The organism is Candidatus Kinetoplastibacterium sorsogonicusi, from assembly GCF_003072465.1.
Taxonomy (GTDB): domain Bacteria; phylum Pseudomonadota; class Gammaproteobacteria; order Burkholderiales; family Burkholderiaceae_B; genus Kinetoplastidibacterium; species Kinetoplastidibacterium kentomonadis.
This window is the reverse complement of sequence record NZ_CP025628.1, coordinates 495,858-553,528: the sequence shown is the minus strand read 5'-3', so window position 1 is coordinate 553,528 and position 57,671 is coordinate 495,858. Positions and strand designations below refer to the sequence as shown.

Sequence of the window (57,671 nt, the reverse complement as noted above, 5' to 3'; positions counted from 1 at the left end):
TAAAAAAGCTATAATTTGTTCTAAATTATAACTAAAAACTGGTTTATTACATTGATTACAAATTTGTAAACCTAATTTTGAATATAATAGTTTAAAAAAATAATAAATATCAGTCAAAGTGCTAATTGTAGATTTACAATTACCTATATTATGATGCTGTTTTAGTGCAATAGTTGGAGGTATACCTAATACATCTTGTACTTTGCTTTTTTCCAAAGGTTTTATAACAGAAAATTTATTTAAACTTATTGTATTTAAATATTTTTTCTTACCTTCATTGAAAATGATATCAAAAGCTAAGGAAGATTTTCCTGATCCTGAAACACCTGTAATAACATTTAAGCATCCTAATGGTATTTTAACATTAATATTTTTTAAATTATTTGCATAAGCATTAATAATATTAATCTTATTAATTGATTTTTTATGTATATTATTTATATATTTTTGATTTAAAATCGATGATTTATCAATGTAGTCAATATATTTTTTTAATTCTAATCCTGTTAATGATACATTATTATTAATAATATCATCTAATTTACCAGTAGCTACAACTTCGCCTCCATTTAATCCACTACCAGGTCCCAACTCTATAATCCAATCAGAAATCTTAATAAAATCTAAGTTATGTTCTACTACTATAATAGTATTTTGAAATTTTAATAAATCATAAAATATTGATAATATATTATTAATATCTTCAAAATGTAAGCCTTTTGTAGGTTCATCAAAAATAAACAAACTATCTTTTTGATTTTCATTAATATTAGATATATATGTAATTAACTTTAATCTTTGTAATTCACCATCAGATAATGTAGTTAAAGATTGTCCTAATAATATATATCCTAGCCCTATATCCTGAATTTTTCTCAATTTTTTTAAAATATTAATATCTGTAAAAAATTCAACTGCTTCAGATATAGACATATTTAATACTTCAGATATATTAGCTTTTTTATTAATTTTCAAGTTTTCTAATTTTATATTTAGGATGTCAGATTGAAAACGAGTACCATTACATTCTGGGCATATACAATGTATATCTGATATAAACTTTATATCTATATTTTCATAACCAATACCATTACAAAATAAACATCTTTCATTTCCAGTATTAAAACTAAACGATCCTTGAGTATATCCTTTTGCTATAGACGTTGATAATTGAGCAAATAATTTTCTAATTAAATCATAAACTTTGATATAAGTTGCAATAATCGATTTTTTTGTATTAATTACTTTAGATTGATCTACTAAAATTACTTTTTTGATATTTTCAATTCCTGAAGTACATATAAAATTGTTAGATTTTTCTAAAATTTTGCTTATAACATTGTTGATCAATGTAGATTTACCAGATCCAGATATACCAGTAATACATGTGAGTTTACCAATAGGAAGTTCAATTTTAATATTTTTTAAATTGTTTACACAAATATTTTGAACAATAATTTTTGGTAATTGATCTATTTGAAAATTATAAATATTACGTACTATTAATTTTTCTTTTTTAATATATTGTGCTGTTAATGTATTAGAATTTATAAAATTTTTAATATCACCATTAAATACAATATTACCACCATCTTTGCCAGGACCAGGACCTATTTCTATAATTGTATCAGCTGATAAAATAATTTTCGGATTATTATCAATAACAATAACTGTATTATTATTACTACGTAATTTATGGAAATTTTTAATTAATTTATCTATGTCACTATTATGTAAACCAGTAGAAGGTTCATCTATTATAAATATTGTATTAGTTAGATTATTGCCTAATGATTTTATAATTATAATTTTTTGTAATTCACCACTAGATAAAGTATTGACTGTTCTATTTAAATTTAAGTACCCCAATCCAAAATCTAAAATTAACTGTAATCTAGATAAAAGATCTAAATATACATTATGTGTTTCATTTTCTTTATCATGCAAGTATAAATAATGTATATACTTATATAATGTAAATATTTCTAAAGACATAATATCATTTATATTTAATCCATTTGGATTATTTAAAATTTTATTACTATCTAATATTTGTTCATTTAAATTTTCTGATAATTTTATATTTTTACTACCAATTCTCCATAATAAAAATTCATTTTTTATCCTAGTTCCTTTACATTGAGTACATAATATTCTTTTTTTATATTTTGATAGCAAAACTTTAATTTGAATTTTATATGATTTAGTTTCTAACCAATGAAAAAATGGTATTATTCCATACCAATAATTTTCCCAAGATTCAACAAAATTATGTTGAGTATCATGGTGTTTTTCTCCATATAAGATTAAAGTTTTTTGTGAATCATAAAGATCTTTCCATGGTATATTTAATGGAATATTAAATTTTTTTAAAAATTTTAATAAATCATTTTTATATTTTTCGTGTGATTTAATTTGTAAAAGCTTAATTGCACCTTCTTTTATGGTTAAATTTTGATTAGGTATTATTAAGTCTAAACTTGGTTCTATAGTATGCCCAAAACCTTTACAATATTCACAAGCACCTACTGGAGAATGAAAGGAAAAACAATTTTGATTTACTTCATTGTAATGTATATTACAGTTAGAACAATAAAGACTATTGCTATAATTCAATTCAATATTTATAACATCATTATTCGTAAAAAAAATTAAAATTTTCCCCTTTCCTTGATCTAAAGATTTATTTATATTTTCTAACAAAAAATGATCTTTTTCTATTTGTATAGGTAATTTAGATTTATATTGTATGACATATATTATATCTTTAATATCATAATTTGTTATATTTTCTAAAATATCTGATATTTGAAATACATGAAATTCTTTAGAAGTTTTTTTATAAAAAATTCTACTATATCCTATTTTTAATAAAACAGATAAAATGTCTTCTATATAAAAATTTTCAGGAATAATGATTGGGAATGTAATAAATACAATATGATTTTTTAATTCATAATATTTTGATTGTAAATCTGATATTATTAAATTGGTATCGTATTTTTTTATCAATTTTTTGCATTTTTTACAAAATAACTTGCTTTTATGCAAAAATAATAATCTTACATACATATTAATGTCTGTAATTGACCCAATAGTATGATAAAAATTTTTAATTTGGTTTTTATTAGAAATTGCTATTGAAGGTTGTAAACCATTAATTTTAGTTACATTAGGCCTATTAATTTTATCTAAAAATTGTTTAATATATGTTGAAAAAGTTTCTATATATAATCTATTACTTTCTGCATGAATTGTTTCTAATGCAAAAGAACTTTTACCTGAACCTGATACACCAGTAATAACTATTAATTGATTTTTTTTTATACTAATATCAATATTTTTAAGATTATTTTGTTTGGCTCCATATACTTCAATGCTATTTTGCATAAATGACCTATACAAAAATTATAATAAAATTAATATAATAATATTATTATTTTTATACTGTACAATAAAATAAATTATAATATTATAAGTAAGATTATACTATACATTTAAAATTATGAGGATTAATATAATGGCAGAAATAAAACGTGTTAGAAAAAATACATTAGAAAGACGTTGTCTTGGTAAAACATTTAAAAGGTTATTTTCTACTTCTGGAAAAACTATTTTTAAAATGCTAGAAAAAATAAAGAAAAATTAATAGTTACAAATGGCTCAATATATATATACAATGAACCGCGTTAGCAAAATCATTGCAGGCGGTAAAACTATACTAAAAGATATATCTTTATCATTTTTACCTGGAGCTAAGATAGGCGTTTTGGGTTTAAATGGAGCAGGAAAATCAACTCTATTAAAAATCATTGCAGGTATAGATCAAGAAATAGATGGTAATATAAATGTTATGCAAGGAATAAAAATTGGTTATTTACCACAAGATCCTATTATTGATTCTAATATTACAGTAAAAGATTTTATAGAAAGTAGTGTAGATAATTTATTTAAAGCAAGACAAGAATTAAATAATATATATGAATTATATGCTGATCCAAATGCTGATTTTGATTTTCTTTCTTCTGAACAAGCAAGGTTAGAAGCAATTTTATCTGCGTCTGCTTCTAGTGGAATTGATGATTTAGATAATCGTATACAGATAGCAGCAGACGCGCTTAGACTTCCTGATTTTTCAAAAATAATAGGTTATCTTTCAGGAGGTGAAAAAAGGAGAGTAGCTTTATGTGGTGTATTGCTATCTAAACCAGATTTATTACTATTAGATGAGCCAACTAATCATTTAGATGCAGAAAGCGTTGATTGGTTAGAAAAATTTTTATACAAATTTAATGGTACTGTAATTGCGGTTACACATGATCGATACTTTTTAGATAATGTGGCTGAATGGATTTTGGAATTGGATAGAGGGATCGGTATTCCATGGAAAGGAAATTATAGTTCTTGGTTAGAGCAAAAAAATTTACGTATATCACAGGAAGAAAATTCAGAAAATTCTCGTAAAAAAACGATATTAAAAGAATTAGAATGGATTAAACAAAATCCTAAAGCTAGACAAGTTAAATCTAAAGCTCGCTTAAATAAATTTGAAGAACTTGTTTCATTTGAATATCAAAAAAGAAATGAAACTCAAGATATATTTATTCCAGTAGGTGAACGCTTAGGTAATGAAGTATTAGAATTAAAAAATATTAATATGTCATATAACAATAATATTTTAATAAAAAATTTAAATTTTAAATTACCTGCAGGTTCAATTGTTGGAATTATAGGAGCTAATGGTACTGGTAAAACTACTCTATTTGATATTATAACAGGTAAAATACAACCTAATTCAGGTGAAGTTATTTTAGGTAAAACAGTAAAAATATCATTTGCTAATCAGTTACGCGATTTTATAGATTCAGAAAAAACTGTATTTGAAGTTCTTTCAAAAGGATCTGATATTATAAAAATTGGAAAATTTGAATTATCTTCTAGAGCTTATTTAAGCAAATTTAATTTTAAAGGTAGTGATCAAAATAAAAAAATCAAATTTTTGTCAGGTGGAGAGAGAGGTAGATTACATTTAGCACTATCTTTAGTTACTGGTGGTAATTTTTTACTATTAGATGAACCATCTAATGATTTAGATGTTGAAACTTTAAGATCTTTGGAAGATGCACTATTAGAATTTGCTGGCAATATTATGGTAATTAGTCATGATAGATGGTTTTTAGATAGGATATCAACTCATATATTAGCATTTGAAGGAAATTCAAATATAACATTCTTTGATGGTAATTATAGTGAATATGAAAAATATAAGAATCAATTATCATTACAAAAAAAGACCTTTAAATATAAAGGTCTGAAATAATTATTTAATTTGATTCATTTCTATTTTTACTTCTAAAATATCTAGAGATCCATCTCTTTCTAAGTTAACTTTTATATCTTCGGGATTTACCTTTATATATTTAGAAATTACCTCAATTAATTCTTTTTGTAATTGAGGTAAATAATCAATAGATCCTTCAGATCTTTCTTGAGCTAAGATTATTTTTAATCTATCTTTTGCTAATAATGCAGACTTTTTTGGCGTACCTAAAAAAAATGATAAAAAAGACATTTTATTTCCTTCTAAATAATCGTTTTAATATGCCTGGTTTTTCATAATTTATAAATTTCATATCTATATCATTTCCTAGATATCTAGATACTAAATCTTTATATGCTATTGATACATCAGTATTATCCATATGAATAACAGGAATACCTTGATTTGAAGCACTTAGGATATTTTCAGACTCTGGTATAATTCCAATTAAATTTATTCTTAAAATATCTTCTATATCTGAAATAGATAACATTTCTCCGTTTATAGCTCTTTTAGCATTATAACGTGTTACTAACAAAAATTCTTTTATCGGTTCTTCATTATTAATAGCTCGCTTTGATTTAGAAGACAATATACCTAATATTCTATCAGAATCTCTTACAGAAGAAATTTCTGGATTTGTAACAATAATTGCATCATCAGCAAAATATGCAGCCATTAAAGCACCTGTTTCTATACCTGCAGGTGAATCACATACTATATATTCAAAACCCATATTTTTTAAATCATTTATAATTTTTCCTACACCATCTTTAGTTAAAGCATCTTTATCTCTAGTTTGTGAAGCAGGTAAAATATATAAATTTTGTACTAATTTATCTTTAATTAATGCTTGATTTAGTGTAGCATCATTATTAATAACATTTACAAAATCATATACTACTCTTCTTTCACATCCCATAATGAGATCTAAATTACGTAAACCAACATCAAAATCAATAACTACTGTTTTATATCCATGCATAGCTAAACCTGCAGAAAAACTTGCACTACTAGTAGTTTTTCCTACTCCACCTTTTCCTGATGTTATGACAATTACACGTGCCATTATAAATTGACCTTTAAAATTTTTTATTACAAAAAAATATTCAAACTTAATAGATTAGATTAACTTATTTAAATTGATTCAATATATAATTTTTCATTATATAAATAAGTTAATGTTGGACGATTATATATATTTTTATTTAACTTATTATCTAACATATTATAAATACCTGATATAGATAATAACTCGGCGTCTAATTGAGTTGTAAATATACATGATTTCACATTCCCGTTAGCACCAGCTATTGCTTTACCCCTTAATGGTCCATATACATGAATATGACCATCTGCAATGATTTCAGCTCCTTGGCTTACCATTCCTATTATAACTAAATCAGCATTTTTTGCATATATTTTTTGCCCTGATCTCAATGGTTTATTAATAATCAATGTAGGTTCTTGAATACTAGTTTGTTTATTATAATTTTTATTAATATAAGTATTATCTATATAAGGGATACCATAAATAATTAAATTACTATAATTATTACCTATTGCATTAAAACCAATTATATTTAATTTATGCTGTTTTAATACATTAAGTAATTCTTTTACATCTATATCATCATTTACATTTGTTAAATCTAATATTAAAGATTCATTTTGAAAAAATAATGGATTTTTAGATATATGCTGTCTTAAATTAATATTAATCAAATTAATATCATTAGAATAAATCACTAATTTTATTGCATATAATGTGATACCTTTGAAGTCTATTATTGAATATAAATATTGTGTAGTAGTATTCATTTATTTAGAATTTTTCCAAGAATCTTTTAATGTAACTATTCTATTTATGATAGGTATATGATTTGTTTGTTTTTTATCTAATTTAAAATAACCCATTCTTTCGAATTGCCAATAATCATTATGATCTAAGACTATACCTTCTTCTAACCAAATTTTAGCTTCTACTTTAGATTTATCATTGATATAATCTAAAAAATTTTTACCACTAGAATCTGGATATGGATCATTAAATAATCTATCATATAATATAACATTAGCATGTGAAGAATATTTTTGAGTTACCCAAGTAATATTACCTTTTACCTTAAATTTATTAGATCCTTCAGTATTACTTTTTGTATTTTCTATATATTCAGCATGTACTTCTAAAATGTTATTATTTTGATCTTTTATGCATTTTGTACATTTTATTATATAACTATATTTTAATCTTACTATATTTCCAGGATAAAGACGAAAATACCCTTTAGTAGGATTTTCTAAAAAATCATCAAAATTAATCCATAATTCTCTACAAAAATTAAATTTACGGATTCCATCAGACGGATTATGTGGATTCACTGGTGCATAACAAATTTCTGATTTATTTTCAGGATAATTAGTTATTATCAATTTTAAAGGATTAATTACAGCCATGAATCTTTTTGCAGTTAGCTCTAGCTCATCACGTAATGATTGTTCAAGAATAGAATAGTCAATAGTAGATTCAGATTTAGAGATAGGTATTTTTTCACAAAAATTAAGTATAGAGTTTGGAGTATATCCTCTTCTACATAATCCTAATATAGTAGGCATCCTAGGATCATCCCATCCTTCTACATAATTACCTTCAATCAATTGTAATAATTTTCTTTTGCTTGTAACTATATAAGTTAAATTTAATTTTGAAAATTCATATTGTCTAGGAAATGGTTTATTAATCTTATTTAAATTATATAAAATATTAAGAGTCCAATCATAAAATGGACGTTGATCTTCAAATTCTAATGTACATATACTGTGTGTGATACCTTCTAATGCATCTTCTATTGGGTGAGCCCAATTATACATAGGGTATATACACCATTTTTTTTTAGTACGATAATGCTCAATATGACGTATACGATATATTATAGGATCTCTTAAATTAATATTTGGTGAGCTCATATCTATTTTTGCTCGCAAAACTAAATGTCCATTAGGAAATTTTCCATCACGCATGTCTCTAAATAAAGATAAAGATTCATGGATTGGTCTATTTCTCCAAGGAGAATTTTTGCCAGGCTCTGTTAATGTACCTCTATTTAATTTAATCTCATCTTGAGTTTGTTCATCTATATAAGCATATCCGCCTTCTATCATACTTTCAGCAAATTCAAACATATATTCAAAATAATCACTTGCATAATATAAATTATTTTCACCATCTGTATCCCAACTATATCCTAGCCATTTTATAGCTTTTATAATAGATTCAACATACTCTGAATTCTCTTTATCAGGATTAGTATCATCAAATCTTAAATGGCATCTACCATTATAATTTAATGCTAAACTAAAATTTAAAAAAATGCTTTTAGCATGCCCAATATGTAAATAACCATTTGGTTCAGGTGGGAATCTTGTACGAATTTTTGCCTTGTCAATTTTATTTTTATTTTGTTTATAAGATGGAGCTGGATATCCTGCCCATAATTTATTTTTGAATAAGTTATTTTTTAAATCTTTTTCTATTATATTTTTAATAAAATTAGTTTTTTCTTTCGTTAATGGTTCTAAAATTGCCATAATAATATTTAGATTACTTTTTAAGTTATATCTACCCAAAAATTTAATTTTTATTGTTTTTTATTAATTTTTAAATTATTTAGAGCTGTTTCTGTTATAATTCGTCCTCTATTAGTACGTTGTATATATCCATTTTGGATTAAATATGGTTCTATAACATCTTCTATTGTACTTTTTTCTTCACTGATTGCTGCTGCTAAACTATCTATACCAACTGGACCACCATTAAATTGATAAATAATAGATTCTAATAACTTTCTATCCATCATATCTAAACCATTTTTATCTACTTCAAGAAGTGATAAAGCGGAATTTGCAGTTTCTATATTAATATATCCCTTAGACATAACTTCAGAATAATCTCGTACTCTTCTTAGAAGTCTATTAGCAATCCTAGGAGTTCCTCTAGAACGTTTTGCTATTTCATTAGATCCTTCTATATCTATATTAAGATTCATTAATTTAGCACTTCTATTTATAATTTTTGTTAAATCAGAAGTATTGTAAAATTCAAGTCTAGATACTATACCAAACCTATCTCTAAGTGGATTAGTTAGCATTCCAGCTCTGGTAGTAGCACCAACTAATGTAAAAGGTTTTAGATCTATTTTAATACTCCTAGCTGCAGGACCTTCTCCTATCATTATGTCTATTTTGAAATCTTCAAGTGCTGGATATAATATTTCTTCGACTACAGGTGAAAGACGATGTATTTCATCTATAAACAGTACATCATTTTGATCTAAATTAGTTAATAAAGCAGCTAAATCACCGGGTTTTTCTAAAATAGGTCCTGATGTATGTTTTAAATTTGCACCCATTTCATATGATATAATATGTGCTAAAGTAGTTTTTCCTAATCCAGGAGGACCAAATAATAGTACATGATCTAATGACTCTTTTCTATTTTTAGCTGCTTCTATGAAAATTTTTAATTGAGCAATTACTTTTTGTTGCCCAACATAGTCTGCTATAGATTTTGGTCTTAATGCTCTTTCTATTGATTCTTCATTATTAGAAATAATTTTTTGTGTAATTAATCTATCTTTATCACTATCAATAACTGATAAAGAGTCTTTTTTAATAATCATTTGAGTATATTTATCAGTAAAAATTTTATTTAGATAACAAATTTAGCCCTTCTTTAATTCCATTTGATACATCTATATTATCAGAAAGTTTACTTAGAACTGAGATTACTTCCTTTTCTGAATAACCTAAAGCAATAAGAGCATCTAAGATATCTTTTTTACTATTTACATAATCTTGCTTTGATATATCATTTATAATTATATCATTGAATTTTTCTTTTAATTCTAATATTAATCTATCAGCTGTTTTTTTTCCTATACCTGGAATGGTTGTTAATTTATAAGACTCTCTTGAAATAATAATTTTTGATAATTCTTCAATAGAAATTTTAGACAGTATGGCTAAAGCAGTACGTGGACCTATACCACTTACCTTAATTAACATTCTGAAAATATTTCTTTCATTTGCATTTTTAAATCCATATAATGTGTGAGCATCTTCCCTAATAATTAAATGAACAAATATTAATATTTGTTCATTTAATTTAGGCAATATTTCTAAAATATTATTAGAAATTTCAATACTATAAACTATGCCTTGTACATTTACATATATTGTATTTGGAGATTTTTCTACAAAAATACCTATTATTCTATCTATCATTATATTATGTATCTCATTATATTATGTATCTGCCATTTTTTATTTTTTTTATATAGTTATCAATTATCATATTTTGATTGATTGATAATTTATTTTTTATCGAAAACGTATTTGCATGACATAAACTACATGCTAAAGCATCAGCAGAATCTTCTGAAGGTATATTATTAAGAGATAAAAGGTTTTTTACCATGATTTGAATTTGATATTTAGATGCCCTTCCGTTACCTACAATTGATTTTTTTATTTGTAAAGCAGTATATTCATATAACGGAATTGACATATTTGCTATAGCACACATAGCTGCACCTCTAGCTTGTCCTAACAATAATGTTGTTGCAGGATTATTATTTAAAAATATTATTTCCATAGCTGCTACGTTAGGCTTGGTTTCTAAAGCTATTTCTTTAAGGCTGTCCATGATAATTTTTAATCTTTTAATCATAGTTAAATTATTAGGTACATCAACAGTCCCACTAATAACATATAATGATTTAGACCCTACAATATCAATTACTCCAAAACCAGTATGTCTAAGACCTGGATCTATCCCCAAAATTCTCATTAATGACAAAAATTTCTGATACCAGAAATAACCATTGTTATATTATGTTCGTTAGCAGCTAAAATAATATCTTCATCATGAATACTTCCTCCAGGTTGAATTATGCATTTAATGCCAGCTGCTACTATTTGATCTATACCATCTCTAAAAGGAAAAAAAGCATCTGATGCAGCTATAGAATTTTCTAATTTCAATCCAACATTATTTGCTTTTATAGTAGCTATTTTGACAGAATCTACTCTACTCATTTGTCCAGCTCCGATACCTAATGTCATACCATTTTTAGCAAATACTATAGCATTTGATTTCACATGCTTTGCGACTTTACTAGCAAATATCATATCTTCTATTTCTTGATCTGAAGGGTGTTTTTTAGTTACAACTTTCATAGAAGATTTTGAAATTTGACTATTATCATAATCTTGAATTAATAATCCACCACTTATTTTTTTAAAATTTATAAGTTCTGGTTTAATATTATTAGATGTTTTCAATACTCTTATATTTTTTTTGAAAGATAATTTTTCTATAGCTTCCTGAGTATAATCAGGAGCAATTAAAACTTCTATAAACTGTGAAAAAATTAATTCTACAGTATCTAAATCAACTATACGATTAAAAGCAATAATACCACCAAATGCTGATATAGGGTCTGTAGAAAATGCTTTTTGATAAGAATTTTTAATATTATTACTAATTGCAACTCCGCAAGGATTATTGTGTTTTACAATAACACATGCAGGATCGTTAAATTCTAATAAACATTCAAAAGCAGCATTTGCATCTGCTAAATTATTATAAGATAGTTCTTTGCCTTGAAGTTGAATAGCATTACTAATCGTTGCATTATTATAATTATTTATATAAAAAGATGCTGATTGATGAGAATTTTCTCCATAACGTAAATCTTGCTTTTTAAAAAATTGCATAGTGAGTACATCAGGCCATTTCTTTTTTGATATTGTATTTTCTAATAAAGCAATTTCGTCATCCATATTTAGACTGCTAAGAAATTCAGCTATTTTACCATCATATTTAGCTGTTAAAGCAAAAGCTTTTATTGATAATTGTAAACGTTTTTTATATGAAATAAATCCATTTTTAAGAATTTCGTCTTGAATATCTTGATAATCATTTATATCTGTTACAACAGTAACACCAGGATTTATTGAATCACCATGATTTTTAGCAGCAGCTCTTATCATAGTAGGTCCACCTATATCCATATTTTCTATTGCATCTGATAATTTACAATTATCAGATGCAATAGTAGATTCAAAAGGATACAAATTAACTACAACTAAGTCTATAGGTAATATTTCATTTGATTTTAATAAATCTAAATGGTTTTTATCATTTCTTTTAGCTAAAATACCAGCATGTATTTTTGGATGTAATGTTTTAACACGTCCATCTAATATTTCAGGAGATTTAGTATATTCTGATACATCTAAAAATTTTATTCCATGAGATTTTAATAAAGATGAAGTTCCACCAGTAGATAACAAAATTATATTTTGTGATTCTAATGTCTTAGCAAATTTTACTATGCCTGTTTTATCAGATACTGATAATAATGCAGTTTTTATATTCATAAAATTTATATTTGATAAAGATAATTATAAAATATACATACAAAATAATAAATTACTCATGTATGTTATGTAGTAACATTTTTTTTCTTAAAGTATTACGACTAATACCTAAAATTTCTGCAGTTTGTGATTGATTTCCTTTAGTTTTTTCTAAAATTAATTCTATAACTGGTTCTTCTATACATTTTGTAATCATCTTTAATATTCCTTTTGGTTGATAAGAACCTAAATCTTCAAAATATTCTATTAAAGAATTACGTACACATTCTTTCAATATATGATTTTTTGTCATGTTTTTCTGTTTTATAGTATAATAATATTATATATTGTTACATATAATATTTTGAATTAAAAATAAAATATGTTACATTTTAGTACTTATTTTCTAAATCCATAAACCATATGATTAGATAATGGATAAGAAATTGGTGTAATCATACTCATCATAATCATTCCAAAACTTAATGATATTTGTGAAAAATTATCAGTATTTAAAAAAATTTTGGATAAAATATCTGTTGTTTTGATAGTTAAATTTCTATCACATTTTCTTTTTTCATTAAATATATTCAGTGCCATATTATAAAATTCTTCTTGCTCATTCAACCATGGAGTAATATATTTAACTAAATAAACCACATCTCTTATACCTAAATTTAAACCTTGTCCAGCAATAGGATGTAATGTTTGTGCAGCATTACCAATAGAAATAATTCTACCATCAATAATATTTTTTTTAATTTTTAAATATAATGGAAAAATATGTTTATCATCAATCACTTCCAATCTTCCTAAGCGAGAACCAAATATTTCATTCAAAGTGGTAGAAAAATCATATTTATTCAAATTTAGTAAATATGCACTATAATTTTTAGAAGTGCACAAAATAACAGAAAAATGACCATTTTTATATGGATGTGGTAATATTGCAATAGGACCTAATTGTGTAAATCTTTCCCATGCCCAATAACGTTTATTATAACTAGATTTTATTTCTGTAATAAGTGCATATTGATTATATTCTCTACAAATATCATTAATGCTAATACAATTCTCATTAACATTAATACCATTAGCTTTTATAAGTAGTTCAGAATAAATATTTTTATTATTTACATTAATTATTACATGTTTTTCATTTTGTTCTATAATTGATACATTATCTTCATAAATAATATTAATTTTAGAATTTAATAAAGATTTATGTAATGAATTACATAAATCTTTATATGATATTACACTTCCAAGAAAGGGAATTTGAAAATCTGTATTATTTATTAATACTCTACCTAAATGATTTTTGTATGATATATGAACATTCTTTATATGACTATGTATATTAGGAAATACATTAAATTGATTAAGAGTTTGTACACTACCGTAGTTTAAAGCCAAAATTCTTTTATCATCATATGTAAATTTTTTAGAAATTAATAAAATTTTTTCTAGTTTTTTGCATTTTTTAGATAACATTATTGCAAATAATGATCCAATTGGTCCAGCACCTAATATCACTACACTATATTTATTTTGATACATAAGAAATTCTTAATTTATATTTGAAAAATTAAAAAATTTGTTTTTATGGTTTTAAATTAAATTATTTATATCAATAATATTATAAAATTTAAATCGTCAAATTATGATATTTTATGCCAAATTCAATATTAGCTTTAAATAATCCTTGCTTACTTCCACAATCATATCTAATACCACGATGTTTATATGTTAATACTGTATGTTTTTTTATCATTAAACTGATGGCATCTGTTAAATGTATTTCATTATTAATACCTTTAGGAGTTTTTTTTAAAAAATCAAAAATATCATAATTCAATATATATCTTCCTACTATAGCTAAATTAGATGGTGCGTTTATAGGAAGAGGTTTTTCCACAATATGATTAATTTGACCTAAAACTTGATTTAATGATTTTGAAGAAACCATACCATATTTTACACTATCATAAACATTTATTTTTTCAATACATAAAATACTTTGTTGATATTTTTTATAAATATTAATTAATTTTTTTGTAATAGGTATTTTTGAATCTATTAAATCATCTGGTAAGATTATTGCAAATGGATTTTTACCTATAATTTTTTCAGCTATCAAAATAGCATGTCCTAAACCCAAAGGGCCTGATTGTCTTAGATATATACAAATAGCTTTTTTAGGCAAAATAGATTTTATATTTTTTAGTAGTTGATATTTCTCTTTCTCTAATAAATATTGTTCTAACTCTGGAGACGTATCAAAATGATCTTCTATTATTAGTTTATTTCTTCCTGTTATGAAAATTAATTCTGTGATACCAGACCTAAGAGCTTCTTCTACAGCATATTGAAGAATTGGTTTATCTATAATGGATAACATCTCTTTTGGCATAGCTTTAGTCGCAGGTAATAACCTTGTACCCATACCTCCAACTGGAAATATTGCTTTATTTATTATACCCATGATAATAAAAAATAAAATTTACTATTTAACAAAAATTCTATATTCTGTATTACAATATGGGCATTTTACTTTATTATCTGGAGCTGTAATTTTTAAGAAAATTTTTGGATGTAAGTTCCAAATATTTTCGTTAGGCATAGGGCAACAAATTGAAACATCTTTTGATTTTATCTCTATAATTCTTTTTTGTACAATATGATTGTTAATAGTATTCATAATATTAAATTTTAAGATGTCAGATTATTGTTTGATTATATAATAAATACATAAAAATTGTTAATTTTTAATCTATTAGAATATTAATGCTATAATTATATTTTATATATTAAGAAATATAATTACTATGTTTTTAATATAAACATATTAACAAATAAAATTGCAATATTAATGAATCAAATTCTTTCTAAAAATTTATCTAATACAAATATAATTAACAATAAATTTTCTGATTTTGGATTAAATACCAAACTATTAGAGAATATAAGTTACCTTGGCTATACAACTCCAACTGCTATACAAAATAAATCTATTCCAGCTATATTAAATGGCTACGATGTTATAGCATCTTCACAAACAGGGACTGGTAAAACTGCCGCATTTTTAATACCAATTATACAAAAAATTATTCATTTGTCTAATCCCAGTATGTCTCCTGCTAAACACCAAATTAAAGTATTAATATTAACACCTACAAGAGAATTAGCCTCACAAATACATGAAAATATTATAAAATATTGTAACAATACGATGTTACGTAGTTGTGTAATATTTGGAGGAGTAAATTTTGAAGAACAAAATAAAATATTACATTCTGGGTGTGAAATATTAGTTGCAACACCTGGTAGATTAATAGATCATATAAAATCTAGCAATATAAATTTTAATTATTTATCTTTCTTTGTATTAGATGAAGCAGATAAAATGTTAGATATGGGATTTTCATATTACGTCGAGCAAATTATTCAAGCATTACCAGTTAATAAACAAACTATTTTATTTTCAGCCACTTTTAACAAAGAAATAAATAAATTAAGTCAAGCATATTTAAAAAATCCTATAGAAATTAAATTGAATGATTTTAATACTATAGCAGATACTATAAAACAAACAATTTATATTGCTGAAAGTAAAGATCTTAGAAAAAATACTATTTTATATTTATTAAAAAATCATACATGGCGTAAAGTTATTCTTTTTGCTAATAAAAAATCAGATGTATATGAATTGAATAAATTTTTATCTGATGCAAATATTAGTTCTGATTTTCTTCATAGTGGCAAATCACAAAAAGATAGAAATACTACTATTAATGCTTTTAAAAATGACCAATTTAATGTATTAGTAGCTACTGATGTAGCTTCAAGAGGATTAGATATTTTAGTATCTTGTGTTATTAATTATGATATCACATCTACATTAGAAGATTATATACATAGAATAGGTAGAACTGGAAGAGCAGGCATCAAAGGTGAGTCCATTTCTTTTTGCTTCCAAAAAGATGAAAAAATTATCAATAATATAAAATTAATATCTAAAGAAAATGTTAATATAAAATATCTTTCAAATAAAAAAGATTTATTAAATCTTGATTTAATTAATAAATATTCTATACAAAATTCAGAAAAGTGTGTTTTATTAAATGATAATAATAAAATTATTAATCAAATTTTAGATTCAAATTATTCAAACATACAAAATAAAAAACAAAATAATTTTTCAAATCAAAAAGCTATTTTATTAGGAGGAAAAAGTTTATAGATTTAAATCTATATTAATAATATCTTTAAATAAAGTAGATTTATTTTCATTAAAAGTTGATAACATTTTTTCTAAAACTAGAATATTAGAAGAAATAGTACCAAAAAATACATTTTTATTTGATTTTTTTATTAAAATAGTAGGGAAATTTTCTATTTCAATGTCTCCAATTAAATGTTCATGATCATCTATATCTAACCATATAAATGAATATTCTGTTATAGAATTAGAAAAAATTTCTAATTTTTTTTTATAATCAATACATGTTGAACACCAAGATGCGCAAAAGCACACAATCATATCACTTGAAACGAAATTATTATCATTGCTATTTGGAATAATTAAAGGCATATATATTAATGTATTAAATAGATTATCAATGAAATACTTTTATACAATCATTAATTAAATTGGGTCCTTTATAAATTATGCCTGTGTATAATTGTATTGCATCTGCACCATTATTAATTTTCTCTAAAGCATCATACTTTGTCATAATACCACCTGATCCTATTATTGATATATTATCTTCTACTATTTCTTTAATTATAGAAATAACTTGTGTTGATCTTTTAAATAATGGCTGACCAGATAAACCACCTTCATTAACAAATTTAGGTAAATGATCAGATAAATGTAATTGACTAGTTGTATTAGTTGCTATTATTCCGTCTATTTTATGCTTAATAAGCAATTTACAAATATCTTTTATATTTTCATCACTTAAATCTGGAGCTATTTTTATAGCTATTGGTACATAACGTCCATATTTATCAGATAATAAATGCTTATTATCTGATATTTTAGATAAAAATAAATCTAGCAAATCAATATTTTGCAAAGATCTAAGGTCCTTAGTATTAGGAGAAGAAATATTTACTGTTATATAATCAGCATAATTATATATTTTATTCATACATATTATATAATCATCTATTGCTTGACTTATAGGTGTAATAGCGTTTTTTCCTATATTAATTCCCAAGATACCTCCATTTTTTTGCCAAATATTATTTTTAATATTTTGCAAAAAAATATCTATGCCTAAATTATTAAATCCCATTTTATTAACTATTGCATTATCTTTTTCAATTCTAAATAATCTAGGTTTTGTATTACCTGATTGAGGCAAAGGTGTTACAGTTCCAACTTCTATAAAGCCAAAACCCAATAAACTTAAAGAATCTATATATTCAGCATTTTTATCCATTCCTGCAGCTAATCCAACAGGATTTTTAAAATTTAAACCCATTATTTTAGTTGGTTTTTTTATGAAATTTGATAACATCAAATTTCTAAAAAATTTGCAATAAGATAATTTTTGCAAATTTTTTAATACATATATATGAGTTTTTTCTGCATCTACAGAAAATAGTAATTTTTTTATAAATGGATATGATTTGAATATTATTGACATATTGATATAATCAGAAAATTTTCACAAGATATAGTTGATATTTTCTTGGAGGCGCAAGACGGAATCGAACCGACGTACACGGATTTGCAGTCCGGTGCATAACCACTCTGCCATCGCGCCAAATTAATTTATTTAATAAAATTAAATTTGGAGCGGGAAACGAGTCTCGAACTCGCGACCTCAACCTTGGCAAGGTTGCGCTCTACCAACTGAGCTATTCCCGCAAAATAAACAACAAATATAAAGAAACACATAATTAACATAATTATATGCATAATATTATCATATTATATATACAATTTCTATTGTATAATAACATAAGTATAACTATAACATATAAATAGTATTATTTATAATTTTTTTTCAATAATTTATAAATTTTTATATCATGGATCATCTTATTGTATCATGGATAATCTTAGCAATAATTTAAATATTCATAAAATAAGCATTAATAAAAAAAATTTACGATTTCTAAATACATTAGGGTTAAATTCTATTGCAGAATCATATATAAATTTTGACAATTTTTCAGATATACCGGAATTGATAAAAATATCAAAAAATTTTTCAAAAATATTTTGTTTAGGATCAGGCAGTAATGTAGTATTAAGTGAATATATCTATGATTTAGTTATTAAAGTAAATTTAAAAGGTATAGAAATTTATAAAGAAAATCATGAAGATATTTTTTTAAAAATTGCAGCTGGTGAATTATGGAATGATATTGTATTTTGGTCTATTTCTAATAGATATTATGGTTTGGAAAATTTAGCATTAATTCCTGGTACTGTTGGTGCTGCTCCTATTCAAAATATTGGTGCATATGGAGTGGAATTTTGTGATTATTTTCATAGTTTATTAGCCATCGATATATTTAATGGTAAATTAGTAAATATGTATTTGAATGATTGTAAGTTTTCTTATAGAAATAGTATATTCAAATTGAAAAATAATTTAAACAGATTTATAGTACTATCGGTAACATTAAAATTAAAAAAATATTGGGTTCCTAATTTAAATCATAATAATTTAAAAAAATATATAAAGAATCAAAAATCTCTTTCAGCATTAGATGTATATGAAATAATTTGTAATATAAGAAACAAAAAATTACCTAATTATAAAATATATGGTAATGTAGGTAGTTTTTTTAAAAATCCAATAATAGACCAAATAACGTATAAACAATTATTTTTGAAATTTCCAGATATTGTAGTTTATACACAAAATGATTTTTATAAGGTATCAGCTGGTTGGTTAATAGAAAAATGTGGATTTTTAGGAAAAAATATTGGAAATGCATATGTAGATGATAAGCATGCTCTAATTATTATAAACAAAGGAAATGCCAAGGCAATTGATATAATTAATCTTGCCTCAGCTATTCAAAGCACTGTTCTTAGTAAATTTGGAATTTTACTTGAAAAAGAACCAGTTTATGTATGAATTTATCGATTATACTCTATAATATCATTCATATCATACAAGCCTTTAGATTTATTTTCTAAAAATAAAGCAGCTTTTATAGCCCCTTCCGCATAAGATTTTCTGCTATTAGATTTATGACTAATTTCTATTCTTTCTCCTGTTCCACAAAAATATACTGTATGGTCTCCTACAATGTCACCACCTCTAATTGTAGAAAATCCTATTGTACCATTTTTTCTTGGACCTATATTTCCATATCTAGACCAAATAGCTATATCGGATAATTTTTGACCCCATGAATTAGCAATAACTTCTCCCATTTTGATGGCAGTACCAGAAGGGCTATCAACTTTTTGATTATGATGTGCTTCATTAATTTCTACATCATAATCATTTTTTAACATTTTAGCTGCAATTTCTAATAATTTTAAAGTGACATTTACTCCAATACTCATATTAGGAGATAAAAATATTGCTATATGATTTGAGGCACTTTTAATTTGTGATAATTCATATTCATTAAAACCAGTTGTACCTACTACTAAATTAGTATTATTTTTTATACAAAATTCTAAACTTTTAATAGTGTTATCAGGGCGGGAAAAATCAATTAAACAATCTACTTTAGATAATTCATTTAAATTTTCAGTAACTATTATATTAGTCTGAATGCCTATTAAACTACCAGCATCCTTACCAATAATATTTGGATTTTTATCAAATGCTGCTCCCAACTTAATTATATTATTATCATTAATTGTTTGTATTAGCATTCTACCCATTTTACCACTTACACCAGATATTGCAGTGATCATTTTTTCTCCTATATGTATTACCATTATAATTATATGCTTTTATTTTTCTTTCTAGATATTTTATTTAACATTGATTGTGCATGTGCACGAGCCGTATCTGTTATTTCTATGCCTCCTAACATTCTTGCTATTTCTTCTTTTTTTTCTAAAAAATTTAATTTTTTTATAATGGATATGGTTTTTTGAGAATTATCAATAAATTTTTCTACTAAAAAATGTTCATTTGAATAAATAGCTACTTGTGGTAAATGTGTGATACATAATATTTGAGAATTTTCACCTAATTTATGTAATATTTTACCTATTTTTTCTGCTATAGCACCACTAACTCCATTATCAATTTCATCAAAAATTATAAAATCTGCTTTCTGAATTTTGCCTACTACAAAAGATATAGCTAAAAAAATTCTAGACATTTCTCCTCCAGATACAACTTTTGATATAGGAATTAAATCCATTCCTACGTTAGTATTTACTAAAAATTCTATAGAATCAAATCCATATCTAAAATGATCAATTTCATTTATATCAATCTGAAATGTACTATTTTTCATAGATAGTAAATTCATAATTTTAGATATATCATTACTAAGATTTTTAGCCGCGTATTTTCTATTTTGAGATAAAATATTTAATGATTCAGTTAATTCTGTTTCTAAAATTTTAATTTCATTAATAACATTAGAAATATCTTCTAATTTATTAAAATTTTTAATCTCTTGTTGTATGTTTTGATAATAATCATATAACTTATCTGGAATGACATTATATAATGTAGCAAATTTATTAATTAAATTTAATCTATCTTTTATATATTTAATATCATACTTATTGCTATCAATATTAGAAATATATTTATTAAAGTAAGAAATTATTTCGCTAATACTAATTTTAATAGTTTCTATTTCTTTTATAATATTTTCTAAATTATCTTCATATTTATTTAAGCTTTTAATATTATTAGATATATTATTAATTTTTGAAATTATCGAATCTTTATCAGAATCAAGATCATTAAATATTTTATTAATTAATGAACTAACTATTTCAATATTAGAAAATTTTTTATATATTTTATTTAAAAAATCTATTTCATTTTTTTGTAAATTTAAATCTTTTAATTTTTGAAATTCTTCATAAATTTGAGAGTACCTAGATTCTAACAATCTATTTTTTTTCTCTAGCTTTATTAAATGTTCTTTTAAATATTTAATTTGATACCACAAATTAATAACTTTTTCTCTTAATGGCAAATTATTACAATATGAATCTATTATATCAAGTTTAGTAACTTGATCATCTATTGATAAATATGAATTTTGACTATGTATAATTACTAAAAGTGATCCAAGTTCTTTTAATAGAGCTAATGGATAAATCATATCATCAATATATACTCTACTTTTTCCATTTGAATATATTATTCTCTTTATTTTGATAATTGTATTGTTAGATTGTATATTTTTATTTTGCAAAAATTTTTCTATTAAAATATTTTTTTCAAAGATAGCTGTAATTTCAGCTTTATCATAATTAAATTTTACAAAATTTTTTTTTATTTTATTTCCAGCAATTAAAGATATTGCATCAACAATGATTGATTTTCCTGCACCAGTTTCGCCTGATAAAATTGTTAATCCATTGCTAAAATTTATTTCTATACTATCAATTGTAACAAAATTTTTTATTTTTAATATTTTTAACATTGTGATGATTTATTTTTCAAAATATTCAGAGAATTGTGGCATTAAATTCCAATGTAATTTGCGTCTCAATGTTGAAAAAAAACTATAGCCAGACGGATGTATTAATTTAATGGAATGTTTAGCTGATTGAATTTTAATTTTATCTCCAGATTTTAATTCAGACCATGGTTGCATATCAAAATGAACACTAGCTTTTTTATTTATTCTACCAGAAGAAATTAATGTTAATTCTAAAGTTTTATAAGAAGGAATTACGATAGGTCTATTTGATAAAGTTTGTGGAGCAATTGGTACAATTAACATAGCTTCTAAACTTGGGTGTAAAATAGGTCCATTCACAGCTAAAGAATATGCAGTAGAGCCAGTAGGAGTAGATATAATCAAACCATCTGCCCTTTGTATATGCATAAATTCTCCATTTAAATCAATTTTTATCTCTATCATTCCGCCGTTATTTGAACGGTTTATGACTATATCATTTAAAGCTGTAGAAGAAAATAATTTTTTACCTGTTCTTAATACTGAACCTTGTAGTAATTTTCTTTCTTCTATGAAAAAATTACCATTAATTATATTCATAATAGCTATATAAGCATCTTCTATTGGTATATCTGTAATAAATCCTAATTTTCCATGATTAATTCCCAATAAAGGAACGTTATATGGGGCTAATGATCTAGCAGTTCCAAGTACAGTTCCATCTCCGCCCATTACTATAGCTAATGATACATTTTCACCTATTTCTTTTAATGAAGCTATTTCATAATTATTTAAATTTGTATTTTTAGCTGTTTCAGCTTCTATTATTACTTTTCTACCAGTTTTGATTAATTTTTCGGCTAATCCTATTAATGGTGCATCTAATCCGGTATCTTGATATCTTCCTATTAGTGCTACTTTATCAAATTGCATACTATTACTCTTGAATACATTTTATATATAACACTAGTTATATATAAAGATTATTATAATATTTTAAATAATGATATATAGTAACAATGTTACATTATATTTTTCATTATAAATGAAATAGCAAAATATGTTTATATAAGATTTTATTACACTAACTTAATTATATATTTTATGTAGATAGTAATATTAATATGATATTTTTAAAACACTATAAATGTTTGTAATTTACAATGATAAAAATCACATCATTTTATTTATGGAGTTAACTTTTATGGCAATAATAGATAATTTTAAAAAATATTTAAAATTTAAAGTAAATGATGAATTAGGAAATTCAGATTTAGTTAAAAAAGAAAATAAACTAACTGGAATTTTGTTAGTTAACTTAGGTACACCTGATTATTTTGATAGTAAAGATATTAGAAAATATTTAATGGAATTTTTATCAGATCCAAAGGTTATTAATCTGCCTAGACTAATATGGATACCTATATTATATTTTGTTTCATTATTAAGATCTAGAAAACTTGAGCAAAGCTATGCAAAAATATGGATGAGAGATGGCTCTCCATTAAGTGTATATAGTAAAAGACAATTATTAGGATTAGAAAATAGATTAGATAATGAAGAATCTAATAATTCTGTAAAATTATCTTTAGGTATGAGATATGGGAAGCCATCTATTAAAGAATCATTGAATGATTTAATTAGAGGAGGATGTAACAAAATACTTATTTTACCATTATATCCTCAATATTCTTATACTACTACTGCTAGTGTTATGTGTGAAGTATATCACTGTATACGTAATGTTCGTGATTTGCCAGAAATACGTTTTATTAAAAGATTTTATAATGAAAATTTTTATATAAAATTTTTAACTGAAAAGATTTCATCTTTTTGGAAAGAAAAAGGTCGTTCCGAAAAATTAATAATAAGTTTTCATGGATTGCCAGTTAATTCTATTAATAAAGGAGATCCTTATTATTATGACTGTATTGATACTGCTAATTTAATATGTAATGAATTAAATATACCTAAAGAAGATATAGAGATTTCTTTTCAAAGCCATTTTGGATTTGGAAAATGGTTAAAACCATATACATCTCATGTAGTCAAAAGATTAGCTAGAAATGGGGTGAGTAGTGTTGATATTATTTGCCCTGGATTTGTTTCAGATTGTTTAGAAACATTAGAAGATGTACAAGAAGGTTATAAAAAAGAATTTTTAGAATTTGGTGGTAAGATTTTTCGTTATATTTCGGCTCCTAATGATAATAACTTATGGTTAGATGGAATGTCAGATTTTATAAAAAATAATATAAAAAATTGGAATTAATAAACTATTTTTTATATTTGCTAAAATCATATACTTGAAATATATATCATAGTATATATATACAAATTAAAATAAATCATTTAAAAATTTAGGGTAATTGTATGAAAATTAATAATAAAAAAGATGATATGAATAGATTAAAAATTGATGAAAATCAAAATTCTCAAGATTTTGAAACAAATGATGAATTAAAAGATACAATTGATAATGATTTAAAAGGAATAAATAATACTGATGAAGAAAATTTGCAAAACATAATAAATAATTTAAATATAGAAATAGAAAAATTAAAAACTCAAATAAATGAACAACAGGATAAAATACTAAGAACATTTGCTGAGCTAGATAACGTAAGAAAAAGATCTAATGAAGACGTTGCAAAAGCACGTAAATTTAGTATAGAAAATTTTGCTGAAAGCTTAATCCCAGTTAAAGATAGTATAGAAGCAGCATTATCTAATTATAATAGTGATATTCATGTAGTAAAAGAAGGATTAGAGGTAACTTTAAAACAAATAAGTTCTGCTTTTGAAAAAAATTTTCTCAAAGAAATATTTCCTAAATCTGGAGATAAATTTGATCCTCATATGCATCAAGCAATGTCTTCTATATCCTCAGATCAGCCTATTAATTCTATTGTCGATGTTTTGCAAAAAGGGTATATTATACATGACAGAATTATACGTCCAGCATTAGTATCAGTATCTTCTGGCATAGAAATTAATACAAATAAATAATATTTATTATTAAAAATTTTTTCTTGCTATTGTGAGATCGTTATCTTGAAAATAGAAATAGTGACTCCACATAAATATTAAAGATATTTAATTTTGTATAATGCGCAATGTTTTATCATAAATTTATAATTAGATGAATTATTTTAAGGTGGATGAAATGGGAAAAACTATAGGTATAGATTTAGGAACTACTAATAGTTGTGTTGCTGTAATGGATGGTAAACAAGTCAGAATTATAGAAAACTCTGAAGGTGCTCGCACTACACCATCTATAGTAGCATATATGGAAGATGGAGAAATATTAGTTGGTGCTTCAGCAAAACGACAAGCAGTCACTAATGCTAAAAATACTATATATGCAAGCAAAAGATTAATTGGAAGAAAATTTAGTGAAGATGCTGTAAAAAAAGATATAGCTTTAATGCCATATAAAATAATTAAAGCTGATAATGGAGATGCTTGGATAGAAATTAGAGATAAAAAAATTGCTCCTCCACAAATTTCGGCTGAAATTTTACGTAAAATGAAAAAAACAGCTGAAGATTATTTAGGTGAAGAAGTTACAGAAGCAGTTATAACTGTACCAGCCTATTTTAATGATAGCCAAAGACAAGCTACAAAAGATGCTGGTCGTATAGCAGGACTAAATGTAAAAAGAATTATAAATGAACCAACTGCTGCTGCTTTAGCATTTGGTTTAGATAAATCAGACAAGCGTGATAAAAAAATAGCTGTTTATGATTTAGGCGGTGGTACTTTTGATGTTTCAATTATAGAGATAGCTGATATTGATGGTGAAAAACAGTTTGAAGTTTTATCTACGAACGGTGATACTTTTCTTGGTGGTGAAGATTTTGATCAAAATTTAATAGAATATATTATTAGTGAATTTAAAAAAGAAAATGGTATTGATTTGACTAAAGATATGTTAGCTTTGCAAAGATTAAAAGATTCTGCAGAAAAAGCTAAAATAGAATTGTCATCCTCTCAACAAACAGAGATTAATTTACCATATATTACAGCTGATTCTTCTGGGCCAAAACATTTAAATATGAAAATTTCTAGAGCTAAATTTGAATCACTTGTTGAAGATCTTATAGATCGCAGTATCAGTCCTTGTAAGATAGCAATAAAAGATGCTGGTATATCTGTATCTGAAATAGATGATGTGATTTTAGTTGGTGGTATGACTAGAATGCCAAAAGTACAAGAAAAGGTAAAAGAATTTTTTGGTAAAGATCCACGTAAAGATATTAATCCAGATGAAGCTGTAGCAGCTGGTGCTGCTGTGCAAGGTGCTGTTTTATCAGGAGATAAAAAAGATGTATTACTTCTTGATGTTACTCCTTTGTCATTAGGCATTGAAACTTTAGGCGGTGTTATGACAAAAATGATTAATAAAAATACTACTATTCCAACAAAATATTCACAAGTATTTTCTACTGCTGAAGACAATCAACCGTCTGTAACAATTAAAGTATATCAAGGAGAAAGAGAGATAGCAGTTCATAATAAAGCATTAGGTGAATTTAATTTAGAAGGTATTCCTGCTTCTCCAAGAGGTATGCCTCAAATAGAAGTTACTTTTGATATAGATGCAAATGGTATTTTGCATGTATCAGCTAAAGATAAAGGAACTGGTAAAGAAAATAAAATTACTATAAAAGCTAATTCTGGATTATCAGAGGCAGAAATTCAAAAAATGGTTAAAGATGCAGAAATAAATGCTGAGGAAGATCATCGCCTAGCTGAATTAGCACAAGTACGTAATAATGCAGATGCTTTAATTCATAGTACTCGTAAGTCTATAACTGAATATGGGGATAAATTAGATGCTTCTGACAAAGATAAAATAGAAAATGCTATCAAAGATTTAGAAAAATCATTACAAGATGGTGATAAAGCATCTATAGAAGAAAAAGTTAACAATTTAACTACAGCATCTCAAAAGCTTGGTGAATTATTATATGCTGATATGCAAGCTAAACAGTCTACAGAAAATAATCAGCAAAATAGTAATGATAATAAAGCAAGTGAAGAAAATACAGATAATGTTGTTGATGCCGAATTTAAAGAAGTTAATAAAGATAAATAGTTTATAAATTTTTATTTATGATTGAAATCCGGTAACATGTATTATATTACCGGATTTTTTGTTTTTAAATAAATTTGAAAAAAGAGTATATAAATATATGTCGAAACGTGATTTATATGAGATATTAGGTATCTCTAATAATGCTTCAAATGATGATATTAAAAAAGCTTATAGAAAATTAGCTATGAAATATCATCCTGATCGTAATCCTAATAATAAAGAGGCAGAAGATAAATTTAAAGAAATACAGTCTGCTTATGAAATTTTAGGAGATCCTGAAAAACGTGCTTCATATGATAGATTTGGCTCTGCAGGAATAGATCCAAATAATATGAATAATGGCATGGGTGGATTTGCAGAAGCATTTGGAGATATTTTTGGAGATATTTTTGGATCTTCTTCAAGAAGAAGTAGTAATTCTAGTTTTAAAGGTTCTGATTTAAAATATTCTTTAGATATAACATTAGAACAAGCTGCTAAAGGATTTAGTACTGAAATACGTGTACCAGGATGGGAAAAATGTGATTCATGTAATGGTACTGGTTCAAGAAAAGGTGTTGCACCCATTACTTGTAGAACATGTAATGGCATGGGTTCATTAAGATTACAACAAGGATTTTTTAGTGTTCAACAAACATGTCATAAATGTCATGGTAGTGGAAAAGAAATTCCTGATCCTTGTTATGTATGTAATGGTAGCGGAACAAAAAAAATCAATAAAACATTACAAGTAAATACTCCAGCTGGTATAGATGATGGTATGAGAGTTAGATTGAGTGGACATGGAGAACCAGGTATTAATAATGGATCTCCTGGAGATTTATATGTTGAAGTCCATATAAAACCACATAATTTATTTAAACGGAAAGGTGATGATTTACATTGTGATTTGACTATACCTTTTACTTTAGCAGCATTAGGAGGTACATTACAAATACCAACTCTTGAAGGCAAAGCAGAAATTAAAATTGCTGAAGGTACTCAATCTAATAGTGTATTAAGATTAAAAAATAAAGGTATACGTAATGTAAGAGGTTTATCAAATGGAGATTTATATTGTCATATAATAGTAGAAACTCCAATTAAATTAAGTAATGATCAAAAAGAGATATTGAAAAAATTTGATGCTTCTTTAAAAGAAGGAAGTGAAAAACATTTACCACAAACACAGTCTTGGATAGAAAGGGTTAAAAAATTTTTTAAATAAAAATTAATATTATTCAAAATAATATTAATTTAGTATTATTTTGAAATAACTATATTATTTATTTAAAATTTGGCGTTTTTTATCAACATATATATAAAATATATAAATATTTTGAATTTCATTGAATAAAATTATATATTTTATATATATTTTATAGTAAAAAGTAATATTAATTTTTATATTGATTATTTATCAACTGTGGAGTTGTACATGAACTCATCTAATAACCAGAAATCATCATTAATGACTTTAACTGCTATGGTTATAGGTTCAATGGTTGGTGCTGGTATTTTCTCTTTACCTCAAAATTTTGCTCAAGTTACTGGTCCGTTTGGCGCATTGATTGCATGGCTTATTTCAGGTATAGGTATGTTGATGTTAGCATTTGTATTTCAAACATTATCTATTAGAAAACCTAATCTAGATGCTGGTATATATGCTTATGCTAAAGATGGATTTGGTAGTTATTTAGGGTTTTCTTCAGTATTAGGTTATTGGGCAGGAACATGCTTAGGTAATGTGACATATTTTATTATAATGTGTTCCACAATAGGTTATATTTGTCCTAGCTTTGGTAATGGTAATACTATAACTGCTATTTTATTCTCATCTGTTATTTTATGGGGATTTCATTTTCTAATTTTAAAAGGAACAAAAGGAGCTGATTTTGTTAATAATATAGTTACTATATCAAAAATGATTCCTATTATAATTTTTATTTTTTTTGTTGCTTTTTATTTTGATCATAAAATTTTTATGATTAATTTTTGGGGTAATGGAGAAAATAATATTAGTAATATATTTTTACAAGTACGTGACACTATGATGATTACAGTATTTGTTTTTTTAGGTATAGAAGGAGCTAGTATATATTCTAGATATGCAAAAAATAGAAAAGATGTTGGTATTGCTACATTATTAGGATTTATTTCAGTTTTGTGTTTATTAATTATGGTTACAATACTACCTTATGGTGTAATGTATCAAAATGAAATATCAGAATTAAGAAACCCTTCTATGGCAGGAATTTTAGAACATTTAATCGGTTATTGGGGGGCTGCATTAATCATTACTGGACTTTTAATATCTGTCTTAGGTGCTTTTTTATCGTGGACTTTGTTAGCTACAGAAATACTATTTATTGCAGCTAAAGATGAAGCTATGCCTAAATTTTTATGTTATGAAAATAAAAATCAAGTACCTTCTACTTCATTATGGATGACTAATATAACAGTACAATTGTTTCTTTTTATAACTATTTTTTCTAAAGAAGCATTTATACTAGCTAGAGACTTAACAAGTTCCATGAATTTGATACCATATTTATTAGTAGCTATGTATTGCGTAAAATTAACAGCTGAGTCAAATAGTATTGAATATAAATCAACGGAAAATTTACAAAAAAGATTTGACTTTTTTTGTGGAATAACATCAACTATTTACGCAACTTGGTTAATATATGCAGGTGGCTTAAAATTTCTGCTATTATCTTCTATTATTTATGGACCTGGTAGTGTTTTATTTATCATTACAAGATTAGAACTTTCAAAAAACATTTTCACAAATAGAGAATTAATATTATGTATCATTACAAATATTGGTAGCATAATCGCAGTATATGGATTAATGATTGGTTACATATCCATATAATATAAATAATAAATATAGATGTGATTCAATCATCTATATTTATTATAGAAATTTTTTAATCATTTCCAGAGCTAGAAAAAATATTCATTATTACTACACCAGTAATAATTAATATTATCCCTATAATCGCAGGTTTATCTAAATGTTGTTTGAATATGAAAGTGCCTACTAAAGATACTAATACTATTCCTACTCCACACCAGATAGCATATGCTATTCCTATAGGCATTTCTTCTAAAGTTAACGATAAAAAATATATTGATATTGCATAAAATATACATGTAAGTATTGAGGGCCATAATTTTGTAAACCCTATAGAACTTTTTAATGCACTAGTAGATAATATTTCAGTTACTATAGCTATTGCTAAATATATAAAATTTTTCATATTAAAAATTCTCACTCCATTTTTTTAAAAGAACTATTAATGATCCATCTCCTCCTTCAAATTTTGAAGCTGAAGAAAAAGCTTGCACTTCTTCAATTTGTATAAGCCATACTTTAACCATGTTTTTTAACACTGGTTTCATATAATATGATCCATAGCCTTTACCGTGTATAATTTTTATGCATCTTAAACGATCTTGGTATGATAATTTTAAAAATTTTATAACAGCTTGTTTTGATTCTTGTTTATACATACCATGTAAATCAAGAGTATTTTGAATTTTCCAAAAAGATTTTTTTAGTTTTTTTAATAGATCTTTACTATCTTTTTGTCTAATATAATCGCCTTCTTCCGACAATAAGTGTGAAATTCCAACTTCATCAGATATATTATCATAATAATGATTGATATTATTACTATCTAAATCATTGATTTGAATATTTTTTTTATTTTTACTGTTATGTTTTATTAAATATTCTTTAAATTTAGGTTTTAGTGGAATTACTGAACCTACCAAATTAGACATTTTATCTATATTTTTATAATCATCTAAAATCGTATTATTTATTTTTTTATCTAATAAATTATTTACCTTCATATTCTAACCATTTTATAGCATCTATTGCTGCCATGCATCCTGATGCTGCACTAGTAATGGCTTGACGATATATAGAATCTTGTACATCACCAGCAGCAAATACTCCATTTATAGATGTCATAGTGGCAAATTCATCATTAAATTTTTTAGTTAGTAAATAATTTTCAGACATTTCTATTTTATTTTTGAATATTGAAGTATTTGGTTGATGTCCTATAGCTATAAATAATGCATCAGTTTTAATTGTTTCAAGCTGATTAAGCTGAGCATTAAAAATATCTAAACTAGAAATATTACTATCATTACCATGGATATCATTAATAGTACAAAATAATTTAATTTTTATTATACCACTTGAAACTTTTTTAAAAAATTTTTCCAATATTATTGGCTCTGCTTTAAATTTATCATGCCTGTGTATTAAGGTTACAGATTTACATATATTAGATAAATATATTGCTTCTTCTATAGCTGTATTTCCTCCACCTACAACAGTGACATCTTTACCTTTATAAAAAAAACCATCACATGTAGCGCAATTAGATATACCTTTGCCAAAAAATTTTTCTTCTGATTTTAAACCTAATTTTTTAAAAGATGCACCTGTTGATATTATCAAAGCTTCACAAGTATATTTATTATTATATTCACCTATTAATTGGAAAGGTTTAGAATTTAAATCCACATCAGTAATATTATCATTTAATATTTCTGTGCCAAAACGTTTAGAATGTTTTAAAAAATTATTCATTAAATCAGGGCCCAAAATTCCATTATATGCAGATGGCCAATTATCAACTTCATTAGTAGTAGTTAATTGGCCTCCTTGTATTAAGCCAGTTATAAGTATAGGATTTAAATTAGCTCTTGCAGCATATATAGAGGCGGTATAACCTGCTGGTCCTGATCCAAGAATAATTAGTCTTGAATGTTTATTAATATTCATAATTAATTTTTTTCAGTGAATGTATATTCAAAATAATTAAAAAATATTTCTATAATATTTTTTATAATAATATTGTAACAAAAAATGATTAATTAATTATATGAAATTATATTGCAAAATTGAGATTCATTGTTCTCTATTAAAATTTATGGGCAATATTCATTTTTAATATAAAATTATAATATTTATAAAATAAATGAGTATATATGATAAAAAAATTATGTTTTAGTATTTATTTATTAGTATTTCAAATATTTTTTGTATTTGCAAAAGAGATTAGTGATTTTGATAATTATTTTAATTCAATTGATAATTTTAAATGCGATTTTATTATTAAATTAAATAACAATGGTAATTTATTATTTCAAAAAAATAATAAATTAAAAATTACTACATTAGATAATATATATTTATTAGATAAAAGCAGATTCTATATATATGACAAAAAACATAATAGTGTTATAGTATATAATAATTTTTTAAATATTTCTGATATTAATCTATGTAACTTGAAATTAAATTTTCAAGTTACAGAAATTTTATATGATCAAAACCATATATCTAATACCTTTCGTATTACACCAAATAATAAATATGAACATTTATTTAAATATATGGATATTATTTTTGAAAATAAAAAAATTTCATATATAGATATATTAGATATTTTTGATAAAACAATAAGAATTAAAATTATTAATACAAATAATAATCATATTAATGAAAAAGAATTTTCTTTAAATTTATCATCAAGTATAGATATTATAGAGATGTAAAAAGATAATCATGTTGTATGTAAATGAACATATATAGTAATATACCATTAAAATTTGATAAATAATTATGTTATTCTTAAGTTATATGAATTATAAATATGAGAATTTATATTAAATGAAATGTTAGATTTAAATTTATTAAAAAAAGATATTGAAAAAGTTATAAATAGATTAAAATTTCGTGGATTTAATTTTGATCAAAAAAAATTTGATACATTAGAGCATAAAAGAAAATCTATTCAAATTGAAACTGAAAAATATCAATCTATTAGGAATAATTTAGCTAAAAAAATTGGTTATCTTAAGAAAAATAATGAAAATTATTCTAATTTGCTTAAAGAATCTAAGGAATTGATAGATAAAGTTAAAAATTTAGAAAATGAATTAAATTTAGTTTTATCAGAATTAAATGATTTTCTTTCTATGATTCCTAACTTACCTAATGAAAATGTTCCTTTTGGTTTAGATAGCGAAAATAATAAAGAAATTAAGAAATGGATACCAAAAGGTATTAGTAGTAATTTTGTTCTAAAAAATTCTAATTTTGTACCTAAAGATCATGTTGTTATTGGAGAAAAATTAGGTTTAAATTTATCTATTGCTGCTAAGATGTCTGGAGCGCGTTTTTCATTTATGCATGGTAATATAGCAAAATTATATAGAGCTATTAGTCAATTTATGCTAGACTTGCATACTCAAATGCATGGATATACTGAATGTTATACACCGTTTATAGTGAATCAATCTGTTTTATTTGGTGCAGGACAGTTACCTAAATTTCAAAATGAAATGTTTATTGTTTCAAAAGGTTCTAATATTAACAATATATATGATAAAGAAGAAAAGCAGTATTTAATATCAACAGCTGAAATCCCACTCGTTAATACTGTAAAAGATAGCATTTTATCTTTAAAAGATATGCCTATTAAGTTAGTTGCATATACTCCTTGTTTTCGTTCTGAAGCAGGTAGTAGTGGAAAAGATACAAAAGGAATAATTAGACAACATCAATTTGATAAAGTAGAATTAGTACAAATATCAACTCCTGAATTTTCGTATCAATGTATGGAAGATATATTACAACATGCAGAAAAAGTTTTGCAATTGTTAGAAATTCCATATAGAGTAGTTTTATTATGTTCAGGAGATATGGGGTTTTCATCTGCAAAAACTTATGATATAGAAGTATGGATTCCATCACAAAATACATGGAGAGAAATATCATCTATTTCTAATTGTGAATCTTTTCAAGCTCGTAGAATGCATGCTAAATATAGAAATAATAATGGCAAGTTAGAATTTGTACATACTTTAAATGGTTCTGCACTTGCAATTGGTAGAACTTTGATTGCTATTTTAGAAAATTATCAATTGGAAAATGGTGATGTTTTAATTCCTGATGTATTAAAGAAATATATGAATAATCAATCTTTATTATGATTATCAAAATATAATATATGGCGGAGAGAGTGGGATTTGAACCCACGGTACAACAGAAGTTGTACGCCTGATTTCGAGTCAGGTACATTAAGCCGCTCTGTCATCTCTCCAAAAAATAATTTTTTTAATTATTCTTAATGGTTATTATATATTAAACATATATAATATATATATGTTTAATATTGAAATGAATATAAATTATATATGAATCATTATAATTTATATCTAAAATACAAATTTAAATTCATAATGGTATACTTATTCTAAACAATATATTAGTATATCAGTACAAATGTTCCACTATATAATTTTGTTATATTTGTATTCAGTATTTAAATTACAAGTCATAATACTGAACCTTTATTTAGTATTTTAATCAATGAAATATGATATTTATTTGATTGATAACAAACTAAAATATAAATTTTTTATTAAAATGTACTGAAATAAAATATTAATAATTATAAGTACACTAAATATTGTAAGGAATATATGATGGAGATGAATGGCTCTGATATATTAGCACATTGTTTAGCAGAGGAAGGTGTGGAACACGTCTTTGGCTATCCTGGTGGTGCTGTTTTATATATCTATGATGCAATTTTTAAGCAAAAAAAATTTGAACATATTTTGGTCAGACATGAACAAGCTGCTGTACACGCAGCAGATGCATACTCAAGATCCTCTAATAAAGTAGGTGTTTGCATAGTAACTAGTGGTCCTGGAGCTACAAATGCTGTAACTGGTATTGCGACAGCATATATGGATTCAATTCCTATGATTATAATTAGTGGTCAAGTTTCAACTGCAGCTATAGGTGAAGATGCTTTTCAAGAATGTGATACAATAGGTATTACTAGACCATGTGTAAAACATAATTTTTTAGTGAGAGATGTGAAAAATTTAGCTAATATAGTTCACAGAGCTTTTTATATTGCTAAAACAGGAAGACCTGGTCCAGTACTTATAGATATACCTAAAGATGTAAGTTTAGCTAAGTGTGATTACACACCAAATAAATATAATTTAGTAATGAGATCTTATAATCCTGTCAATAAATCTCATCAAGGTCAAATAAAAAAAGCTATTCAACTATTGCTCTCAGCTGAAAGGCCATTAATTTATACTGGTGGTGGTATTGTACTTTCTGATTCTGATAAAGAACTCAGAGAATTAGTTCATAAGTTGAATATACCATGTACTAATACTTTAATGGGTCTTGGCTCTATTTCTTCTCAAGATAAGCATTATTTAGGTATGCCTGGAATGCATGGCACATATGAAGCCAATATGTCTATGCAATATTGTGATGTTTTAGTAGCTATAGGTGCTCGTTTTGATGATAGAGTTATTGGTAATGTAGACCATTTTTATAAGAATATTAGAAAGATTATTCATATAGATATAGACCCATCTAGTATATCTAAAAGAGTATATGCTGATATTCCAATAGTTGGTAATGTAAAAGATGTTCTTATAGAAATTAATTCTCAATTAACAAATAGTTTGGAATATGATATACCATCATTTGATAAATGGTGGAATCAGATAAATGAATGGAGAAAAAAATATAGTATTAAATATATTAATTCTACTGAAGTTATTAAACCACAATATGTAATTGAAAAGTTATGGGAAATTACCAAAGGTAATGCTTTTGTTACATCTGATGTTGGGCAACATCAGATGTGGGCTGCACAATATTATGGATTTAATGATATACGTAAATGGATAAATTCTGGTGGATTAGGTACTATGGGGGTTGGATTACCATATGCTATGGGAGTACAAAAAGCTAATCCTGGAGCTGATATAGCAGTTATTACTGGAGAAGGCTCTATACAAATGAATATTCAAGAATTAGCAACTTGTAAACAATATAACTTTACTCCAAAAATTATTTGCTTAAATAATAGATTTTTAGGTATGGTAAGACAATGGCAAGAAATAGATTATGGTAGTCGTTATTCTCAATCCTACATGGATTCAATACCAGATTTTGTCAAATTAGTTGAAGCATATGGTCATATAGGTATTAAAATTGAAAAACCTGCAGATGTAGAAACAGTTTTATATGAAGCATTTTCAAAATATAAAAATAGATTAGTATTTATGGATTTTATAACAGATCGTACAGAAAATGTATGGCCTATGGTAAAAGCTGGTAGAGGGTTAACTGAAATGATAATGAGCTCTACTTCTAGTGGCTTATAGGAGACTATAATGAAGCATATAATTTCAGTTCTTATGGAAAATGAACCTGGTGCTTTATCAAGAGTTGTTGGTTTATTTTCTGCTCGAGGTTATAATATAGAAACACTTACTGTTTCTCCTACAGAAGATCCAACTCTTTCTAGAATGACGGTTGTCAGTATAGGGTCTGAGGAAATTATTGAACAGATAACTAAACACTTAAATAGGCTAATAGATGTAGTTAAAGTTATAAATTTGACAGATGGTATTCATATAGAAAGAGAGCTAATGCTTATAAAAGTTCGTGCTGTTGGCAAAGATCGTGAAGAAATCAAACGTTTAGCCGATATTTTTCGTGGAAAAATAGTTGATGTTACTTGTAAGTCATATACAATTGAGTTAACAGGAACACAAAATAAATTACAGTCTTTTATAGATTCTATCAATTCAACAGATATATTAGAAACTGTACGTACAGGTGTTTCTGGAATAAGTCGAGGGGAACGTATATTTAAAATATAGCATATTTTAAATAAGTGTTTATTTATGTTGTTTATAAAATGGAGTTATTAATGAAAGTTTTTTATGATAAAGATTCTGATTTATCAATTATTAAAAATAAAACGGTTGCAATCATAGGTTATGGTTCTCAAGGTCATGCACATGCACAAAATTTAAATGATTCTGGTGTAAATGTAATTGTTGGTTTAAGAAAGGGTGGTGAATCTTGGAATAAAGCAGAACAAGCAGGTTTACAGGTTAAAGAAATTGCTGATGCAGTAAAATCATCAGATTTAGTCATGATATTACTACCAGATGAAAATATTGCTTCTGTATATAAAAATGAAATTCATAACAATTTGAAAAAAGGATCTGTATTAGCATTTGCTCATGGGTTTAATATTCATTATGGTCAAGTTATTCCTCGTAAAGATGTAGATGTTATAATGGTTGCACCTAAAGCTCCTGGTCATACAGTTAGAGGAACTTATAAAAATGGTGGTGGAGTACCTCATTTAATTGCTATTCATCAAAATGAATCTGGTATGGCTCGTGATATAGCTCTTGCTTATGCTAGTGCTAATGGTGGTGGTAAGGCTGGTATAATAGAAACTACCTTCAAAGAAGAAACAGAAACAGATTTATTTGGAGAACAAGCTGTTTTATGTGGAGGTACTGTTGAATTAATAAAAGCTGGTTTTGAAACATTAGTTAATGCTGGATATGCTCCAGAAATGGCATATTTCGAATGTTTACATGAACTAAAACTTATTGTTGATTTAATTTACGAGGGTGGCATTGCTAATATGAATTATTCTGTATCAAATAATGCAGAATTTGGTGAATATGAAATTGGTCCACGTGTTGTAACAGAAGATACTAAAAAAGCTATGCGTGAATGTTTACATGAAATTCAAACAGGTGAATATGCTAAGAAGTTTATTTTAGAATCTTTGGCTGGTGCTCCAACATTATCATCTCGTAGAAGAATTAATGCAGAATCACAAATAGAACAAGTAGGAAATAAATTAAGATCTATGATGCCTTGGATTGCTGCTAATAAATTAGTTGATAAATCTAAAAATTAAATATTAAAATATTTAAAAGCGCGCTAATAAAGTTGAATAGCGCGCTATTTTATGCTTTTAAACATATTTGAATATTAAACATTTAGGTTTTACATGCTAGATTCAGATACTCGTTATCACTTTATTTATTTATTGCCTAATATATTTACTACCGCAGCATTATTTGCTGGATTTTATTCAATAATACAATCTATAAATTGCCAATTTGAAATATCTTCTATAGCAATATTTATTGCTATACTATTTGATGCAATGGATGGAAGGATAGCAAGATTAACTAAAACAGAGTCTAATTTTGGAAAGCAATATGATTCTTTATCTGATATGGTTTCTTTTGGTGTAGCTCCTGCTATATTAATTTATAATTATATTTTAATAAATTTAGGAACATTTGGATATTTAGCTACTTTTATATATCTTACTACTGTTGCATTACGTTTAGCCAAATTTAATAATTCTAATATTATTAAAGAATTTTTCCAAGGACTACCAAGTCCAGCTGCTGCAGGTTTAATTACTAGTTTTGTGTGGATATGTGTAGATAATAAATTATCAAATATTTTTTTTGTAAATTGCATGGCTATCAATTTAACTATTTTTACTAGTTTTAATATGTTAGCTAATATTGAGTTTTATAATGGTAAAAATATATCATATAATCATATGTTATCATTTTACAAAATTTTGATTTTTTTATTAATGTTAGCTTTCATCAAAATTAATCCTCCTATTATTTTATTTTCCATTTTTGTTTTTTACAGTATTTCAGGATGGATATGTTTTTGTTTAAAAATCAATTATAATGAAAAATAAATGTATTTTTTATTAAGTTTTCATTATATTTCATATAGTATACATTAAAACATTTATGCTTATTATATAATTGAGAATATTTTTTAATCACGTTAGCTATTCCTCTTAGCTAACGCAAGTTTTTGAGGTCAATAATATATGTTAACTAACAAATTAGATATCATATCTAAATTTCAAAGAAAAGAATCTGATACTGGTTCTTCTGAAGTACAAATTGCATTACTTACAAATCGTATAAATGAATTAACAGAACATTTTAAATTACATAAAAAAGATCATCATTCACGTAGAGGTTTATTAAAAATGGTGAGTCGTCGTCGTAAATTATTAAATTATATCAAATTTAAAAATTCCACCACATATAAATCTTTAATAGAAAAACTTGGTTTACGTAAGTGATCTATAAAAAAGTTTATTTTACCGCGGTGTAGGCATATTTTGATATTTTGTCTAACTGCGGTTTTTTTATTTTGAAGGGTATTTTCATGTTTAATAAAATTACTAAGAATTTTCAGTATGGAAAGCATGAAGTTGTTTTAGAAACTGGTGTTATAGCACGCCAAGCATCAGGTTCTGTATTAGCTTCTATAGATGGTACAGTTGTTTTAGCTACTGTAGTCATTGATAAAGAGATTAAAGAAAATAAAGATTTTTTTCCATTAACAGTTGATTATATAGAAAAAACATATGCTGCTGGACGTATTCCAGGAGGTTTTTTTAAAAGAGAAGGAAAACCTTCTGAAAGAGAAATTTTAATTTCTAGACTTATAGATAGATCAATTCGTCCGTTATTTCCTAAAGGATTTTATAATGAAGTTCAAATAACATTACATACTTTATCTGTAAACCCTGATATTAATCCTGATATTAATGCATTAATTGCAACCTCTGCTGCATTATCTATATCTGGTATACCATTTGAAGGTCCATTAGGAATAGCTAGGGTTGGATATATTAATAATAATTTTGTTTTAAATCCTACAGAAAATCAACTTCAATCATCATCATTAGATTTAATAGTATCTGGAACAGAAGATGGTGTTTTAATGGTAGAATCGAAAGCTTGCGAATTAAATGAAAATATTATGCTAGATGCAATAATGTTTGGTCATCAGAATATGCAAGTAATTATAGAAGCTATTCATGACCTAGTATCGTTAGCAGGTCAACCTGTTTGGAATTGGGAACCAAATATATATTCAGATGAACTTGTTAATAATATAAAAAATATTATTGGTAATAAAATGTCATTAGCTTATGAAATAAAAGATAAGCAATCCAGAGTAAAAAAAATTAATGAAATAAAAAATTATGTAAAAGATTCTTTACAAAAACAGTATGAGAATAATTTAAATATACTTCCTAATAATACTTGTATAGAAAATATAATATTTGATATTGAATATTCATTGGTAAGAAGCAAAATATTAAATGGAGAAGCAAGAATTGATGGGCGAGATACAAGAACTGTAAGGCCTTTAGATATTCAATTAGGATTATTACCTAGAACACATGGAAGTGCATTATTTACTAGAGGTGAAACGCAGGCTTTAGTAATTACTACCTTAGGTACTAAGCATGATGAGCAAATTATAGAAAATATAATGGGTGAATCTCGAGATAAGTTTATCTTTCATTATAATATGCCACCATTTGCTACAGGAGAGATTGGTCGTATAGGAGTTCCAAAAAGGCGAGAAATTGGCCATGGTTATTTAGCAAAAAAAGCTTTAGAATCTTTATTACCAGATCCTGATAATTTTCAATATGCAATTAGAGTAGTGTCAGAAATTACTGAATCAAATGGTTCATCATCTATGGCTTCAGTTTGTGGTGCTTCATTATCTTTAATGGATGCAGGTGTTCCTATGAAAAATCATGTAGCTGGTGTTGCTATGGGTTTAATTTTGGAAAAAGATAAATTTGCAGTATTAACAGATATTATAGGAGATGAAGATCATCTTGGAGATATGGATTTTAAAGTTGCTGGTACTAATGTAGGTATTACTGCATTACAAATGGACATTAAAATCCAAGGGATTAATAAAGATATTATGAAAGTAGCATTAGATCAAGCTAAAGAAGGTAGATTACATATTTTAAATGTAATGAATAATTACATTCAATTTTCTAGGTCTAAATTATCAAATTTTGCTCCAAAAATAGTAAAAATTAATGTAAATCCAGAAAAAATTAGAGATATTATTGGAAAGGGAGGTGCTACAATACGTCTATTAACAGAATCTACTGGAGCACAAATAGATATTTCTGATAATGGTACAATACTAATTTCTAGTAATGATGAATCTAAATTAGAAGATGCTAAAAAAAGGATTTTAGATATTACGACTGATATCGAAATTGGTAAAATTTATAATGGAAATATAATTCGTTTATTAGATTTTGGTGCTATAGTACAAATAATGCCAGGAAAAGATGGTCTATTACATATTTCAGAAATATCTAATAATAGAATAAATAATATAAATGATATTTTAATAATAAATCAAAAAATTCAAGTTAAAGTAATAGATATTGATGATAAAGGCAGAATAAGATTATCTTCAAAATCATTAGATATTAAAAAAGATAATGATATCAAATAAAAATTAATTTAACCATTCATGGTGCACCCAGCCGGAGTCGAACCGGCACGCCCGAAAGCGAGGGATTTTAAGTCCCTTGCGTCTACCAATTCCGCCACGGGTGCTTTAAAAAAATAAAATATTAATTTTAATTATGTCTATTATAAAGTAGAGGCAAAATATAATCAAATTATATTTTCATATATATAAAAAATTTTTATTATTTTATTATATTGATATATAATATAACATATTGGGAAGTTTGGCAGAGTGGTCTAATGCACTGGTCTTGAAAACCAGCAGTCTGAAAAGACTCCAGGGTTCGAATCCCTGAGCTTCCGCCACATATTTCATATATGTTTATTTAATATATAAAGCATTTTTGTAGCATATAACTATTAAATTATTTTATATTTATAATTAATAAACTATTTAATGGAGTTAATATGTTTGCTATTGAAATTATTGCAAATGGTCAACAAAATGTTTTAAATATTACTAAAAAGCACATTCCATCATTTTCTAAACAAGAAGTTTTAATCAAAGTTGCTTATGCAGGTATTAATCGAGCAGATATATTGCAAAAAAAAGGTTATTATAAACCTGATATAGGTATTACAAATATACCTGGTCTTGAAGTAAGTGGTACAATAATAGATGGTGATTTAGAAAATAGCAGTTTTTCTATAGGAGATAAAGTATGCGCTTTATTAGAGGGTGGTGGATATGCAGAATATTGTATCGCTTCATTAAATCAATGTTTGCCATTACCTAAAAATATTACATTACTTGATGCTGCTGGTTTACCAGAAATTTGCTTTACTGTATGGCATAATTTGGTGAAAAAATGTTCTATCAAATCTGGACAATCTATTTTAATACATGGTGGCACAAGTGGTATAGGGACTTTTGCTATTCAACTAGCAAAATTGTTTGGATGTTATGTGTTTTCTACTGTTGGAAGTAATACAAAAGCAAATTTTGCTAAAAATTTAGGAGCAGATATTGTAATAAATTACAATATTGATGATTTTGAAGATAAAATAAATAAAATAACAAATAAAGTTGGTGTTAATTGTATACTAGATATAGTGTCTGGACATTATATTTCTAAAAATATCAATATATTATCTTATGATGGATGTATGTCTATTATATCCATGCTTAGTGGTAATAGATATACTAATATTGATGTAAGCTTGTTATTAAAACGTAGATTGACTATTTTTGGTAATACATTAAGATCACAACCTAAAAAAATAAAATCCATATTAGCTAATGATATATATAATCATATATGGCCTTCATTTGATAAAGGATTTTTAAAACCAATAACCTATGCTTGTTTTCCTTTTGAAAAAGTTAATGAAGCTCATGCACTTATGGAGTCTAGTCAACATATTGGTAAAATTATTTTATCAATGTAATGTTTATTTCTATTTACATAATATATGAATAAATCACATATCAATAGTAAGTTTATTATAGGCAATTGGAAAATGAATGGTTCTTTAAAAGAAAATTTCATTTTTCTCTCAAAATTAAAAAATATAAATTCAAATAAATATCATCAAATGGGTATTTGTGTTCCATTTCCTTATCTATTTCAAGCAAATGAATTGCTTAATGGTAGTAAAATACTATGGGGAGCTCAAGATATTAGTTCTTATGATAAAGGAGCATATACTGGTCAAGTATCTGCTTTTATGATAAAAGATTTTAATTGTAAATTAGTAATTATAGGTCATTCTGAAAGAAGATTATTTCAACATGAAAATGAATCTATTATTTTTAAGAAAATTGTTATTTCTTTAAATAATTCATTGATTCCTATTGTTTGCTTTGGAGAAACGTTAAATATTCGTAATAATGGAAATACTTTAGCATATATTGATAAACAATTAAAAAAAGTTTTTAAATTAAATAAAGATTTATTATCAAGAGTAATTTTTGCTTATGAACCTTTATGGGCAATAGGATCTGGGTATTCTGCAACACAAGAACAGATTTATGAAGTTCATAATCATGTAAAAAAAAGGTTGTATAATTTAGGTGTTACATCTACATGTATTTTATATGGTGGCAGTGTAAATTCTAAAAATTCTTCATATTTACTAAATATTTCAGGAGTAGATGGGGTATTAATTGGAGGTGCCTCATTATTAATTGATGAATTTTTAAAAATTTCAATAATTTCTTAAAATTTTTAAGGTATTTCAATGTCTTTTATAAATTTTTTAATAATTATACAAATATTATCTTCTATATTAATTATTATTATTGTATTAATGCAAAATGGTAAGGGTATTGATCTTGGTTCATATCCATCTTCAAATAGTATATTTGGAGCTGCTGGAGCATCAACATTTCTCTTTAATACAACTAAATGGTTAACAGTTATTTTTTTTTCAACAACAATAGCATTATGTTATTTTATGTATCAAAAAAATAATACTAATATTAGTATTATGCAACAAAACGAGGTTAATGCAACTTTGATACCTTCTATAGATAGTTCTACTGATTAATAATTTAATATTATATTAACTAAGATTATTTTATAAAATAAATTTTATGGTAGAATTATTACAATTATTTTTTATTAATTTATTTTCTATTGCCGATGTGGTGGAATTGGTAGACACGCTATCTTGAGGGGGTAGTAACAAAAGTTGTGCGAGTTCGAGTCTCGCCATCGGCACCATATTTATATGATTAAATTTTAAGTTAATTAATATAAATAAATTAATTTATGTATACTGATAAATTTAAATGTGTTGTTTTATATAAAAGGATTTTAGAACGATAACATCTTTTAATTAATTTAGATTTATAATAAATATGATATATAGATTTTTATATTATTAATTATTTTAATTTATAAAAGATATTGTTGTTTTTTGCAAAAAAATTAGTATTTTATTTTTTAACGTAGCTATTATGGCTAAATTTTGATGCAATATTCACAATTTTTAAAAAAAAATTGTTTGGGTGACTTATTTTTGTTAGTTTCCATTATTGCTAAATTGCTTCTCTTATTATTGAAATTAACGGAGATTTCTTAGATGAAAAAAACTCTGCTAGCTGCAGCTTTATTTACTGGTTTAACTAGTATCGCTGTAGCAGAAACTTCTGTTACCCTGTATGGGTTATTAGATACTGGTATTGGTTACAATAGAATTAAAGTCGAAGATGTTGAACTTAAACATCATAGTTTAAGTCGTGTTGGTCCACTTGCTGGTGTGCAAAGTGGATCACATTGGGGATTTCGTGGTGTTGAAGATATTTGTGATGACTGGAGTGCTATTTTTACCATAGAAGGTGGAGTTAATTCTACTGATGGTGCCCCAAAAGATTACCGTTTGTTTGGACGTCAAATTACAGTAGGTATTTCGAATAAATTTTTTGGTAAAATTGAGCTAGGCCGTCAATCTAATATTTCATCTAAATATTTTTCTACTATTGATCCTTTTGGGTATGGATTTTCTCAAGCTTCTATAGGTATGACTATGGGATCAGTGAATATGCGTCATGATAATATGGCATTATATCAAACTCCTATTATTAATGGTATACAAATGGGTTTAGGTTACTCATTTTGCTCTGATACTCAAGATTTACCATCATTGTCTGATTGGTATACATCTGATAATGATCGTGCTATTACAGTTGGTATGCGCTATAGTAAAGGTGGACCTTTGACTTTAGCTGCATCTTATGATCGTATTATTGGATCCAATATACGAGGCGATGATGCAGAAAAAGATTTATCTTCATATATGCTAGGTGGTAGTTATGATTTAGGATCTATTAAAATTTCTTCTGCATATAGCAAGATGAGTAATGGTTGGTTAGGTATGTTCAATGCTCCTGGTTATAAAGATGTTACAGCAATGATATTAGATCGTTTTTGCTTTAGAAAAGGATTTCATGCAGATTCATATATGCTTGGTATGAAAAAATCTATTAATAAGTCTACTAATATATTCGGATCATGGCAAAAAGTTGTAATACGAGATAAGCATTTACCAACCAGTCTATTACTTACATATGGCAATGATGATCAAAATGTATATAGTATTGGATATACTTATGATATTAATAAAAGAACAAATTTATATGCATATGGTTCTTATTCTACTGAGCATCTATTTGTAAAAGGAGCAAAAAGTAAGTCATTTGCAGTAGGATTACGTCATCGTTTTTAAATTATATTAATATCTATTGTATATTCAAAAAAATAATGGATAAAAATTTAAAATGGTAAATAGTATATGAATTTACAAGAATATTTGTACATATTGTTATTTATAATAATAGCATTTTTATTAGGTTTTATATTATTATCTATAGGTTTTATTTTAGGTAAAAAAAATCCTAATAAAGATAAGTTATCTGCATATGAATGTGGCTTTGATACTTTTAGTGAAGCTCAAATGCAATTTGATGTTCGTTATTATTTAGTAGCAATACTATTTGTATTATTTGATTTAGAAATAGCATTTTTATTCCCATGGGCTGCTTCTAGCTCAGTTTTAGGTGATGTTAGTTTTTGGAGTGCCATAATTTTTATTGTTATTTTAGCTATTGGTTTTATATATGAATGGTTAAAAGGTGCTATTGATTGGGAATAATTTTATATAAAATACTTAATTTTTTAAGGTTTAATTAAAAATGTCTATAAGTAGTAGTTTTTCTGAAAAAGGTTTTTTGCTTACTAATGCTGATAAATTGTTAAATTGGGCTAAAACTGGTTCTATATGGCCAGTCACTTTTGGTTTAGCTTGTTGTGCTGTAGAAATGATGCATGCTGGTGCAGCTCGTTATGATTTAGATCAATTTGGTGTGATGTTTAGGCCAAGTCCACGTCAAGCTGATTTAATGATCATTGCAGGTACATTATGTAATAAAATGGCTCCAGCTTTGAGGAAAGTATATGATCAGATGCCTGAACCAAAATGGGTATTGTCAATGGGTTCCTGTGCAAATGGAGGAGGATATTATCATTATTCTTATTCTGTAGTAAGAGGGTCTGATAAAGTTGTACCAGTTGATATTTATGTACCTGGTTGCCCTCCTACTGCTGAAGCATTAATGTATGGTATTATACAGTTACAAAACAAAATTCGTTTAACTAATACTATAGCTCGCTAGTAATTAATATTTTTAATTAGACGAGAAGTAAATTTCTACATATATTATGAATAGCTTATTAAAACTAAAATCTATTTTAGAAAAAAATTTTACTAAAAATTCTACTATAGAGTGTAAATTCAATGAAATTACTTTAAATGTTTCTGAAAATCAATGGCTAGATACTTGTTTTTTTTTAAAAAATCATATAGAGCTAAATTTTGATGTATGTGTAGATTTATGTGTGATAGATTATCTTACTTGGAATCTTGAATCAAGAGAACTAGATAGCAAAGAGTTATCTACTAATATAGATAATAGGTTTTCTGTAGTAATTCATCTTTTATCTATATCTAATAATTGGCGATTGAGAGTTAAATCCAGTATAAAAGATAGTGAATTACCAAGTATAGAATCTTTAACTACATGTTGGCCTAGTGTTGGATGGTTTGAAAGGGAGGCTTTTGATTTATTTGGTATTACTTTTAATAATCATAATGATTTACGTAGGATTTTAACTGATTATGGTTTTATTGGGCATCCTATGAGAAAAGATTTTCCTTTATCTGGAAATGTTGAGATAACATACGATAAAAAGGCTAAAAAAGTAAAATATCAAAAAACAAATATTATTCCTAGAGAAATAACACCTAGAGTTGTTCATTATGATAATAAATTGAGATCAAATAATCATGGCAGAAATTAAAAGTTATACATTAAATTTTGGACCACAACATCCTGCTGCTCATGGTGTACTACGTTTAATTTTAGAGTTAGATGGTGAAGTTATTCTTCGTGCTGATCCTCATATAGGATTATTGCATAGAGCTACAGAAAAATTAATAGAACATAAAACTTATATACAAGCATTACCTTATATGGATAGATTAGATTATGTTTCTATGATGTGTAATGAGCATGCATATGTAATGGCTATAGAAAAAATGCTCAATATTGAAATTCCAATAAGAGCAAAATATATACGAGTAATGTTTGATGAAATTACTCGTATTTTAAATCATCTGATGTCACTTGGTTCTCATGCCCTTGATGTAGGAGCTATGGCTGTATTTTTATATGCTTTTAGAGAACGAGAAGATTTAATGGATTGTTATGAAGCAGTTTCTGGAGCTAGAATGCATGCTGCTTATTATAGACCAGGTGGGGTATATAGAGATTTACCAGATTCAATGCCTAAATATGGAGATTCTAGTAAATATAGAGGTAGTAAAGAATTCAAAAAAATGAACGAAGCTCGTTCAGGATCATTATTAGATTTTATATATGATTTTACCGAAAGATTTCCATCATGTATTGATGAATATGAGACATTATTAACGAATAACCCTATTTGGAAACAGAGATTAGTAGGTATTGGTGTTGTAGATCCTGATAGAGCAAAAGCGTTAGGTTTTTCGGGACCTATGTTGCGTGGATCTGGAATTTGTTGGGATTTGAGGAAATCTCAACCATATGAAGTATATAAAGATTTAAATTTTGATATTCCTATAGGCAAAAATGGTGATTGTTATGATAGATACCTTGTAAGAATTGCTGAAATGAGAGAAAGTAATCGAATTATACGTCAATGTGTAAATTGGTTAAAAGTAAATAAAGGACCAGTGATCATTAATGATCATAAAATAGCTCCACCTAATAGGATAGATATGAAATCTAATATGGAAGAATTAATTCACCATTTTAAGTTATTTAGCCAAGGATTTTGTTTACCTATTGGTCAGGTATATTCAGCTATTGAGCACCCTAAAGGTGAATTTGGGATTTATTTAGTTTCCGATGGAGCAAATAAACCTTATAGAATAAAAATAAGGGCACCTGGCTTTGCTCATCTCCAAGCTTTAGATGAAATGACAAGAGGTCATATGATATCTGATGCAGTAACAATAATTGGAACACAAGATATCGTTTTTGGAGAGATAGATCGTTAATTTATTAAATTTTTCAATTTATATTGGGATGTAAATTATGCTTTTGTCTGAACAAGCTTATAAAGATATTGATAAAGAAATATCAAAGTTTCCTATAGATAAAAAACAATCAGCAATTATTGCTGCTCTTGCGATAGCACAAAAAGAAAAAAATTGGTTGTCAAATGAGATTATAGAAGAAGTTGCTAATTATCTTAATATTCCAGCAATTAAAGCTCAAGAAATAGCAACATTTTATAATATGTTTAATACTTTACCTGTTGGTAAATACAAAATTTCAATTTGTACAAATTTACCATGTGCTTTACGTGGTTCTAAACAAGTTGCTAATTATATATGTAAAAGATTAAATACAAAATTTAAAGAAATTACTAAAGATAATAAATTTAGTGTTATTGAAACAGAATGTATGGGTGCTTGTGGGGATGCTCCAGTTATTTTGATAAATAATCAAAATATGCATATAAAAATGACTGAAGAAAAAATAGATTCACTATTAAATAAATTAGATCAAGATGAAGCATAAGAGAATTAAATATGAAAAAAATCGATTTACCTCCAAGTCTTTTGCCTAATATTTCTGATGATGTTACAAATTCTATGTGTTTACATAATAGACATATCAGCCCTCAAATTATGGCTAATCTTGATGGATATAATTGGAAAATAAATGATTATATAAATCGTGATGGTTATATAGCTTTAAAAAATATCATCAAAAATAATATCCTTCCTAATGAAATTATATTAGAAATAACTAACTCTGGACTTAGAGGAAGAGGAGGAGCTGGGTTTCCTACAGGTATTAAATGGGGATTTATAACAAAAGATACAAATATTAAAAAGTATCTTATTTGTAATTCAGATGAAGGTGAACCAGGTACTTTTAAAGATAGAGATATATTAAGATTTAATCCACATATAGTAATAGAAGGTATGATTATAGCTGCTTATGCTATGGGTATTGATATTGGTTATAATTATATACATGGAGAAATTTTTGAAGTTTATAAAAGATTTGAATTTGCAATTGAAGAAGCTAGAAATTTAGGATTTTTAGGCAAAAATATTTTAGGTTCTAAATTTAATTTTGATTTATATGCAGTACATGGTTATGGTGCATATATATGTGGAGAAGAGACAGCTTTATTAGAATCTTTAGAAGGTAATAAAGGTCAACCTCGCTTTAAACCTCCATTTCCTGCACAGTTTGGTTTATATGGTAAACCTACAGTCATAAATAATACAGAAACTTTTGCTGCTATACCATGGATCATTAGACATGGAGCACATTCATATTCAAAAATAGGTATAAATAATAGTACTGGTACAAAGATTTTTTCTATTAGTGGAGATGTAAATTTACCAGGTAATTATGAAGTGCCACTTGGAACCTCATTTATTGATTTATTAGGATTAGCTGGCGGAGTACGTCAAGGTAATACATTAAAAGCTGTTATTCCTGGTGGTTCTAGTTCTCCAGTATTACCTAGTCATATAATAAATAAAATTTCTATGGATTATGATGCAATATCAAAAGCAGGTTCTATGTTAGGTTCTGGTGCCGTGATTGTATTAGATCATACAAGATGTATGGTCAAATCTTTGATGCAATTATCTTTATTTTATGCTGAAGAAAGTTGCGGTCAATGTACTCCTTGTAGAGAAGGTACTTATTGGTTATATAATATAATACATAAAATAGAAATAGGTAAAGGCACTTTAGAAGATTTGGATCTTTTAAAATCCGTATCAAATAATATAATTGGTAACACTATATGTGCACTTGGTGATGCTGCTGTTATGCCTATTAATAGTTTTTTACAACATTTTTGGGATGAATTTGTTTACCATATTGAACATAAATCATGTTTAGTCCCTCAATATTTATAGAGTTATAGTGAAATGGATAACATAATGATTGAAATAATAGTAGATGGAGAAAAAATCAAAGTACCTAAGGGTACTACTATAATCAATGCTACAAATAAAGTTGGTAAATATATACCTCATTTTTGTTATCATAAAAAATTATCAGTAGCTGCAAATTGCAGAATGTGTTTAGTAGAAGTAGAAAAATTCAATAAACTATTACCTGCATGTTCTACTATTGTATCTAATGGCATGAATATCACAACATGTTCTGAAAAGGTTAAAATTGCTAGAAAAGGTGTTTTAGAATTTCTTTTAAGAAATCATCCATTAGATTGTCCAATTTGTGATCAAGGTGGGGAATGTACATTACAAGATATATCTTTCGAGTATGGTTCTTCTAAGTCTCGTTTATCATCTACTACTACTAAAAGAGTATTTATACATAAAAATTTAGGACCATTAATTTCAGCAGAAGAAATGAGTCGTTGCATTCATTGCAGTAGATGTATTCGCTTTAGTATAGAGATTGCTGGAACACAAGAATTAGGAATACTTAATAGAGGTGAGCATTCTGAAATTAGTTCATTTCTTAGTAGGAATATTGAATCTGAATTGTCAGGTAATATGATAGATATTTGTCCTGTTGGTGCTTTAACATCTAAACCATTTAGATTTTCAGCACGTAGTTGGGAATTAGCTCATAGATTTTCTATAAGCCCTCATGATAGTTTAGGTACTAATTTATTGATGCATGTTAAATCTAATCATATTTATCGTGTTACACCATATCAAAATGAAAAAATAAATGAATGTTGGATTAGTGATAGAGATCGATTTTCTTATGAAGGTTTAAATTGTAATGACCGGTTATCAAATCCTATAGTTAAAAATGTACATAATAAATGGGAAGATATTTCATGGGATCAAGCTTTTGATATTATAAAAGATAAATTTTCTAACATATTAAAAAATCATAGTGGTAATGATATAGGTTTTTTAGCTTCTAATTATTCGACATTAGAGGAATTATTATTAATTTCTAAAATTGCAAAATCTATTGGCTCTGATAATATAGATTTTAGGATAAAAAATTTAAATATAGATGCTAATAATAATATAGAAGGTATACCATGGTTGGGTATGCCTATATCTGAAATAGAAAATTTAGATAGAATTTTAATTATTGGTTCAAATTTACGTAATGATCATCCTTTATTAGCTCTGAAATTTAGAAAAGCCGTAAATAATGGTGCTAAATTATTTTTAGTAGATAGCTGTGAATACGAACATAATATTCAAGTAGCTGATAGAATTACAGTATCTCCTCTCAATATGGTAAATTCTATAGCAGAAATATGTATTGCTTTATTAGAGTTAAATAATATTAAAATTCCTGAATGCTTTATTAATATAAAAGTTAGCACAAATGCAAAAAATATAGCATTGCATCTTTTTCAAGGAAAAAATATTGGTATTTTTATTGATAATTCTATACTTGAATTATCTGATAATGGTAAATTATTAGCTAATTCTTATAAAATTTCACAATTGCTTGATGCAAAATTTGGATTTTTATTATCTGGTTCAAATACAATTGGTGGATATTTAGCCAATGCATATCCTATTAATAATAACAAAAATACAAATCAAATTTTAGAAAAAAAGCTAAAATCTTATATAATATTGCATGCAGAGCCATCTTTTGATTTTAATAATCCAGCAGAAACTTTAATGAATTTAGCTCAATCTGAATTTTCTATAGCTTTGACACCATATGCTTCTGAAGCTAAAAAATGGGCTAAAATGATTTTACCTATTGCTCCATTTAGTGAAACTTCTGGTACATTTATTAATAATTGTGGATATATTCAAAGTTTCAAAGCTGTAATTCTTCCATTTAAAGAAACTAGACCTGGATGGAAAATTCTCAGAGTTTTAGCTAATATTCTTGATTTAGATGGTTTTGAATATACTAGTTCTTTAGATATTAAAGATGAATTATTATCAAATGTTGATTTAAGTTTAAAACTTTCTAATAATGTTACTTCTTCTATAGGTATATCTAATGTAAAAGAAAATATTATTGAAAGAATTGCAGATATACCTATTTATAAAAAAGATCCTATAGTACGTAGAGCTAGATCATTACAAAATACAAAACAATCAGAAAAACCATGTTTTATAGCTAATAATTTAACTTTATCCAAATTAAAAATAAATAATTTTGGTAAAGTTAAAATTAATACAAAATATGGAACAGTTATTCTAGATATTCAAGAAGATAATAAAATAGCAAATAATTGTGTAAAAATATCTGCTGGATTTGAAGATGTAATTTTTATAAATAGCGCTTTTACTGATATTAAGTTGGAGTGCATATGATGATTTCAATTAATAATTTTTTTAATACAATATATGAAAAATTTATTTTTAATGAGCAAACTTTAAATTTATTTATATCGAAAATACAATATATATTTATTATTTCTATTATAATAATTTTATGTGTTGCTTATTTAACATATTGGGAACGTAAGCTATTAGCATTTTTACATGTTAGGATTGGTCCAAATAGAACAGGTATAAAAGGCTTGTTGCAACCTTTTGCTGATGTTTTTAAACTTTTAAGTAAAGAAGTTATACTACCTTCTGCTGCAAATAAATTTTTATTTATATTTGCTCCAGTAATTACTTTAGTATCTGCTTTAGCAGTTTGGGCAGTCGTACCATTTGGACCAGATATTGTTTTAGCAAATATAAATGCTGGTTTATTATATTTTATGGCAATTACTTCTCTTGGAGTATATGGAATAGTAATAGCTGGTTGGGCATCAAATTCTAAATACGCATTTTTAGCATCATTAAGAGCTTCTGCTCAAATGATATCGTATGAATTAGCTATAGGTTTTATATTAATAGTAATTTTATTAGTTTCTAAAAGCTTAAATATTTCTGAAATAGTTATTTCTCAATCTAAAGGATATTTTGCTAATTTAGGATTAAACTTTCTGTCTTGGAATTGGCTTCCATTATTTCCATTATTTATAATTTATATTATTTCTTCTATTGCAGAAACAAATAGGCATCCTTTTGATGTTGTTGAAGGAGAATCTGAAATTGTTGCTGGACATATGGTAGAATATTCTGGTGTAGGTTTTGCTTTATTTTTTTTAAGCGAATATGCTAATATAATTTTGTTATCATGTATGGCTTCCATTATGTTTTTAGGAGGATGGTTACCTCCTTTAAATATATTTCCATTTAATTTTATACCTACATGGTTATGGTTAGGAATTAAGACTTTTTTTATTATTTCTATATTTATATGGGTTAGAGCTACTTTTCCTAGGTATCGTTATGATCAGATTATGCGTTTAGGATGGAAATTTTTTATACCAATAACAGGTTTATGGCTTGTTATTGTTGCAATTTGGATAAGATCTTCTTTTAACATTTGGATATGAGTGTATTACATGATCAACAGATATATTTTTGTTATAAAAAATTTTTTAAAAAATCTTATCTTATTAGATTTTATAAAGGGTCTTATTATTACTGGAAAATATTTTTTCAAAAGAAAAATTACATTAAAATACCCTCAAGAAAAAACACCATATTCTCCTCGTTTTAGAGGTTTACATGCTTTAAGAAGATATCCTAACGGTGAGGAAAGATGTATTGCGTGTAAACTATGCGAATCAGTTTGTCCAGCTATGGCAATTAACATTGAATCAGAAATACGTCAAGATGGAACAAGAAGAACTAAACGTTATGATATAGATTTAACAAAATGTATTTTTTGTGGATTATGTGAAGAAAGTTGTCCAGTAGATTCTATTGTAGAAACACATATATATGAATATCATGGAGATAAACGTGATGATTTATATTTAACTAAAGAAAAATTATTAGCTATTGGAGATCTTTATGAAAATGATATTAATCAAAAAAAATTAGAAGATTCTAAATATCGCTAAATAAAAGAGTTTAATACTATGAATATTAATAATATTTTGTTTTATATTGTATCATTTTTTTTGTTATTTTCTAGTTGTATAGTAATTACTAGTAAACAACTGATTATATCTTTATTATTCTTAATATTAGTTTTTATCAATACATCAATATTGTGGATGACATTAGGTGCTGAATTTTTATCTTTATTATTAATAGTTGTATATGTTGGTGCTGTTTTAGTGCTTTTTTTATTTGCTATTATGTTAATTAATAATAAAGTTAAAAATTGTGGTAATAAAAGTACTTTGTTTTTTCAATCTTATAAATTTTATATTATAATCCTAGCTGTTATTATTTTTCTTGAAATGATAACAATTTTATCTAGCTTTATTTTTATAAAAAATGACATATATTTAATACAAAGTGTAAATAATACGCTAGAAATAGGAAAGTTAATGTATAGCAAATATGTACTTGCTATAGAGTTAGGTGCTATTATTTTATTTGTAGGTATGATAGCTGTAATTTCTTTAACTATTCAAAAAAATAAAAAATGTAATGTAAAATACAATGATATTGATGTTGCAATAAATACTAATGCTAAAGATAGATTAACAATAGTTAAAGATATAAATTTTAATAAAATTGACTAATAAGGTAAAAGAAATATGATGTTATTCAATTATTTAGTAGTAAGCCTTTTACTATTTGTTATTGGGATAGTAGGAGTTCTTTTAAATCGTAAAAATTTAATCGTGCTTCTTATGTCTATAGAAATAATTTTGTTATCTATTAATACAAATTTAATATCATTTTCTTCTTATCATAATGATATTGATGGACAGGTATTTGTATTTTTTGTTTTGACAGTTGCAGCAGCAGAAATGGCTATAGGCTTAGCTATGCTAATACTAATTTTTAGAAATTATAATGATATTGATTTTAATCAAATAAATCATCTTAAAGGATAATAGGCAGCATCATATAATGGATATTATTAATTTATCAAATTATTATTTAATAGTTGTCTTAGCTCCTCTAGTTAGTTCAATTATTCTTGGTTTATTTGGGACAGGATTTGTATATGATTTTATTAATAAAAAATATGCCAGTTTAATTGCAATATCAGGAATATTAATAGCATTTTTGTTTTCTTGTATTATTTTTTATCATGTATTAAATTATGGTGATATAGATATAAATTTATATAATTGGAATATCATTAGTAATACTACATTTAATATTGGGTTCTTAATAGATATATTGTCATCTATTATGATGATAATAATTACTTTTATTTCTTTAATGGTTCATATTTATACAATTGGTTATATGTATAAAGATGATGGATATCAGAGATTTTTTTGTTATATATCTTTATTTACATTTTCAATGTTAATGTTAGTGATGTCAAATAACATGGTTCAACTTTTTTTTGGATGGGAAGCAGTTGGATTAGTATCATACTTATTAATTGGATTTTGGCATTATAAACCTACAGCTGTACATGCTAACTTAAAAGCATTTTTAATAAATCGTGTAGGTGATTTTGGTTTATTATTAGGAATCATATTAATTTTTATTAATACAGATTCATTTTATTATAAAGACATATTAAATAATGCATCTTATATAGCAGCTAACAATAAAATTTTTATTCTATCTTATGAATTTTCTGTAATAAAATTAGCATGTTGGTTATTATTTATGGGAGCCATGGCAAAATCAGCACAAATTCCTTTACATTCTTGGTTACCAGATTCTATGGAAGGTCCTACTCCTATTTCTGCACTAATACATGCTGCAACTATGGTAACAGCAGGTATTTTTTTGGTAGTTAGATTATATATTTTATTTGAATTTTCAGATGAATTATTATCATTTATAACTATAATAGGATCATTAAGTGCTCTATTTATGGGTATATTAGGAATTGTACAAAATGATATAAAAAAAATTATTGCCTATTCAACTTTATCTCAATTAGGTTATATGATGGTAGCGATTGGTATTTCTGCTTATCCAATTGCTATATTTCATTTATTAACGCATGCATTTTTTAAGGCTTTATTATTTTTATGCGCAGGTTCAGTAATTATTGGTATGCATCATGATCAAAACATAAAAAATATGGGTGGATTATATAAATACATGCCTATTACTTGTATTACTTTTTTAATTGGTTCATTATCTTTAATAGGAATACCATTTTTTTCTGGTTTTTATTCTAAAGAAATTTTGATAGAAGCTATAAAATATAGTTCGATATATGGTGCTAATTTTGCTTATTATGCAACTAATTTAGGTATTTTAATTACTTCTATATATTCATTAAGATTATATATTATAGTATTTCATGGAAAAGAAAATTTTAGATCTATCAACTCAAACATTCCTCATGAATCAAAATGGTCTATTACATTACCATTGGTATTATTATCAATACCTTCTATATTTTTAGGTTTTTTTCTAGTCGATGATTTTATATTAAACAGTAATATAAATAGTTATAAACACCAAACTATGAATTTATTAAAATCAACATGGTTAGGAAATGTTAAATTTGCTATTCATGCTATACATGAAATTCAATTTTATTTGATAATATTAGGGTTATTAATAGTATTATGTAAATACAATTACATAAAAAATAAATCAATGAATTTATTTTCAATTAAAAAATTACATATTTTAAATAAAATTTTAAAAAATGGATATTATTTTGATTGGTTAAATGAAAAAATTTTAGTTCCTTTTTTCATAAAAATAGGTAATATTTTTTATAAAATATTTGACCAAAAAATAATAGATGGTTTTTTTGTTAATGGTAATATTGTATTAGTGAGATATTTTTATATGTTTTTAAGCAAGCTACATTCAGGATATATATATCATTATGCATTTTTTATGATAGCTGGCATTGCAATCATTTTATCTGTTTTACTTATTAAATAATAATTATGTCAATAGTTAATTTTCCATGGCTTACAGCTTCTATATTTGTACCAATATTATTTAGTGCTTTTATAATATTTTTCAAAAAAGAAGAAAATATTGCTAAAAATATAGCATTAATAGGATCTATAATTAGTTTTATAATAACTTTACCCTTATATTTGTATTTCGATATAAGCA

General features: G+C 25.5%; 55 protein-coding genes and 6 tRNA genes (2 of these 61 cut by a window edge). 36 read left to right on the top strand and 25 right to left on the bottom strand.

What is annotated here, in order from left to right; genetic code table 11:
- Positions 1-3,390 carry the 5' portion of an excinuclease ABC subunit UvrA gene (uvrA, locus tag CKSOR_RS02650; protein WP_108674040.1) on the bottom strand. Its footprint begins 2,166 nt before the window's first position, so the window shows 3,390 of its 5,556 coding nt (coding positions 1-3,390); its start codon is at positions 3,388-3,390; the stop codon falls past the left edge of the window.
- A 130-nt stretch (positions 3,391-3,520) separates the two neighbouring features.
- On the opposite strand from uvrA, the gene CKSOR_RS03635 reads away from it, so the two are divergent.
- Together CKSOR_RS03635 and ettA are read left to right on the top strand one after the other, a co-directional pair.
- A complete protein-coding gene (locus tag CKSOR_RS03635) occupies positions 3,521-3,649 on the top strand; it encodes a hypothetical protein (protein WP_267895956.1) in 129 nt (42 codons plus the stop codon).
- A gap of 9 nt (positions 3,650-3,658) precedes the next feature.
- Positions 3,659-5,320, top strand: coding sequence for an energy-dependent translational throttle protein EttA (gene ettA / locus CKSOR_RS02645; RefSeq protein WP_108674039.1), 1,662 nt, complete (start codon positions 3,659-3,661; stop codon positions 5,318-5,320).
- On the opposite strand, the gene minE is transcribed toward ettA, so the two are convergent.
- From minE to CKSOR_RS02585, 12 genes are all read right to left on the bottom strand, one after another.
- Entirely contained in the window at positions 5,321-5,572 is a 252-nt protein-coding gene (gene minE / locus CKSOR_RS02640) for a cell division topological specificity factor MinE (RefSeq protein ID WP_108674038.1), read from the bottom strand.
- Between the two features lies 1 nt (position 5,573).
- Complete coding sequence (gene minD / locus CKSOR_RS02635; protein WP_108674037.1) at positions 5,574-6,389, bottom strand: septum site-determining protein MinD; 816 nt, start codon at positions 6,387-6,389, stop codon at positions 5,574-5,576.
- A gap of 68 nt (positions 6,390-6,457) precedes the next feature.
- Positions 6,458-7,141, bottom strand: coding sequence for a septum site-determining protein MinC (gene minC / locus CKSOR_RS02630; protein ID WP_108674036.1), 684 nt, complete (start codon positions 7,139-7,141; stop codon positions 6,458-6,460).
- Positions 7,142-8,908 carry a glutamine--tRNA ligase/YqeY domain fusion protein gene (locus CKSOR_RS02625; protein ID WP_108674035.1) on the bottom strand — a complete coding sequence of 589 codons (1,767 nt, stop codon included), beginning with the start codon at positions 8,906-8,908 and terminating at the stop codon, positions 7,142-7,144.
- A gap of 50 nt (positions 8,909-8,958) precedes the next feature.
- On the bottom strand, positions 8,959-9,999 hold the full coding sequence (gene ruvB, locus CKSOR_RS02620; protein WP_108674034.1) for a Holliday junction branch migration DNA helicase RuvB: 1,041 nt from the start codon (positions 9,997-9,999) through the stop codon (positions 8,959-8,961).
- A gap of 25 nt (positions 10,000-10,024) precedes the next feature.
- Complete coding sequence (gene ruvA, locus CKSOR_RS02615; protein WP_108674033.1) at positions 10,025-10,603, bottom strand: Holliday junction branch migration protein RuvA; 579 nt, start codon at positions 10,601-10,603, stop codon at positions 10,025-10,027.
- A 16-nt stretch (positions 10,604-10,619) separates the two neighbouring features.
- Positions 10,620-11,168, bottom strand: a complete 549-nt coding sequence (gene ruvC / locus CKSOR_RS02610) for a crossover junction endodeoxyribonuclease RuvC (RefSeq protein WP_108674032.1) — start codon at positions 11,166-11,168, stop codon at positions 10,620-10,622.
- Positions 11,168-12,763: a bifunctional phosphoribosylaminoimidazolecarboxamide formyltransferase/IMP cyclohydrolase gene (gene purH, locus CKSOR_RS02605; protein WP_108674031.1), complete on the bottom strand. Its 1,596-nt coding sequence runs from the start codon at positions 12,761-12,763 to the stop codon at positions 11,168-11,170. Before purH ends, ruvC begins: the two co-directional genes overlap by 1 nt.
- A gap of 52 nt (positions 12,764-12,815) precedes the next feature.
- Positions 12,816-13,055 carry a helix-turn-helix domain-containing protein gene (locus tag CKSOR_RS02600; RefSeq protein ID WP_108674030.1) on the bottom strand — a complete coding sequence of 80 codons (240 nt, stop codon included), beginning with the start codon at positions 13,053-13,055 and terminating at the stop codon, positions 12,816-12,818.
- Positions 13,056-13,141: 86 nt separating this feature from the next.
- Complete coding sequence (locus tag CKSOR_RS02595; protein ID WP_108674029.1) at positions 13,142-14,302, bottom strand: FAD-dependent monooxygenase; 1,161 nt, start codon at positions 14,300-14,302, stop codon at positions 13,142-13,144.
- An 88-nt stretch (positions 14,303-14,390) separates the two neighbouring features.
- Positions 14,391-15,227 (bottom strand): UTP--glucose-1-phosphate uridylyltransferase GalU, encoded by an 837-nt coding sequence (gene galU, locus CKSOR_RS02590; RefSeq protein WP_108674028.1) that lies wholly within the window; start codon positions 15,225-15,227, stop codon positions 14,391-14,393.
- A 21-nt stretch (positions 15,228-15,248) separates the two neighbouring features.
- On the bottom strand, positions 15,249-15,443 hold the full coding sequence (locus CKSOR_RS02585; RefSeq protein ID WP_108674027.1) for a zinc-finger domain-containing protein: 195 nt from the start codon (positions 15,441-15,443) through the stop codon (positions 15,249-15,251).
- Positions 15,444-15,614: 171 nt separating this feature from the next.
- On the opposite strand from CKSOR_RS02585, the gene CKSOR_RS02580 reads away from it, so the two are divergent.
- Entirely contained in the window at positions 15,615-16,985 is a 1,371-nt protein-coding gene (locus CKSOR_RS02580; RefSeq protein WP_108674026.1) for a DEAD/DEAH box helicase, read from the top strand.
- Here the strand turns inward: CKSOR_RS02580 and CKSOR_RS02575 are convergent.
- The 4 genes from CKSOR_RS02575 to CKSOR_RS02560 form a co-directional block, all read right to left on the bottom strand.
- On the bottom strand, positions 16,980-17,336 hold the full coding sequence (locus CKSOR_RS02575; protein WP_108674025.1) for a thioredoxin family protein: 357 nt from the start codon (positions 17,334-17,336) through the stop codon (positions 16,980-16,982). The genes CKSOR_RS02580 and CKSOR_RS02575 overlap by 6 nt on opposite strands.
- Before the next feature lie 25 nt (positions 17,337-17,361).
- Positions 17,362-18,402, bottom strand: coding sequence for a quinone-dependent dihydroorotate dehydrogenase (locus tag CKSOR_RS02570; protein ID WP_108674024.1), 1,041 nt, complete (start codon positions 18,400-18,402; stop codon positions 17,362-17,364).
- 46 nt (positions 18,403-18,448) lie between these two features.
- Positions 18,449-18,522 (bottom strand) — tRNA-Cys (locus tag CKSOR_RS02565).
- A 28-nt stretch (positions 18,523-18,550) separates the two neighbouring features.
- A tRNA-Gly gene (locus CKSOR_RS02560) sits at positions 18,551-18,626 on the bottom strand.
- A gap of 184 nt (positions 18,627-18,810) precedes the next feature.
- Between CKSOR_RS02560 and murB the strand changes: the two genes are divergently transcribed.
- Positions 18,811-19,851, top strand: coding sequence for a UDP-N-acetylmuramate dehydrogenase (murB, locus tag CKSOR_RS02555; RefSeq protein ID WP_108674023.1), 1,041 nt, complete (start codon positions 18,811-18,813; stop codon positions 19,849-19,851).
- Positions 19,852-19,853: 2 nt separating this feature from the next.
- Here the strand turns inward: murB and dapB are convergent, their stop codons facing one another.
- Genes dapB through CKSOR_RS02540 form a run of 3 tightly spaced genes read right to left on the bottom strand, consistent with a single transcriptional unit; the run spans position 19,854 to position 23,266 of the window.
- Positions 19,854-20,648: a 4-hydroxy-tetrahydrodipicolinate reductase gene (gene dapB / locus CKSOR_RS02550; protein ID WP_108674226.1), complete on the bottom strand. Its 795-nt coding sequence runs from the start codon at positions 20,646-20,648 to the stop codon at positions 19,854-19,856.
- Positions 20,649-20,677: 29 nt separating this feature from the next.
- Entirely contained in the window at positions 20,678-22,354 is a 1,677-nt protein-coding gene (locus tag CKSOR_RS02545) for a DNA repair protein RecN (protein ID WP_108674022.1), read from the bottom strand.
- Between the two features lie 9 nt (positions 22,355-22,363).
- Positions 22,364-23,266 carry an NAD kinase gene (locus tag CKSOR_RS02540; protein WP_108674021.1) on the bottom strand — a complete coding sequence of 301 codons (903 nt, stop codon included), beginning with the start codon at positions 23,264-23,266 and terminating at the stop codon, positions 22,364-22,366.
- Positions 23,267-23,537: 271 nt separating this feature from the next.
- Here CKSOR_RS02540 and hemH point away from each other — a divergent pair, with 271 nt between their 5' ends.
- The 5 genes from hemH (at position 23,538) to CKSOR_RS02515 (ending at position 30,294) form a co-directional block, all read left to right on the top strand.
- Positions 23,538-24,605, top strand: coding sequence for a ferrochelatase (hemH, locus tag CKSOR_RS02535; RefSeq protein ID WP_108674020.1), 1,068 nt, complete (start codon positions 23,538-23,540; stop codon positions 24,603-24,605).
- Between the two features lie 101 nt (positions 24,606-24,706).
- Positions 24,707-25,342, top strand: a complete 636-nt coding sequence (gene grpE, locus CKSOR_RS02530; protein WP_108674019.1) for a nucleotide exchange factor GrpE — start codon at positions 24,707-24,709, stop codon at positions 25,340-25,342.
- A gap of 157 nt (positions 25,343-25,499) precedes the next feature.
- Positions 25,500-27,437 carry a molecular chaperone DnaK gene (gene dnaK, locus CKSOR_RS02525; RefSeq protein ID WP_108674018.1) on the top strand — a complete coding sequence of 646 codons (1,938 nt, stop codon included), beginning with the start codon at positions 25,500-25,502 and terminating at the stop codon, positions 27,435-27,437.
- A 97-nt stretch (positions 27,438-27,534) separates the two neighbouring features.
- Positions 27,535-28,644 carry a molecular chaperone DnaJ gene (gene dnaJ / locus CKSOR_RS02520; RefSeq protein ID WP_108674017.1) on the top strand — a complete coding sequence of 370 codons (1,110 nt, stop codon included), beginning with the start codon at positions 27,535-27,537 and terminating at the stop codon, positions 28,642-28,644.
- A gap of 210 nt (positions 28,645-28,854) precedes the next feature.
- Entirely contained in the window at positions 28,855-30,294 is a 1,440-nt protein-coding gene (locus tag CKSOR_RS02515) for a basic amino acid/polyamine antiporter (RefSeq protein WP_108674016.1), read from the top strand.
- A 55-nt stretch (positions 30,295-30,349) separates the two neighbouring features.
- On the opposite strand, the gene CKSOR_RS02510 is transcribed toward CKSOR_RS02515, so the two are convergent.
- The 3 genes from CKSOR_RS02510 to trxB are packed head-to-tail and all read right to left on the bottom strand — an operon-like array spanning position 30,350 to position 32,226.
- Entirely contained in the window at positions 30,350-30,682 is a 333-nt protein-coding gene (locus tag CKSOR_RS02510) for a DMT family transporter (RefSeq protein WP_108674015.1), read from the bottom strand.
- Position 30,683: 1 nt separating this feature from the next.
- Entirely contained in the window at positions 30,684-31,280 is a 597-nt protein-coding gene (locus CKSOR_RS02505; RefSeq protein ID WP_108674014.1) for a Smr/MutS family protein, read from the bottom strand.
- Positions 31,267-32,226, bottom strand: a complete 960-nt coding sequence (gene trxB, locus CKSOR_RS02500; RefSeq protein ID WP_108674013.1) for a thioredoxin-disulfide reductase — start codon at positions 32,224-32,226, stop codon at positions 31,267-31,269. The genes CKSOR_RS02505 and trxB overlap by 14 nt, the downstream gene beginning before the upstream one ends.
- Before the next feature lie 206 nt (positions 32,227-32,432).
- Between trxB and CKSOR_RS02495 the strand changes: the two genes are divergently transcribed.
- Both CKSOR_RS02495 and serS read left to right on the top strand, forming a co-directional pair.
- Positions 32,433-33,002 carry a LolA family protein gene (locus CKSOR_RS02495; RefSeq protein WP_108674012.1) on the top strand — a complete coding sequence of 190 codons (570 nt, stop codon included), beginning with the start codon at positions 32,433-32,435 and terminating at the stop codon, positions 33,000-33,002.
- A 120-nt stretch (positions 33,003-33,122) separates the two neighbouring features.
- Positions 33,123-34,442 (top strand): serine--tRNA ligase, encoded by a 1,320-nt coding sequence (serS, locus tag CKSOR_RS02490; protein ID WP_108674011.1) that lies wholly within the window; start codon positions 33,123-33,125, stop codon positions 34,440-34,442.
- A gap of 18 nt (positions 34,443-34,460) precedes the next feature.
- Here serS and CKSOR_RS02485 read toward each other — a convergent pair.
- Positions 34,461-34,552, bottom strand: a tRNA-Ser gene (locus CKSOR_RS02485).
- A 385-nt stretch (positions 34,553-34,937) separates the two neighbouring features.
- On the opposite strand from CKSOR_RS02485, the gene ilvB reads away from it, so the two are divergent.
- From ilvB to pnp, 6 genes are all read left to right on the top strand, one after another.
- Positions 34,938-36,656: a biosynthetic-type acetolactate synthase large subunit gene (gene ilvB, locus CKSOR_RS02480; RefSeq protein ID WP_108674010.1), complete on the top strand. Its 1,719-nt coding sequence runs from the start codon at positions 34,938-34,940 to the stop codon at positions 36,654-36,656.
- Between the two features lie 9 nt (positions 36,657-36,665).
- Positions 36,666-37,157, top strand: a complete 492-nt coding sequence (ilvN, locus tag CKSOR_RS02475; RefSeq protein ID WP_108674009.1) for an acetolactate synthase small subunit — start codon at positions 36,666-36,668, stop codon at positions 37,155-37,157.
- A gap of 50 nt (positions 37,158-37,207) precedes the next feature.
- Complete coding sequence (ilvC, locus tag CKSOR_RS02470) at positions 37,208-38,224, top strand: ketol-acid reductoisomerase (RefSeq protein WP_108674008.1); 1,017 nt, start codon at positions 37,208-37,210, stop codon at positions 38,222-38,224.
- Between the two features lie 93 nt (positions 38,225-38,317).
- A complete protein-coding gene (gene pssA, locus CKSOR_RS02465) occupies positions 38,318-39,037 on the top strand; it encodes a CDP-diacylglycerol--serine O-phosphatidyltransferase (protein WP_108674007.1) in 720 nt (239 codons plus the stop codon).
- Positions 39,038-39,175: 138 nt separating this feature from the next.
- Positions 39,176-39,436: a 30S ribosomal protein S15 gene (rpsO, locus tag CKSOR_RS02460; protein WP_108674006.1), complete on the top strand. Its 261-nt coding sequence runs from the start codon at positions 39,176-39,178 to the stop codon at positions 39,434-39,436.
- An 86-nt stretch (positions 39,437-39,522) separates the two neighbouring features.
- Entirely contained in the window at positions 39,523-41,643 is a 2,121-nt protein-coding gene (pnp, locus tag CKSOR_RS02455) for a polyribonucleotide nucleotidyltransferase (RefSeq protein ID WP_108674005.1), read from the top strand.
- Positions 41,644-41,662: 19 nt separating this feature from the next.
- Here pnp and CKSOR_RS02450 read toward each other — a convergent pair.
- A tRNA-Leu gene (locus CKSOR_RS02450) sits at positions 41,663-41,747 on the bottom strand.
- Positions 41,748-41,878: 131 nt separating this feature from the next.
- Here CKSOR_RS02450 and CKSOR_RS02445 point away from each other — a divergent pair.
- From CKSOR_RS02445 to CKSOR_RS02355, 19 genes are all read left to right on the top strand, one after another.
- Positions 41,879-41,966 (top strand) — tRNA-Ser (locus CKSOR_RS02445).
- 102 nt (positions 41,967-42,068) lie between these two features.
- Positions 42,069-43,049, top strand: coding sequence for an NAD(P)H-quinone oxidoreductase (locus tag CKSOR_RS02440; RefSeq protein WP_108674004.1), 981 nt, complete (start codon positions 42,069-42,071; stop codon positions 43,047-43,049).
- A gap of 24 nt (positions 43,050-43,073) precedes the next feature.
- Positions 43,074-43,823 carry a triose-phosphate isomerase gene (gene tpiA / locus CKSOR_RS02435; protein WP_108674003.1) on the top strand — a complete coding sequence of 250 codons (750 nt, stop codon included), beginning with the start codon at positions 43,074-43,076 and terminating at the stop codon, positions 43,821-43,823.
- Between the two features lie 18 nt (positions 43,824-43,841).
- Complete coding sequence (gene secG, locus CKSOR_RS02430) at positions 43,842-44,150, top strand: preprotein translocase subunit SecG (protein WP_108674002.1); 309 nt, start codon at positions 43,842-43,844, stop codon at positions 44,148-44,150.
- 91 nt (positions 44,151-44,241) lie between these two features.
- Positions 44,242-44,326: transfer RNA gene (locus CKSOR_RS02425), tRNA-Leu, on the top strand.
- A gap of 361 nt (positions 44,327-44,687) precedes the next feature.
- Positions 44,688-45,830 (top strand): porin, encoded by a 1,143-nt coding sequence (locus CKSOR_RS02420; protein WP_108674001.1) that lies wholly within the window; start codon positions 44,688-44,690, stop codon positions 45,828-45,830.
- Positions 45,831-45,896: 66 nt separating this feature from the next.
- Entirely contained in the window at positions 45,897-46,256 is a 360-nt protein-coding gene (ndhC, locus tag CKSOR_RS02415) for an NADH-quinone oxidoreductase subunit A (protein WP_108674000.1), read from the top strand.
- 40 nt (positions 46,257-46,296) lie between these two features.
- On the top strand, positions 46,297-46,776 hold the full coding sequence (locus CKSOR_RS02410) for a NuoB/complex I 20 kDa subunit family protein (protein WP_108673999.1): 480 nt from the start codon (positions 46,297-46,299) through the stop codon (positions 46,774-46,776).
- 46 nt (positions 46,777-46,822) lie between these two features.
- The gene (locus tag CKSOR_RS02405; protein WP_108673998.1) at positions 46,823-47,461 is read left to right on the top strand and encodes an NADH-quinone oxidoreductase subunit C; all 639 of its coding nucleotides are present in this window, start codon (positions 46,823-46,825) and stop codon (positions 47,459-47,461) included.
- On the top strand, positions 47,448-48,704 hold the full coding sequence (locus CKSOR_RS02400; protein WP_108673997.1) for an NADH-quinone oxidoreductase subunit D: 1,257 nt from the start codon (positions 47,448-47,450) through the stop codon (positions 48,702-48,704). The genes CKSOR_RS02405 and CKSOR_RS02400 overlap by 14 nt, the downstream gene beginning before the upstream one ends.
- A 37-nt stretch (positions 48,705-48,741) precedes the next feature.
- A complete protein-coding gene (gene nuoE / locus CKSOR_RS02395) occupies positions 48,742-49,230 on the top strand; it encodes an NADH-quinone oxidoreductase subunit NuoE (protein WP_108673996.1) in 489 nt (162 codons plus the stop codon).
- A gap of 11 nt (positions 49,231-49,241) precedes the next feature.
- Positions 49,242-50,597 carry an NADH-quinone oxidoreductase subunit NuoF gene (gene nuoF / locus CKSOR_RS02390; RefSeq protein ID WP_108673995.1) on the top strand — a complete coding sequence of 452 codons (1,356 nt, stop codon included), beginning with the start codon at positions 49,242-49,244 and terminating at the stop codon, positions 50,595-50,597.
- A gap of 24 nt (positions 50,598-50,621) precedes the next feature.
- On the top strand, positions 50,622-52,961 hold the full coding sequence (gene nuoG / locus CKSOR_RS02385; protein WP_108673994.1) for an NADH-quinone oxidoreductase subunit NuoG: 2,340 nt from the start codon (positions 50,622-50,624) through the stop codon (positions 52,959-52,961).
- A complete protein-coding gene (gene nuoH, locus CKSOR_RS02380) occupies positions 52,961-54,043 on the top strand; it encodes an NADH-quinone oxidoreductase subunit NuoH (RefSeq protein ID WP_108674225.1) in 1,083 nt (360 codons plus the stop codon). The genes nuoG and nuoH overlap by 1 nt, the downstream gene beginning before the upstream one ends.
- A 9-nt stretch (positions 54,044-54,052) precedes the next feature.
- The gene (nuoI, locus tag CKSOR_RS02375; RefSeq protein ID WP_108673993.1) at positions 54,053-54,556 is read left to right on the top strand and encodes an NADH-quinone oxidoreductase subunit NuoI; all 504 of its coding nucleotides are present in this window, start codon (positions 54,053-54,055) and stop codon (positions 54,554-54,556) included.
- An 18-nt stretch (positions 54,557-54,574) separates the two neighbouring features.
- Entirely contained in the window at positions 54,575-55,189 is a 615-nt protein-coding gene (locus CKSOR_RS02370; RefSeq protein ID WP_108673992.1) for an NADH-quinone oxidoreductase subunit J family protein, read from the top strand.
- A 15-nt stretch (positions 55,190-55,204) separates the two neighbouring features.
- Positions 55,205-55,507 carry an NADH-quinone oxidoreductase subunit NuoK gene (gene nuoK, locus CKSOR_RS02365; protein ID WP_108673991.1) on the top strand — a complete coding sequence of 101 codons (303 nt, stop codon included), beginning with the start codon at positions 55,205-55,207 and terminating at the stop codon, positions 55,505-55,507.
- Positions 55,508-55,529: 22 nt separating this feature from the next.
- Entirely contained in the window at positions 55,530-57,491 is a 1,962-nt protein-coding gene (gene nuoL / locus CKSOR_RS02360) for an NADH-quinone oxidoreductase subunit L (RefSeq protein WP_108674224.1), read from the top strand.
- A gap of 5 nt (positions 57,492-57,496) precedes the next feature.
- On the top strand, positions 57,497-57,671 hold the start of the coding sequence (locus CKSOR_RS02355; RefSeq protein ID WP_108673990.1) for a complex I subunit 4 family protein. It continues 1,295 nt past the right edge of the window; only the first 175 of its 1,470 coding nucleotides appear in the window; it begins with the start codon at positions 57,497-57,499; the stop codon falls past the right edge of the window.

What these genes read in the sequence shown, in the direction of transcription:
- nuoG (WP_108673994.1), top strand. Translation starts at nt 50,622, where the DNA reads ATGATTGAAATAATAGTAGATGGAGAAAAAATCAAAGTACCTAAGGGT.
- minC (WP_108674036.1), bottom strand. Translation starts at nt 7,141, where the DNA reads ATGAATACTACTACACAATATTTATATTCAATAATAGACTTCAAAGGT.
- rpsO (WP_108674006.1), top strand. Translation starts at nt 39,176, where the DNA reads ATGTTAACTAACAAATTAGATATCATATCTAAATTTCAAAGAAAAGAA.
- CKSOR_RS02625 (WP_108674035.1), bottom strand. Translation starts at nt 8,908, where the DNA reads ATGGCAATTTTAGAACCATTAACGAAAGAAAAAACTAATTTTATTAAA.
- nuoF (WP_108673995.1), top strand. Translation starts at nt 49,242, where the DNA reads ATGAAAAAAATCGATTTACCTCCAAGTCTTTTGCCTAATATTTCTGAT.
- dnaJ (WP_108674017.1), top strand. Translation starts at nt 27,535, where the DNA reads ATGTCGAAACGTGATTTATATGAGATATTAGGTATCTCTAATAATGCT.
- murB (WP_108674023.1), top strand. Translation starts at nt 18,811, where the DNA reads ATGGATAATCTTAGCAATAATTTAAATATTCATAAAATAAGCATTAAT.
- CKSOR_RS03635 (WP_267895956.1), top strand. Translation starts at nt 3,521, where the DNA reads ATGGCAGAAATAAAACGTGTTAGAAAAAATACATTAGAAAGACGTTGT.
- minD (WP_108674037.1), bottom strand. Translation starts at nt 6,389, where the DNA reads ATGGCACGTGTAATTGTCATAACATCAGGAAAAGGTGGAGTAGGAAAA.
- minE (WP_108674038.1), bottom strand. Translation starts at nt 5,572, where the DNA reads ATGTCTTTTTTATCATTTTTTTTAGGTACGCCAAAAAAGTCTGCATTA.
- purH (WP_108674031.1), bottom strand. Translation starts at nt 12,763, where the DNA reads ATGAATATAAAAACTGCATTATTATCAGTATCTGATAAAACAGGCATA.
- trxB (WP_108674013.1), bottom strand. Translation starts at nt 32,226, where the DNA reads ATGAATATTAATAAACATTCAAGACTAATTATTCTTGGATCAGGACCA.
- CKSOR_RS02595 (WP_108674029.1), bottom strand. Translation starts at nt 14,302, where the DNA reads ATGTATCAAAATAAATATAGTGTAGTGATATTAGGTGCTGGACCAATT.
- hemH (WP_108674020.1), top strand. Translation starts at nt 23,538, where the DNA reads ATGGCAATAATAGATAATTTTAAAAAATATTTAAAATTTAAAGTAAAT.
- tpiA (WP_108674003.1), top strand. Translation starts at nt 43,074, where the DNA reads ATGAATAAATCACATATCAATAGTAAGTTTATTATAGGCAATTGGAAA.
- nuoK (WP_108673991.1), top strand. Translation starts at nt 55,205, where the DNA reads ATGATGTTATTCAATTATTTAGTAGTAAGCCTTTTACTATTTGTTATT.
- CKSOR_RS02540 (WP_108674021.1), bottom strand. Translation starts at nt 23,266, where the DNA reads ATGCAATTTGATAAAGTAGCACTAATAGGAAGATATCAAGATACCGGA.
- CKSOR_RS02600 (WP_108674030.1), bottom strand. Translation starts at nt 13,055, where the DNA reads ATGACAAAAAATCATATATTGAAAGAATGTGTACGTAATTCTTTAATA.
- serS (WP_108674011.1), top strand. Translation starts at nt 33,123, where the DNA reads ATGTTAGATTTAAATTTATTAAAAAAAGATATTGAAAAAGTTATAAAT.
- dnaK (WP_108674018.1), top strand. Translation starts at nt 25,500, where the DNA reads ATGGGAAAAACTATAGGTATAGATTTAGGAACTACTAATAGTTGTGTT.
- ruvA (WP_108674033.1), bottom strand. Translation starts at nt 10,603, where the DNA reads ATGATAGATAGAATAATAGGTATTTTTGTAGAAAAATCTCCAAATACA.
- grpE (WP_108674019.1), top strand. Translation starts at nt 24,707, where the DNA reads ATGAAAATTAATAATAAAAAAGATGATATGAATAGATTAAAAATTGAT.
- CKSOR_RS02400 (WP_108673997.1), top strand. Translation starts at nt 47,448, where the DNA reads ATGGCAGAAATTAAAAGTTATACATTAAATTTTGGACCACAACATCCT.
- CKSOR_RS02505 (WP_108674014.1), bottom strand. Translation starts at nt 31,280, where the DNA reads ATGAAGGTAAATAATTTATTAGATAAAAAAATAAATAATACGATTTTA.
- CKSOR_RS02510 (WP_108674015.1), bottom strand. Translation starts at nt 30,682, where the DNA reads ATGAAAAATTTTATATATTTAGCAATAGCTATAGTAACTGAAATATTA.
- nuoH (WP_108674225.1), top strand. Translation starts at nt 52,961, where the DNA reads ATGATTTCAATTAATAATTTTTTTAATACAATATATGAAAAATTTATT.
- ilvB (WP_108674010.1), top strand. Translation starts at nt 34,938, where the DNA reads ATGGAGATGAATGGCTCTGATATATTAGCACATTGTTTAGCAGAGGAA.
- CKSOR_RS02440 (WP_108674004.1), top strand. Translation starts at nt 42,069, where the DNA reads ATGTTTGCTATTGAAATTATTGCAAATGGTCAACAAAATGTTTTAAAT.
- CKSOR_RS02410 (WP_108673999.1), top strand. Translation starts at nt 46,297, where the DNA reads ATGTCTATAAGTAGTAGTTTTTCTGAAAAAGGTTTTTTGCTTACTAAT.
- ettA (WP_108674039.1), top strand. Translation starts at nt 3,659, where the DNA reads ATGGCTCAATATATATATACAATGAACCGCGTTAGCAAAATCATTGCA.
- secG (WP_108674002.1), top strand. Translation starts at nt 43,842, where the DNA reads ATGTCTTTTATAAATTTTTTAATAATTATACAAATATTATCTTCTATA.
- ruvB (WP_108674034.1), bottom strand. Translation starts at nt 9,999, where the DNA reads ATGATTATTAAAAAAGACTCTTTATCAGTTATTGATAGTGATAAAGAT.
- CKSOR_RS02515 (WP_108674016.1), top strand. Translation starts at nt 28,855, where the DNA reads ATGAACTCATCTAATAACCAGAAATCATCATTAATGACTTTAACTGCT.
- CKSOR_RS02420 (WP_108674001.1), top strand. Translation starts at nt 44,688, where the DNA reads ATGAAAAAAACTCTGCTAGCTGCAGCTTTATTTACTGGTTTAACTAGT.
- CKSOR_RS02495 (WP_108674012.1), top strand. Translation starts at nt 32,433, where the DNA reads ATGATAAAAAAATTATGTTTTAGTATTTATTTATTAGTATTTCAAATA.
- ilvC (WP_108674008.1), top strand. Translation starts at nt 37,208, where the DNA reads ATGAAAGTTTTTTATGATAAAGATTCTGATTTATCAATTATTAAAAAT.
- pnp (WP_108674005.1), top strand. Translation starts at nt 39,523, where the DNA reads ATGTTTAATAAAATTACTAAGAATTTTCAGTATGGAAAGCATGAAGTT.
- CKSOR_RS02575 (WP_108674025.1), bottom strand. Translation starts at nt 17,336, where the DNA reads ATGCCTTTAATTATTCCAAATAGCAATGATAATAATTTCGTTTCAAGT.
- pssA (WP_108674007.1), top strand. Translation starts at nt 38,318, where the DNA reads ATGCTAGATTCAGATACTCGTTATCACTTTATTTATTTATTGCCTAAT.
- CKSOR_RS02585 (WP_108674027.1), bottom strand. Translation starts at nt 15,443, where the DNA reads ATGAATACTATTAACAATCATATTGTACAAAAAAGAATTATAGAGATA.
- CKSOR_RS02570 (WP_108674024.1), bottom strand. Translation starts at nt 18,402, where the DNA reads ATGTCAATAATATTCAAATCATATCCATTTATAAAAAAATTACTATTT.
- nuoE (WP_108673996.1), top strand. Translation starts at nt 48,742, where the DNA reads ATGCTTTTGTCTGAACAAGCTTATAAAGATATTGATAAAGAAATATCA.
- CKSOR_RS02545 (WP_108674022.1), bottom strand. Translation starts at nt 22,354, where the DNA reads ATGTTAAAAATATTAAAAATAAAAAATTTTGTTACAATTGATAGTATA.
- CKSOR_RS02370 (WP_108673992.1), top strand. Translation starts at nt 54,575, where the DNA reads ATGAATATTAATAATATTTTGTTTTATATTGTATCATTTTTTTTGTTA.
- ruvC (WP_108674032.1), bottom strand. Translation starts at nt 11,168, where the DNA reads ATGAGAATTTTGGGGATAGATCCAGGTCTTAGACATACTGGTTTTGGA.
- ndhC (WP_108674000.1), top strand. Translation starts at nt 45,897, where the DNA reads ATGAATTTACAAGAATATTTGTACATATTGTTATTTATAATAATAGCA.
- dapB (WP_108674226.1), bottom strand. Translation starts at nt 20,648, where the DNA reads ATGATCACTGCAATATCTGGTGTAAGTGGTAAAATGGGTAGAATGCTA.
- ilvN (WP_108674009.1), top strand. Translation starts at nt 36,666, where the DNA reads ATGAAGCATATAATTTCAGTTCTTATGGAAAATGAACCTGGTGCTTTA.
- CKSOR_RS02405 (WP_108673998.1), top strand. Translation starts at nt 46,823, where the DNA reads ATGAATAGCTTATTAAAACTAAAATCTATTTTAGAAAAAAATTTTACT.
- nuoI (WP_108673993.1), top strand. Translation starts at nt 54,053, where the DNA reads ATGATCAACAGATATATTTTTGTTATAAAAAATTTTTTAAAAAATCTT.
- CKSOR_RS02580 (WP_108674026.1), top strand. Translation starts at nt 15,615, where the DNA reads ATGAATCAAATTCTTTCTAAAAATTTATCTAATACAAATATAATTAAC.
- galU (WP_108674028.1), bottom strand. Translation starts at nt 15,227, where the DNA reads ATGGGTATAATAAATAAAGCAATATTTCCAGTTGGAGGTATGGGTACA.